The 57,471-nt window shown below is 72.2% G+C and carries 48 protein-coding genes and 1 other RNA gene (2 of these 49 cut by a window edge); 17 read left to right on the top strand and 32 right to left on the bottom strand.

The window, feature by feature from the left end:
- Positions 1 to 440 carry the 5' end (the start) of an acyl-CoA synthetase gene (locus HT134_RS13605; protein ID WP_175600706.1) on the bottom strand. The gene continues 1,114 nt to the left of window position 1, outside the view, so 440 of the gene's 1,554 nt are visible here — the first part of the coding sequence; the start codon lies at positions 438 to 440; its stop codon lies off the left edge, out of view.
- 227 nt (positions 441 to 667) lie between these two features.
- Between HT134_RS13605 and HT134_RS13600 the strand changes: the two genes are divergently transcribed.
- On the top strand, positions 668 to 1,477 hold the full coding sequence (locus HT134_RS13600; RefSeq protein WP_175600705.1) for a crotonase/enoyl-CoA hydratase family protein: 810 nt from the start codon (positions 668 to 670) through the stop codon (positions 1,475 to 1,477).
- A 47-nt stretch (positions 1,478 to 1,524) separates the two neighbouring features.
- Here HT134_RS13600 and HT134_RS13595 read toward each other — a convergent pair whose 3' ends face one another.
- Positions 1,525 to 2,631, bottom strand: coding sequence for an NAD(P)H-dependent flavin oxidoreductase (locus HT134_RS13595; protein WP_175600704.1), 1,107 nt, complete (start codon positions 2,629 to 2,631; stop codon positions 1,525 to 1,527).
- A 188-nt stretch (positions 2,632 to 2,819) separates the two neighbouring features.
- Positions 2,820 to 3,740, bottom strand: a complete 921-nt coding sequence (pgfA, locus tag HT134_RS13590) for a cell envelope lipid trafficking protein PgfA (RefSeq protein ID WP_175600703.1) — start codon at positions 3,738 to 3,740, stop codon at positions 2,820 to 2,822.
- A 157-nt stretch (positions 3,741 to 3,897) separates the two neighbouring features.
- On the opposite strand from pgfA, the gene HT134_RS13585 reads away from it, so the two are divergent.
- A complete protein-coding gene (locus HT134_RS13585; RefSeq protein WP_246364451.1) occupies positions 3,898 to 4,623 on the top strand; it encodes a class I SAM-dependent methyltransferase in 726 nt (241 codons plus the stop codon).
- Complete coding sequence (locus HT134_RS13580; RefSeq protein ID WP_175600701.1) at positions 4,620 to 5,981, top strand: acyltransferase family protein; 1,362 nt, start codon at positions 4,620 to 4,622, stop codon at positions 5,979 to 5,981. Before HT134_RS13585 ends, HT134_RS13580 begins: the two co-directional genes overlap by 4 nt.
- On the opposite strand, the gene HT134_RS13575 is transcribed toward HT134_RS13580, so the two are convergent.
- The 5 genes from HT134_RS13575 to HT134_RS13560 form a co-directional block, all read right to left on the bottom strand.
- Positions 5,902 to 10,065 carry an alpha-(1->3)-arabinofuranosyltransferase domain-containing protein gene (locus HT134_RS13575; protein WP_175600700.1) on the bottom strand — a complete coding sequence of 1,388 codons (4,164 nt, stop codon included), beginning with the start codon at positions 10,063 to 10,065 and terminating at the stop codon, positions 5,902 to 5,904. The genes HT134_RS13580 and HT134_RS13575 overlap by 80 nt on opposite strands.
- Positions 10,059 to 11,192 (bottom strand): glycosyltransferase family 4 protein, encoded by a 1,134-nt coding sequence (locus HT134_RS13570; RefSeq protein WP_175600699.1) that lies wholly within the window; start codon positions 11,190 to 11,192, stop codon positions 10,059 to 10,061. The genes HT134_RS13575 and HT134_RS13570 overlap by 7 nt, the downstream gene beginning before the upstream one ends.
- Entirely contained in the window at positions 11,189 to 11,992 is an 804-nt protein-coding gene (locus HT134_RS13565; protein WP_175600698.1) for a glycosyltransferase, read from the bottom strand. Before HT134_RS13565 ends, HT134_RS13570 begins: the two co-directional genes overlap by 4 nt.
- A gap of 11 nt (positions 11,993 to 12,003) precedes the next feature.
- Positions 12,004 to 12,138, bottom strand: a complete 135-nt coding sequence (locus tag HT134_RS46895) for a hypothetical protein (protein WP_268959883.1) — start codon at positions 12,136 to 12,138, stop codon at positions 12,004 to 12,006.
- Between the two features lie 115 nt (positions 12,139 to 12,253).
- Entirely contained in the window at positions 12,254 to 13,948 is a 1,695-nt protein-coding gene (locus HT134_RS13560; protein WP_175600697.1) for an MmpA family trehalose lipid delivery protein, read from the bottom strand.
- Positions 13,949 to 13,998: 50 nt separating this feature from the next.
- On the opposite strand from HT134_RS13560, the gene HT134_RS13555 reads away from it, so the two are divergent.
- Complete coding sequence (locus HT134_RS13555; RefSeq protein ID WP_175600696.1) at positions 13,999 to 16,047, top strand: hypothetical protein; 2,049 nt, start codon at positions 13,999 to 14,001, stop codon at positions 16,045 to 16,047.
- Between the two features lie 89 nt (positions 16,048 to 16,136).
- Here the strand turns inward: HT134_RS13555 and HT134_RS13550 are convergent, their stop codons facing one another.
- Both HT134_RS13550 and HT134_RS13545 read right to left on the bottom strand, forming a co-directional pair.
- The gene (locus HT134_RS13550) at positions 16,137 to 18,335 is read right to left on the bottom strand and encodes an acyl-CoA dehydrogenase family protein (RefSeq protein WP_175600695.1); all 2,199 of its coding nucleotides are present in this window, start codon (positions 18,333 to 18,335) and stop codon (positions 16,137 to 16,139) included.
- 166 nt (positions 18,336 to 18,501) lie between these two features.
- Complete coding sequence (locus tag HT134_RS13545; RefSeq protein WP_175600694.1) at positions 18,502 to 19,893, bottom strand: hypothetical protein; 1,392 nt, start codon at positions 19,891 to 19,893, stop codon at positions 18,502 to 18,504.
- A 184-nt stretch (positions 19,894 to 20,077) separates the two neighbouring features.
- Between HT134_RS13545 and HT134_RS13540 the strand changes: the two genes are divergently transcribed.
- Entirely contained in the window at positions 20,078 to 21,199 is a 1,122-nt protein-coding gene (locus tag HT134_RS13540; protein ID WP_246364383.1) for a S1C family serine protease, read from the top strand.
- Positions 21,200 to 21,340: 141 nt separating this feature from the next.
- Here the strand turns inward: HT134_RS13540 and HT134_RS13535 are convergent, their stop codons facing one another.
- The gene (locus HT134_RS13535; protein WP_175600693.1) at positions 21,341 to 21,916 is read right to left on the bottom strand and encodes an OmpA family protein; all 576 of its coding nucleotides are present in this window, start codon (positions 21,914 to 21,916) and stop codon (positions 21,341 to 21,343) included.
- Positions 21,900 to 22,478 carry a hypothetical protein gene (locus HT134_RS13530; protein WP_175600692.1) on the bottom strand — a complete coding sequence of 193 codons (579 nt, stop codon included), beginning with the start codon at positions 22,476 to 22,478 and terminating at the stop codon, positions 21,900 to 21,902. The genes HT134_RS13535 and HT134_RS13530 overlap by 17 nt, the downstream gene beginning before the upstream one ends.
- A 213-nt stretch (positions 22,479 to 22,691) precedes the next feature.
- Between HT134_RS13530 and HT134_RS13525 the strand changes: the two genes are divergently transcribed.
- On the top strand, positions 22,692 to 24,263 hold the full coding sequence (locus HT134_RS13525) for an alpha/beta hydrolase (RefSeq protein WP_175600691.1): 1,572 nt from the start codon (positions 22,692 to 22,694) through the stop codon (positions 24,261 to 24,263).
- 54 nt (positions 24,264 to 24,317) lie between these two features.
- Here the strand turns inward: HT134_RS13525 and HT134_RS13520 are convergent, their stop codons facing one another.
- Positions 24,318 to 26,369, bottom strand: a complete 2,052-nt coding sequence (locus HT134_RS13520) for an ATP-binding protein (RefSeq protein ID WP_175600690.1) — start codon at positions 26,367 to 26,369, stop codon at positions 24,318 to 24,320.
- A 192-nt stretch (positions 26,370 to 26,561) separates the two neighbouring features.
- Entirely contained in the window at positions 26,562 to 26,717 is a 156-nt protein-coding gene (locus tag HT134_RS13515) for a hypothetical protein (RefSeq protein ID WP_175587533.1), read from the bottom strand.
- Between the two features lie 214 nt (positions 26,718 to 26,931).
- Here HT134_RS13515 and HT134_RS13510 point away from each other — a divergent pair, with 214 nt between their 5' ends.
- A complete protein-coding gene (locus HT134_RS13510; RefSeq protein WP_175600689.1) occupies positions 26,932 to 27,780 on the top strand; it encodes an alpha/beta fold hydrolase in 849 nt (282 codons plus the stop codon).
- Here the strand turns inward: HT134_RS13510 and HT134_RS13505 are convergent, their stop codons facing one another.
- Positions 27,781 to 28,716: a serine hydrolase domain-containing protein gene (locus tag HT134_RS13505; RefSeq protein ID WP_175600688.1), complete on the bottom strand. Its 936-nt coding sequence runs from the start codon at positions 28,714 to 28,716 to the stop codon at positions 27,781 to 27,783.
- A 64-nt stretch (positions 28,717 to 28,780) separates the two neighbouring features.
- Between HT134_RS13505 and HT134_RS13500 the strand changes: the two genes are divergently transcribed.
- Positions 28,781 to 29,656, top strand: a complete 876-nt coding sequence (locus HT134_RS13500) for a GNAT family N-acetyltransferase (RefSeq protein WP_175600687.1) — start codon at positions 28,781 to 28,783, stop codon at positions 29,654 to 29,656.
- A 48-nt stretch (positions 29,657 to 29,704) separates the two neighbouring features.
- Here the strand turns inward: HT134_RS13500 and HT134_RS13495 are convergent, their stop codons facing one another.
- From HT134_RS13495 to HT134_RS13475, 5 genes are all read right to left on the bottom strand, one after another.
- Positions 29,705 to 30,685 (bottom strand): MBL fold metallo-hydrolase, encoded by a 981-nt coding sequence (locus HT134_RS13495; RefSeq protein WP_217707799.1) that lies wholly within the window; start codon positions 30,683 to 30,685, stop codon positions 29,705 to 29,707.
- The gene (locus tag HT134_RS13490; protein ID WP_175600686.1) at positions 30,682 to 31,098 is read right to left on the bottom strand and encodes an SRPBCC family protein; all 417 of its coding nucleotides are present in this window, start codon (positions 31,096 to 31,098) and stop codon (positions 30,682 to 30,684) included. The genes HT134_RS13495 and HT134_RS13490 overlap by 4 nt, the downstream gene beginning before the upstream one ends.
- Positions 31,095 to 32,342, bottom strand: coding sequence for a M24 family metallopeptidase (locus tag HT134_RS13485; protein ID WP_175600685.1), 1,248 nt, complete (start codon positions 32,340 to 32,342; stop codon positions 31,095 to 31,097). The genes HT134_RS13490 and HT134_RS13485 overlap by 4 nt, the downstream gene beginning before the upstream one ends.
- Before the next feature lie 68 nt (positions 32,343 to 32,410).
- Complete coding sequence (locus tag HT134_RS13480) at positions 32,411 to 35,107, bottom strand: ATP-binding protein (protein WP_175600684.1); 2,697 nt, start codon at positions 35,105 to 35,107, stop codon at positions 32,411 to 32,413.
- Between the two features lie 8 nt (positions 35,108 to 35,115).
- Positions 35,116 to 35,577 (bottom strand): SAM-dependent methyltransferase, encoded by a 462-nt coding sequence (locus HT134_RS13475; RefSeq protein ID WP_175600683.1) that lies wholly within the window; start codon positions 35,575 to 35,577, stop codon positions 35,116 to 35,118.
- A 126-nt stretch (positions 35,578 to 35,703) separates the two neighbouring features.
- Here HT134_RS13475 and HT134_RS13470 point away from each other — a divergent pair, with 126 nt between their 5' ends.
- From HT134_RS13470 to HT134_RS13460, 3 genes are all read left to right on the top strand, one after another.
- Positions 35,704 to 35,844 (top strand): hypothetical protein, encoded by a 141-nt coding sequence (locus HT134_RS13470; RefSeq protein ID WP_175600682.1) that lies wholly within the window; start codon positions 35,704 to 35,706, stop codon positions 35,842 to 35,844.
- 71 nt (positions 35,845 to 35,915) lie between these two features.
- Positions 35,916 to 37,340, top strand: coding sequence for a serine hydrolase domain-containing protein (locus HT134_RS13465; protein ID WP_175600681.1), 1,425 nt, complete (start codon positions 35,916 to 35,918; stop codon positions 37,338 to 37,340).
- Between the two features lie 32 nt (positions 37,341 to 37,372).
- A complete protein-coding gene (locus tag HT134_RS13460; RefSeq protein WP_175600680.1) occupies positions 37,373 to 38,098 on the top strand; it encodes a MerR family transcriptional regulator in 726 nt (241 codons plus the stop codon).
- A 120-nt stretch (positions 38,099 to 38,218) separates the two neighbouring features.
- On the opposite strand, the gene HT134_RS13455 is transcribed toward HT134_RS13460, so the two are convergent.
- Positions 38,219 to 38,800 carry a hypothetical protein gene (locus HT134_RS13455; RefSeq protein ID WP_175600679.1) on the bottom strand — a complete coding sequence of 194 codons (582 nt, stop codon included), beginning with the start codon at positions 38,798 to 38,800 and terminating at the stop codon, positions 38,219 to 38,221.
- Entirely contained in the window at positions 38,791 to 39,279 is a 489-nt protein-coding gene (locus HT134_RS13450) for a hypothetical protein (protein WP_175600678.1), read from the bottom strand. The genes HT134_RS13455 and HT134_RS13450 overlap by 10 nt, the downstream gene beginning before the upstream one ends.
- A 115-nt stretch (positions 39,280 to 39,394) precedes the next feature.
- Here HT134_RS13450 and HT134_RS13445 point away from each other — a divergent pair, with 115 nt between their 5' ends.
- The 3 genes from HT134_RS13445 (at position 39,395) to HT134_RS13435 (ending at position 42,324) form a co-directional block, all read left to right on the top strand.
- The gene (locus tag HT134_RS13445) at positions 39,395 to 40,741 is read left to right on the top strand and encodes a WD40 repeat domain-containing protein (RefSeq protein WP_175600677.1); all 1,347 of its coding nucleotides are present in this window, start codon (positions 39,395 to 39,397) and stop codon (positions 40,739 to 40,741) included.
- 176 nt (positions 40,742 to 40,917) lie between these two features.
- Positions 40,918 to 41,952 carry a phage exclusion protein Lit family protein gene (locus HT134_RS13440; RefSeq protein ID WP_175600676.1) on the top strand — a complete coding sequence of 345 codons (1,035 nt, stop codon included), beginning with the start codon at positions 40,918 to 40,920 and terminating at the stop codon, positions 41,950 to 41,952.
- Positions 41,953 to 42,324, top strand: coding sequence for a hypothetical protein (locus HT134_RS13435; protein ID WP_175600675.1), 372 nt, complete (start codon positions 41,953 to 41,955; stop codon positions 42,322 to 42,324).
- Positions 42,325 to 42,377: 53 nt separating this feature from the next.
- On the opposite strand, the gene HT134_RS13430 is transcribed toward HT134_RS13435, so the two are convergent.
- The 6 genes from HT134_RS13430 to ftsE all read right to left on the bottom strand — a co-directional run bounded on the left by HT134_RS13430 (position 42,378) and on the right by ftsE (position 48,359).
- Positions 42,378 to 43,355, bottom strand: coding sequence for a PLP-dependent cysteine synthase family protein (locus HT134_RS13430; RefSeq protein WP_175600674.1), 978 nt, complete (start codon positions 43,353 to 43,355; stop codon positions 42,378 to 42,380).
- 189 nt (positions 43,356 to 43,544) lie between these two features.
- Positions 43,545 to 43,928, bottom strand: a transfer-messenger RNA (tmRNA) gene (gene ssrA / locus HT134_RS13425).
- A 447-nt stretch (positions 43,929 to 44,375) separates the two neighbouring features.
- A complete protein-coding gene (locus tag HT134_RS13420) occupies positions 44,376 to 46,250 on the bottom strand; it encodes a penicillin-binding transpeptidase domain-containing protein (protein ID WP_175600673.1) in 1,875 nt (624 codons plus the stop codon).
- Complete coding sequence (gene smpB, locus HT134_RS13415; RefSeq protein ID WP_175600672.1) at positions 46,247 to 46,714, bottom strand: SsrA-binding protein SmpB; 468 nt, start codon at positions 46,712 to 46,714, stop codon at positions 46,247 to 46,249. Before smpB ends, HT134_RS13420 begins: the two co-directional genes overlap by 4 nt.
- Positions 46,715 to 46,737: 23 nt before the next feature.
- Positions 46,738 to 47,649 carry a permease-like cell division protein FtsX gene (ftsX, locus tag HT134_RS13410; protein WP_175600671.1) on the bottom strand — a complete coding sequence of 304 codons (912 nt, stop codon included), beginning with the start codon at positions 47,647 to 47,649 and terminating at the stop codon, positions 46,738 to 46,740.
- Positions 47,650 to 47,669: 20 nt separating this feature from the next.
- Positions 47,670 to 48,359 (bottom strand): cell division ATP-binding protein FtsE, encoded by a 690-nt coding sequence (gene ftsE / locus HT134_RS13405; protein ID WP_091079803.1) that lies wholly within the window; start codon positions 48,357 to 48,359, stop codon positions 47,670 to 47,672.
- Positions 48,360 to 48,561: 202 nt separating this feature from the next.
- On the opposite strand from ftsE, the gene HT134_RS13400 reads away from it, so the two are divergent.
- Positions 48,562 to 48,753, top strand: a complete 192-nt coding sequence (locus HT134_RS13400) for a hypothetical protein (protein WP_175587543.1) — start codon at positions 48,562 to 48,564, stop codon at positions 48,751 to 48,753.
- 33 nt (positions 48,754 to 48,786) lie between these two features.
- Here the strand turns inward: HT134_RS13400 and prfB are convergent, their stop codons facing one another.
- Positions 48,787 to 49,905 (bottom strand): peptide chain release factor 2, encoded by a 1,119-nt coding sequence (prfB, locus tag HT134_RS13395; RefSeq protein ID WP_175600670.1) that lies wholly within the window; start codon positions 49,903 to 49,905, stop codon positions 48,787 to 48,789.
- 47 nt (positions 49,906 to 49,952) lie between these two features.
- On the opposite strand from prfB, the gene HT134_RS13390 reads away from it, so the two are divergent.
- On the top strand, positions 49,953 to 50,996 hold the full coding sequence (locus tag HT134_RS13390) for a DUF8094 domain-containing protein (protein ID WP_175600669.1): 1,044 nt from the start codon (positions 49,953 to 49,955) through the stop codon (positions 50,994 to 50,996).
- Between the two features lie 142 nt (positions 50,997 to 51,138).
- Here HT134_RS13390 and HT134_RS13385 read toward each other — a convergent pair whose 3' ends face one another.
- The 3 genes from HT134_RS13385 to HT134_RS13375 form a co-directional block, all read right to left on the bottom strand.
- Positions 51,139 to 56,064: an NAD-glutamate dehydrogenase gene (locus tag HT134_RS13385; RefSeq protein WP_175600668.1), complete on the bottom strand. Its 4,926-nt coding sequence runs from the start codon at positions 56,062 to 56,064 to the stop codon at positions 51,139 to 51,141.
- Between the two features lie 458 nt (positions 56,065 to 56,522).
- Entirely contained in the window at positions 56,523 to 56,717 is a 195-nt protein-coding gene (locus HT134_RS13380; protein ID WP_175600667.1) for an anti-sigma factor family protein, read from the bottom strand.
- The gene (locus HT134_RS13375) at positions 56,717 to 57,271 is read right to left on the bottom strand and encodes a sigma-70 family RNA polymerase sigma factor (protein WP_217707797.1); all 555 of its coding nucleotides are present in this window, start codon (positions 57,269 to 57,271) and stop codon (positions 56,717 to 56,719) included. The genes HT134_RS13380 and HT134_RS13375 overlap by 1 nt, the downstream gene beginning before the upstream one ends.
- Positions 57,272 to 57,409: 138 nt before the next feature.
- Here HT134_RS13375 and HT134_RS13370 point away from each other — a divergent pair, with 138 nt between their 5' ends.
- Positions 57,410 to 57,471, top strand: partial view of a DUF4142 domain-containing protein gene (locus HT134_RS13370; protein ID WP_246364382.1) — the start only. Its footprint extends 553 nt past the window's final position; 62 of the gene's 615 nt are visible here — the first part of the coding sequence; its start codon is at positions 57,410 to 57,412; the stop codon falls past the right edge of the window.

Genomic DNA, 57,471 nt, shown 5'->3' with positions numbered 1-57,471 from the left:
GGCTGTCCGCCGGTCAGGTCGGTGAGCGGGCGGAAGCCGGGCAGGTCCGCGCCCTCGGGCAGGGCGAAGCGGCGCTCGGGGGCGATGGCCTCGGCCCCGCGGGTGCCCTCGGCGGCGTAGCGGGGGTGCACGAAGAACGCCTTGGCCTCGCTGTCGGAGACGATGTAGGCGATCTCGGGGCCGGTCAGGTGCCAGTTGACGGGCGTGTAGTACCACCCGGCCTGGAGGGCGGCCAGGTAGAGGACGAGCCCGTCGGCGCCGTTGGGCACCAGGCCGCAGATGCCGTCGCCCGTCCGCAGGCCGAGCTCGCGCAGGCCGTGGACGAGGCGGTTGGAGCGGGCGAGCAGGTCGCCGGCGCGGTGCTGTGTGCCGTCGGGGTCCACGGCGGCGATCCAGCCGGGATCCGCCTGCGCCAGCCTCCAGAATCCGAGCGTGCCCATGGGTACTCCTCGTCAGTGGTCGAGGCGCCGGGAGACCGGGGATCGCCACAGGACTCCGGCCTGCCAGGCGGAAACGAGAACTTGTTCTCGTTTGCTTGGGCAGCGTAACCCGGCCGCAGAGAGCAGAGCAAGCGCTTGATCGCACAAGGGCGGGACCTTTCGCGGGCCGCGCGCGGGGGTAGGATCACTGCCTACCAAGCGCTTGATACACGCATCCGGAGGCGTCCGTGGAGCTCCTTCCGATCAGCACCCCCCACTGCCGCGTCGAACGCGACGGCCACGTCGTGGTCGTCACCATGAACCGTCCCGAGGCCCGCAACGCCCTGTCCTCGGACATGCTGGTCGGCCTCGCGTCGGCCTGGGCGTACGTGTCGGAGGAGGCGGGGGTCCGCGTCGCGGTCCTGACCGGCGCCGAGGGCACGTTCTGCGCGGGCGCCGACCTGAAGGCGATGGGCACGCCGTCCACGGACCCGGACGTGCAGGCGCGGGCCGCGCGGATCCCGAACTTCCACTGGAAGGGGCTGCTGCGCGAGGACATGCCGGCCAAGCCGGTGGTGTGCGCCGTCGAGGGGTACGCGGTGGCCGGCGGCACCGAGCTGCTGGTGGGCACGGACCTGCGGATCGTCGCCGAGTCGGCGACGCTGGGGCTGTTCGAGGCCAAGCGGGCGCTGTTCCCCATGGGCGGCAGCGCCGTGCGGCTGCCGCGCCAGATCCCGTACTGCCACGCCATGGACCTCCTGCTCACGGGCCGGTCGATCACGGCGGCGGAGGCGCTGGCGATGGGGCTGGTCAACCGGGTGGTGCCGGACGGGCAGGCGCTCGCCACGGCGCTGGAGGTGGCGGCCGACATCGCCGCGTCGGGACCGCTGGCCGTCCAGGCCATCCTGCGCACGTACCGGGACACGCTCGGCATGCCGGAGGCCGAGGCGCTGAAGGTGTCGGACGACCTGGGCTGGCCGGTGATCGGCTCCGCCGACGCCCGCGAGGGCACCCGCGCCTTCAAGGAGAAGCGCCCGGCCCGCTACGAGGGCAGATGACCTCGGGCCCGGGCCCCGCCGCCACGAGGGGTCCGGGCCCACGCGGGTCAGTCGCCGGTGATGCGCTCCAGGCGCTCCAGGGCCTCGCTGTACTGCTCCATCAGCGAGTAGATGACGTCGCGGGTGGAGCGGACCTGGTTGGTGAGGCCGATGACCTGGCCCGCCGGGAAGGTCGCCAGCTCGGCGGCGCCCGAGCGGCCGATCCGGCGCAGGGCGTCCGACACCAGCATGAACTGCAGCGGCATCGGCAGCGTCCCCGGCGACTCCTGCGACTCCCAGGCGTCGGTCCACTCGTTCCTCAGCAGCCGGGCCGGCTTGCCCGTCCAGCTCCGCGAGCGGACCGTGTCGCGCGAGGTGGCCTCCAGGATGCGCCGCCTGGCCATCTCCGGCGTGTCGGCCTCCTCGACCGTCAGCCACAGCGAGCCCGTCCAGACGCCCTCGGCGCCCAGCGCCATGCCGGCGGCCATCTGGCGGCCGTCGCCGATGCCCCCGGCGGCCAGCACGGGCACGTCCACCGCGTCCACGACCTGCGGGATGAGCACCATGGTGGTGATCTCGCCCGTGTGGCCGCCGGCCTCGGTGCCCTGGGCGACGACCACGTCCACGCCGACCTCGACCTGCTTGCGCGCGTGGCGCGGGGTGGAGGCGAGCGCGGCCACCTTGACCCCGTGGGAGTGAGCCAGCTCGACGACGTCGGCGGGGGGCGGGCCGAGGGCGTTGGCGAGCAGCGCGATCGGGTGCCGCAGCGCGACCTCGACCTGCGGCCGGGCGGTGGCGTCGGTCCAGCCGAGCAGGACCTTGCCGGCCTCGGCGTCGGCCGACAGCGCCGGCACGCCGTGCGCGGCCAGCAGGTTCTCGACGAACGCGCGGTGCCCCTCGGGGATCATCGACTGGAGCCGCCCGACCAGCTCCTCCGCCGGGAAGTCCGCGCCCTCGTAGGAGGCCGGCATGACGACGTCCACCCCGTACGGCTTGCCGTCGACGTGGTCGTCGATCCACTTGAGCTCCATCTCGAGCTCTTCGGGGGTGAAGTAGAGGGCGCCGAGGACGCCCATCCCGCCGGCGCGGCTGACCGCGGCGACGACGTCCCGGCAATGGCTGAACGCGAAGATGGGCAGCTCGATTCCGAACATGTCCGTGACACGTGTCCGCATGGCCCGACAATACGACCGCATTACGGTCAACTGCAACGCGTTCTACTCTAGAACCTTTGGTCGGTACCGGCCAGTAACATCTAATCGGAACCCGTTCTAGTAACACGGCGTGACACGGGATGTCGTGGCACGGGAACGCGAAAGGCCCGCGCCATGGGCGCGGGCCTTTCCGGGGCGGGATCACCGGCTCAGGCGGACGCCTCCGGGGAGCGGCGGCCGAGCAGGATGCCGGCGCCCACCAGGGCGACGCCGACGATCAGCAGCACCAGCGGGACGATGTTCCGCAGCAGGTTGATCTTCGACTTGCCGTCCTCGGCCTGCGCGACCAGGTCGCTCACGGTGCGGTCGGTCATCTTGACGTCGGCGACGAAGGCGGGCGAGCGCTCGACGCCGTCCTGCGTCTTGAGCACCTCGTGGCGCTGCTGGTCCTGCCGGACCGGGCTGCCGGTGGTGGGCTCGATGTAGTACGTCACCTTGCCGTCGTACCAGCGGTCCACCTGCACCATCGCGGTGCCGGTCATGCCGAGCACGTTGGCCGGGGCGCTGCGGGTCTCGGTCTTGGTGGGCGGCACGGTCTGCTCGAAGACGTAGACGGGCAGGCCGTCGACGGTGTCCTCGCGGACGAACTGCGCGTCGAACGCCTTGCCGGCCGTGGAGTTGAAGACCCGGTAGGTCTTCTTCTCCGTGTCGAACGGGAACTTGTAGATCTGTCCTTCCAGCGTCACCGGGGTCTTGCTGATGTTGACGTCGCAGCAGTTCAGGCCGACGCCGGTGTACTTGTCGAAGGCGCTGCGCCGGTCGCTGATGACGATCTGCGGCCGGTGGTTGGTGACGTCGTTGACGATGGTGGCCTCGTCCCAGACGACCCGGCTGGAGTTGGCCTCCTTGACGTCGCCGCGCGTGGTGACGATGACGTCGAGGTCGGCGGTGAGCACCTTGAGGTCCTGGGTGGAGAAGTACTGGGCCCCCTTGGCCTCCAGCCGCGTGACCCCCCACTGGTCCGCCGGGGCGGAAATGATCTTCCCCGCGGCCCAGAACTTCAGGAGGGGCGCCAGGGCGATGAAGAAGGCACCGACCCCGATGAGGACGAGCGTGGAGATGCGACCCATCAAAGGCCTCCGCGATCCTAGAACCTGTTGTCGTCTTGCCGGAACATCCGGCATCAAAGTATGACAGTGAGTGACATGCGTCACTGGCCGGTACGGAGCCGCAATCAAATTGATAGAAACAGGTTCTATCGTGGTTCTCCCTATGAAAGCGGGAAATATGCCCATGCGCGCCGACTTGGCGCGGTCCATCCGGCTCTTCCGGGCGTTCCGCACCGAGCAGGCCGACCAGGAGGGCTACTACACGACGCTCGCGGCCGACACGGCCGGGCTCCTGCGCCGGTACGTGGACCTGCGCGACCGGCTCGTGCTCGACGTGGGCGGCGGCCCGGGGTTCTTCGCCTCGGAGTTCCGCGGTCACGGCGCCCGCTGCGTCTGCGTGGACGTGGACGCGGGCGAGCTGGCCGGCCAGGGCGCGCCGAGCGGCGGCGTGCTGGGCAGCGCGCTCGACCTGCCGCTGCGCGACTCGTCGGTGGACGTCTGCTTCTCCTCGAACGTGCTGGAGCACGTGCCGGAGCCGTGGCGGATGGCCTCGGAGATGGTCCGGGTGACCCGGCCCGGCGGCCTGGTCTTCCTCGCCTACACCAACTGGCTCTCCCCCTGGGGCGGTCATGAGACCTCGCCCTGGCACTACCTGGGCGGCCACCGGGCCGCCCAGAAATATCAGGAAAAGTACGGCAAGCCGCCCAAAAACCACTTTGGCCGGAGCCTCTACCCCGTCTCCGTCGCCCACGGCCTGCGCTGGGCGCGCGGGGACCGGCGGGTCGAGCTCGTCGACGCGTTCCCCCGCTACCTGCCCTGGTGGTACCGCCCGATGCTCAAGGTCCCGATCGTCAGGGAGTTCGCCACGTGGAATCTGGTCCTGGTCCTGAGAAAGCGCCCGTGACGACGGCATCCGCCCCGTCCTCGGAGAAAGCCCCGTCCCCCGGCAGAGTCCCGTCCCCCGAGAAAGCCGCCCCCGGCGAGGCCCCCAGTGGGATCCCCCGCGCCGAGGCCGGACCCGAGGCGCCCGCCTCTCCCGGGCCCGCCGAGCCCGCGGGGGAGGAAGGCGAGCCGCCCGGGCCGCCCGGCGAGCTGCGCGTGGCGCCGCTGGACGCGCCCGCCCGCCGCGACACCGCCCTCGACGGCATCCGCGCCCTGGCCGCCCTCGGCGTGTGGGTGCTGCACGTGGCCGGCAACACCGGCGTGATGTACCGCGACGGCATGTTCGCCTGGATGACGACCCGGCTGGGCATCGCGGTCCCGATCTTCTTCCTGCTGTCCGGGCTGCTGCTGTACCGCCCGTGGGCACGGGCCGTGCTGGAGGACACCCCCGCGCCCCGCGCCGGCGGCTACCTGTGGCGCCGCGTGCTGCGCGTCATGCCCGCGTACTGGGTGGTGACGACGCTCGCGCTGCTCGCGTGGAGCTCGCTGGACGCCGGCGGCTGGGCCAAGTGGCTGCTGCTGCTCCAGAACTACACCGAGCAGACCCGCGCCCCCGACGGCCTCTACCAGATGTGGACGATGCCGATCGAGATGGCCTTCTACCTGGTGCTGCCGGTGCTCGCCTGGCTGCTGCACCACTGGGCCAGGCGCGGCGACCGGCCGGTGCGGCTGCTCGGCGGCATCGCCGTGCTCCCGCTGGTCTCGGTCGCCAGCGCGGTCGCGGCGCACGTCTTCGACCAGCCGCAGCTCGCGCTCTGGCTGCCGCACCACCTCATCTACTTCGCCGCCGGCATGGCCATGGCCGTGCTGTCGGTGTGGATCAAGGAGAGCCGGGTCGTCGACGCGCTCGCGCCGCAGCTCCTCGTCCTCGCGCTGCTGCTGTACGTGGTGCTGAGCACCGAGGTGGCCGGCCCGCGCACGCTCGACCTGCCCAGCCTGTCGCAGTCGCTCTGGCGGATGCTGCTGGAGGCCACGGTGGCCGTGCTGGTCGTCGCGCCGTTCGCGCTGGCGGCCCGGCGCGACTCGCTGCGGCACCGCGTGCTCGGCAACCCGGTCACCGCGTACCTGGGCCGGATCTCCTACAGCTTCTTCCTCTGGCACGCGCCGGTGATCACCCTGTACTACAAGGTGACCGACAGCCGGCCGTTCAGCGGCGACTTCGTCAAGGTGGCGATCCTGACGTTCCTCGGCTCGCTCCTCGTGAGCGTGGCCAGCTACCACCTCATCGAGGAGCGGGCCCTCAAGCTGACCGGGCGCCGGTCAGCATCGGCTCCTCCGCCGGAAGCTCAGGCGCCGCGCCCGGCTGAGCCGGTTCGCTGACGAGCCGGCCGAACAGCACGCCCATGGCGGCGCAGGCGACGAGCTGCGGGACGTGGTCGGTGAGCACATCCACGTCCGCGCCGTAGTCGCGCAACGCCATGGCCGCGGCCAGCGACGCGGTCGCGAGACAGAACAGCAGCGCCGCGGCCCAGTGCGGGGCGAGCCACCGGGGCAGCGCCCGCCGGGCCGGGGCCCACAGGACCGCCACCACGGCGGCGAGCACCACGAGCATCCCGGCCCAGCCCGCCACCCAGGCGCCGAACGCCATGCCCGCGGCGATCGCGTACGGCATGCGCCAGCCCGAGAGCCGCGAGTGCCCGGCCGCTGCGGTCTCCAGCACGTGCTCGGGGCGCGGGCCGCGCATCACGAGGGCGAGCAGCGCGAGCACGGCGATGCCGCCCAGGCCGAGCGCGAGGGCCAGCCAGTACGGCCGGTCGGGCCCGTACTCCAGCCGGACGGTCCCCGAGGTGCCGGCGGGCAGCTCCCACGCCTGCTTCCAGCCGTCGACGCGGACCGGCCGCAGCGTCTGGCCGTCGAGGCTGGCCCGCCAGCCGGCGTTGTAGTTCTCGTTGACCACGAGGAAGGAGTCCTTGGGCGCCGTCACCCGGACCTCGCGCTCGGACTGCGTCCACGTGCCGGGGGCCGCGGCGCCCTCGACCTGGAGCGGCTGCTCGGGCAGCGCGCCGATCACCAGGCCGTCGACGGCGAACGGGTCCCAGCCGGCGGCCCGCACCCGGTTGTCGCCCGCCGACAGCGTCACCCTGCCGCAGCCGGTGAAGCGGACCGGCCGCTGTTCGAGCAGGTCGGCGTAGGTGCCGGTGACCCTCGTCTGGACGACCTTGCCGTTGAGCCGCAGCTCGGGTCCCTGGCCGCAGGGCAGCCGGAACGGGATGCCCGCGGGCCGGCTGGCCGGACTCACCCCGGGGATGATCAGCTCGGTCACCTGGAGGCGCCGCGACACGGGGAAGAAGCGCAGCTTGAGCTGCGAGGTGGTGATCGGCTTGAACCTGATGACGCCTCCGGCGTCCACGCGTCCGCTGCGCACCACGCTCCTGTCGCCGACGATGACCAGGTCGAGCGGCTGCTTGTCACCTCCCGGGCGGGCGACCTGGAGCCGGGAGATCGTCTTCTTGCCGTTCCAGCGCAGGGTGAGGGTGGGCTCGGCGTCGCTCGGCGACGGCACCCAGGTGGTCGCGGCGTCGGCGTCGAAGGCCGAGCGCGGCGCGACCACGGGGTCCTTGCTGACCTGCGAGGTGCCCTGGACGCGGGTGAGGTCGGCGCTGAGCCGGCTGTAGCGGTCGACGAGCCCGGGGTCGCGCAGGATCGCCGTGCCCTGGAGGGCGGCGGCGTGCCGGCGCTCGGCCGTGAAGGTGCGGTCGAACCCGGCGCCCTCCTCCCCCGGCCGGGCGAGCAGCGGGTTGCACACCCACCGGTCGCGGTTGCGCATGCACTGGGGGCGCGCGTCGAGGCCGCGGTCCATGACGTACGCGTCGCCGCTGCGGCCGGGCAGCCTGATCGTGCGGCCCGGCAGCACGCCGGGGATCGTCATCTCGGTGATGCCGACCCGCTGCACGAAGCTCCAGTCGCTGTTGTACGTGGCGAGGATCGTGATCCGCAGCCAGGTCGTCGCGCCGGGCGGCGCGTGCAGCGTCTGCGGCTCGTTGGTCTGCCGGACGTCCTGGACCAGCCGGCCGGCCTCGGTCTCCACGGCCACCCGCCTGATCGACTGGCCGAGCAGCACGTTGTTGGTGAAGGTGACCTTGAAGTCGGGGATCTCGCGGGGCTGGGGCAGGTCCACGCGCAGCCACTCGCCCTGGGGGCGGTGCCAGCCGCCGCTCTCCCAGCCGGTCTCGTAGTCGCCGTCCATGGCCGCCCACGGGCCGCGGCCGGGGGTGCTCAGGCCGGAGACGGCGTCGGCGTCGGCCACCGAGGAGGAGGCGGTGATGGCGGAGATGCCGTCGTACTCGGCGGTCGAGGTCTCCTCCAGCCAGCCCTTCTCCAGCAGGTCGAGCGCGCGCACGCCGGTGAAGTCGGCGCGCCGGTCGGCGGTCAGCGTGGGCGTCCAGTTGGTCCGGATCTCGCCGAACTGCCGCTCGCGCAGCCGCAGCGCGTCGCTGACGACGGTCGGCACCTCGTACGTGCTCGCGTCGTCGTTGACCAGCACCGGGCCGGTGCCGAGCAGCCCGAGGTCGCCCATCGTGAGCAGCGAGTCCGGGCCGCCGCGCACGCGCACCGCGTCGCCCGCGGCCTCCACGCCGACCAGGTCGGCGTTGCCCGCCACCTCGTACAGCTCCAGGGCGGGCGCCGGCCAGTCGACGGAGTCGACCGCGTCGTCGGTGAAGCCGTCGCCCACCTCGCCGCCGAACGAGCGGATCCGGCTGATGCCGGGCGACTCGCGCAGCGCCTCGTGGACGCGGGCGGGCCAGGCGCCCTGGAGGTTGGCGCGCATGAGGTCGTTGCGGACGAGCAGGTAGTGGACGCCGAGGCGGCGCAGCACCTCGGTGAGGCCCGCCGAGCCCTGGCCGGAGGTGAGGCGCTGGTCGACGGCGTCGAGCAGCCGGGTCAGGCCGACCGAGCCGGCGGCCGTGACCTGGCGGGCGGTCCAGCGGGCCGTGAACAGCGGCTGCATGGGGTCGTCCACCGGGCGGCCCCACAGGTACTCGCCGAACTTGGCGCCGGGCACGACCAGCACGCCGTCGTCGCCGGCGTTCTCGTTGACCCAGGCCGCGGCCTGCCGCCAGTAGAGCGGCACCTCCTTGAACGCGCCCGGCATGGCCAGGCCCTGGTTGAAGACGGGGAGCACGAGCCCGGCGAGGGCGGCCAGGGCGACCACCCGCACGGGCAGCCGGACGTTGGCCCGCAGGCGCGCGGCCAGCGGCAGTCCGGCGGTGGGCCGCGCGGCGCGGGCCCGCCGGTGGGTGACGGCGAGCAGGTGGGCCAGGCCGAACGCCATCGGCAGCCGCACCAGCGGGTCGAACTTGCGCAGGTTGCGCAGCGGCGCGAGCGGACCGTCGAGCAGCCAGCGCACCGGCTCGGCGACGATCGGCTCCAGCGCGCTCGTGTGCCCGGCGACCAGCGCGGTGACGCCCACGAGGAACAGCGTGATCACGAAGCCGCGGGCGGGCAGGTCGCGGCGCACCAGCCCGGCCAGGCCGAGCGCGGCCAGCACGCCGGTGACCACGACCATGGCCGCCGAGGTGGCGATGGCGTAGCCGGGCGGCTGCTGGTCCACCCCGTTGACGGTCAGGAAGCGCACCCAGTCGGAGGTGCCGCGCAGCACGTTCGTCAGCGACGTGACCGCCGTCGTCGTGGACGCGGTCTCGGTGTAGGGCAGGAACGAGAACGCGTACCGGCCGACGAGCAGCAGCGGCGCCCACCAGAAGAGCGTGGCCACCGTGACGGCGCCCGCCCACCAGCCGAGCAGCCGCCAGCGCGGCACCGGTCTCGGCCGGGTCAGGATGTAGACGACGGGGGCGACGAGCACGGCGAGCACGGCGACGGCGTTCACGCCGCCGCACAGCGCCACGGCCAGCGCCGAGCGGATCGCGCCGCGGGCCCGCTGCCCGGTCTCCGACGCGGTGAGCAGCGGGATGAGGATCCACGGCAGCATCGCGGCGGGCAGCCACTCGATCGAGATCTCGCCGAGGATGGACAGCGCGCGCGGGGCCAGCGCGTACGCCAGGGCGCCGGCGATCCGGGTGCCCGGCGTGCCGACGCCGAGCTGCCGGGTCAGCCGCTCCACGCCGAGGAAGGCCACGCTGAGCAGCAGCGTCAGCCAGAGCCGCTGGGTCACCCACGGCTCGACGCCGATCAGCTCGCCGAGCGCGAAGAAGGGGCCCATGGGGAACAGGTAGCCGGCGGCCTGGTTCTGGAGCTGGCCGAAGTGCTGGAGGTCCCACAGGTGGGCGGCGCGCTCCAGCCAGCCGAGCGGGTTGAGCGCCAGGTCGATCTTGGTGTCGCCGATGATGCTGCCGGGCCTCGTGGTGAACGACAGCACGGCGAAGCCGAGACAGCACAGCAGCAGCCACAGCCGGTGCCTGGTCTTGTCGGTCACCACTCCCGCCGGCTCGGAGGCGCCTACCACCGCTCCTCCCTCAGGGGCGCCGGGACGGCCCGCACGGGGGCCGGCGCGGGACGGCCGCGGATCAGCTCGGCCATGCGTTCCGCGCTGCTCTGCCACGAGAACCGGGCCGCCCACGACCGGCACCGGGCCGCGTACTCGTCGCCGCGGCCGCCGGCCAGCTCGTCGAGCGCGGCGGAGACGCCCTTGGCCAGGTCGGCGCCCTCGGGCAGCAGCCAGCCGGTCTCGCCGTGCCGTACGGCGTCGCGCAGCCCGTCCACGTCGAAGGCGACCGTCGGGACGCCGAGCGCGGCGGCCTCCAGCACGCACAGCCCCCAGCCCTCGCCCTGGGAGGCGTTGACCTGGAGCCAGGCGGAGGCGATGAGCCGTTCCTTGTCCGCTTCGGACAGGTATCCGTGCATGGTGACGCCCTCCGGCAGCCGGGCGCGCAGGCGCGCCTCCTCGGGGCCCCGGCCGACGATGTCCACGGTCAGGCCGGGCCAGCGCTCCCTCAGCTCGGACACGGCGTCGATGAGCAGGTCCACGCGCTTGTGCGCGACGAGCCGGCCGACGCAGACGAGCCGGGGGGCGGCGCTCTTGCGGATCCCGGCGGGCGCGCCGACGCTCACGCCGTTGGGGATGATGTGGATGGGTCCGGTCCAGCCGAGCCGCTGACGCATGGCGTCCACGGTGGACGGCGAGACGGCCACGCTCCGGTGCCGGCGGTAGGTCCAGCGGGAGACCGGCCCCTCCAGGAAGCGGCCGACCGCGGCGAGCCAGCGCGGCAGGTGGACGCCGAACTGCCGGTCGTGGACGTGGTGCACCACGCAGATCACGCCGGTGCGGCGGGGCAGCACCCACGGGGTGAAGAACGGGATGCCGTTCTGGCAGTCGAGCACCACGTCGAACCACGACCGGCGGGGCAGCAGCCAGGCCAGCACCCGGGCGTAGACGGAGAACGGCCCGCCCATGCGGGCCAGCCGTACCCCGTCGATCTCCTCGCGGGCGCGTTGCCCGGGAGCGCGCGCGGTCACGAAGTGAACGGTGTGGCCCGCCGCCGCGAGGCGGCGGGCCATCTCCCACGCGTAGGTCTCGGCGCCTCCGGCGGCCGGGTGCCACGGATCGCGCCAGTTGACGACGGCGATGTTCACGGATATCCGACGGGGTCGAGCGGCGGCTCCCAGGCGGGAGCGGCCGCCGCGCGCGGCTCCAGGCGCAGCGTCAGCCAGATCCGGCCGAGCTCCAGCACGATGCCGGCGCTGTGCCGGGCCGGTGAGAACCGCGAGCCGGGCATGTCGCGCCACTGCACGGGGATCTCCAGGATGGTCGCGCCCCGGTCGGCGCACCGGGCGAGCAGTTCGACGTCGAAGGCGAAGCCGGGCGTGCGCAGCCGCGCGGCGACGTCGCGGGCGAGCGCGCCGTCGAAGAACTTGAAGCCGCACTGGGTGTCGCTCACCCCGCGCACCAGCGCTCTGGCCAGGGCGCGGAAGCCGACGGCGCCCAGCTCGCGCACCCGGCTGTGCCGGTTCTCCACGTCGGAGAAGGCGTGGGCGCGGGAGCCGACGACCACCCGCTCACCGGAGAGCAGCAGGCCGAAGGCGACGTCGATGGCGCCCAGGTCGGTGGCCATGTCGGCGTCCAGGAACCCGACGAAGGGAGCACGGGTCTCCAGCAGGCCGGCGCGGACGGCGGCCCCCTTGCCGGGGGTCTCGCACCGGGTCAGCCGGACCGGGACCTTCCCCCGCGGCCAGGTCCTGACGATCTCGGCGGTGGAGTCCGTGCTGTTGTTGTCGACGACGATGACGGCGGTCGGGAACGGCATGCGGGCAAGCTTCGCGCACAGCTGCAGGAGCCCCCCGGGGAGTCGTCCTTCCTCGTTGTAGGCGGGAATGACGATCTCGAGCAGTGGTGGTCGGCTCGTCCTCTCGTCCCCTTGGCGGGAGGGCGGCATGGCGGTGGTGTCTACCGGTCGCCGTAGTTGTAGAGCGGCTGGTTCACGGGCGTCGCGGTGGCGCCGGTGAAGGAGACCGTCGTGACGGTCGCGACGAGGGCGGCCACGGCGATGCCGATGATCGCTGCTAAGAGGATCTTTATCACTGGGGGGTTCCTCCTGGGGCGCGGCACTTGCGGGGGACCGTCACCAACCTAGAACCAATTCTCGCTACTCGGAAGTAGCTAAACGAAATCTTAATAAAGCCGCTGATCAATGGACCTATTCGGACGAACCTTGAGCAATCGGCCCGCCGAAACGATACAGCCGCAGGTCAGGAGTGTCCACGAGCAGCCTCGCTCCCTGGAGCAGGCGGTCGAAGTCGCGGCGTTCGGCGGGGGTCCCCGCGTCCACGACGACGTACCGGAACCCTGCTGCCGCAAGGCTTGGAGCCGGCGCTTCTAGTACACGTTCTACCATTTGCGCCCGTTCGTCCTCGCTGGCGACCACCATGCCGCCGACCCGCACGGTGTCGTTGGCGACCACCTCCCGGCCCCCGCCGCCGAAGAAGCGCTGCGCCGGGTCCAGCACCGGGCGCCCGCCGTTCCAGGGGAAGCGCCGGTAGGACTCGAACGGCAGGACGAGCACGTCGCCCGGCTCCGGGTCGCGCCGGATCGTCTCGCGGGCGGCCGTCCAGCCCGCCGGGTACGCCACCGCCCGCAGCGCCCCCGCCCCGCCCCACGCCATCGTGGGCAGCACGGCCAGGGGCACCGCCACGAGCGCGGCGACCCACCGGCCGCCGCCCGCGACCCGCCGCCCGCCGTCCGGCGGCGACCGCCTGCTTCCCGCGAGCGAGCGGGACGCCGCGGCGGCGGCCAGTCCGAGACCGGTGGCCTCCAGCAGTGCGAGGGGCGCGACGAACTGCTGGGCGTCCCGGAACACCGCGAACCCGCCCCAGAGGTGGATCAGCCAGGTGAGCGCGGCCCGGCCCGGGGCGGTCACGCCCAGGCACGCCACCCCGAACCCGGCCACCGCCGCCACCACCAGCCCCCACCGCCAGGGCGCCGCCGAGTCCCGGGGCACGGCGCGGCCCCGCCGGGAGAAGCCGGCGAAGGCCGCGAAGCCCGCGATCCCGGCCAGGGCCAGCAGCAGCCGGGCCGTCGCGCCGACCGGCGTGCCGTACCCGGCCGGCACCGCGTACGCGTTCCAGATCCCGCCCAGCGACAGCAGGGCCCCCACCGCGCCGAACGGCCCGTCCGCCCGCGCCGCGAACGCCTCCACCCCGACCCCGTCGCCCGTCAGCGCGGCGGGCCGCAGCAGCGCCGGCACCAGCCACGGCAGGCTGAACGCCCCGAGCACCACGGCCACCGCGACGACCCGCCGCACCCTCGGCCGCCGGGCCGGCGCGCCGGGAAGGCCCGGCACCGCCACGGGGAGGGCCGTCAGCGCCGCCACGGGGAGGGCCGTCAGCGCCGTGACCGTCATGGCCGCGAACCCGCCCACCGCCGCGGGCAGCGCCGCCACCGCGAACCGTCGCGCCCGCACGGCCGGGGACGACGCCGCGGCCACCGCCCACGGCAACCCCGCGTACCCCAGCAGCAGCGCCCACTGCCCCATCAGCAGCCGCTCGGCCACGTACGGGTTCCACACGTAGAACGCCCCGGCCACGAGCCCCGGCCCGAGCCCGCCGGACGGCACCAGCCGCGCCGCCCCCGAGCAGCCGAGCACGAAGACCAGCAGCAGGATCGCCTTCTGCACCAGCTCGCCGGGCAGCACGGCCGACAGCGCCGTGACCACCGCGTCGCTCGGCACCACCCGCGGCGCGCCGCCCGCCAGCCCGAACGTGAAGCGCGAGAACCCCGGGTCCGGCACGAAGACCATGTCCTGCGCCAGCACGAACCCCCACCCCAGAGCGGGCCCGAGCGCGAGGCAGCCCAGCACGAGCCCGAGCAGGGCGGCGGCCGGAGTGCGGGACATCCCGCTATGACATCACAACCACACAACGGGCATTCCACCTCAATCCCCGCGTGGATACGCTTCGCAGCGGGGAGCCGGGGGGACCGCTCCAGCGGGAGGACGGGGTGACGAGCGAGGAGGCGGCCGCGGCCCGCCCGAGGCAGGACGACGAGCCGGCGGCGGCCCGGCCGCGGCGGGACGAGGAGCCGGCGGCGGCCCGGCCGCGGCGGGACGAGGAGCCGGCGGCGGCCCGGCCGCGGCGGGACGAGGAGCCGGCGGCCCGCCCGCGGCAGCACGGCGACATCGTGCTGGCCGCGGCCATCGCCATGATCGCCGTCCAGCTCGTCTGGCGGTTCGACTTCATCCGCCGCACGTACTTCCGCCAGGACGACTTCACCTTCATCGCCCGCGGCCTGGAGCACGGCCTGACCTGGGACTACCTCATGCGGGTGGACTACGGGCACCTGATGCCGGGGCCGTTCGCGATCCACTGGGCGATGGGACGGATCGGCGTCTACAACGACGTGCTGGCCCATCTCGTCACGCTCGGCCTGCTCGCCGCCGCCGCGTTCGCGCTGCTGAGGCTGCTGCGGCTGCTGTTCGGCACGCGGCCGGCGATCCTCGTGCCGCTCGGGTTCTACCTGCTGACGCCGCTGCTGGTCTCGTCGCTGTCGTGGTGGGCGGTGGTGATCGAGACGCTGCCGTTCCAGATCGCGCTGGCCATGGCGCTGGGCTCGCAGGTCCACCACGCCCGCACCGGGCGCTTCCGGCACGCGCTGGCCGTGGCCGCCTGGGCGGTGTTCGCCATGGTGTTCTTCGTCAAGGCGCCGTTCATCCTCGTGCTGGCGTTCGTGCTGGCCGTCGGCTGGTTCCCCGGGGCGCGCCGCCGCGCCGGCGCCTGGCTGCTCCACGTCATCGTCGTCGCGGGCTACGCGGTGGTGTTCTTCCGGCAGCTCTTCACGTCCGTGCAGCTCACCGACGACACGCTGCGACCGGCTTTCCCCGACCCGGGCGTGGCCGCGAGCTTCGCCTGGAAGCTGCTGTCGGCCGCGCTGGTGCCGGGAGCGCTCGGCGGGCCGTGGCAGTGGTACCCGATCAGCGAGGACTACGCCATCGCCGCCGCACCGCCCGCGCTCGCCTGGGCCGCCCTGGGCGTCGCGGTCCTCGCGGTGGGCGTGTCGCTGTGGTACCGCAGGCGGGCCTGGCTGGCCTGGCTGACGCTGCTCGGCTACTTCGTGCTGGCCGACGTGGTGCCCGTCATGATCGGGCGCATCGTGCAGCTCGGCCCCGACCTCGGCGGGCAGGAGCTGCGGTACGTGTCCTCGACCGCGATGCTGCTCGCGATCGTGATCGGCCTCGCGTACATCCCGGTGGCCGGGGAGCGGGACCCCTGGCGGCGCCCGGCCCCCGGGCCGCGCCGGCTGCCGTGGACGCGCGCCGCGCTGCGGTACGCGTGGGTGCCGGTGGCCGCCGCGTTCACCGCCGGCTCGGTCTGGACGGCCGTCGCGTACACGCGGATGCCGCTCGGCGAGCACGTGAAGAGCTACGTCGCGACGGGCCGCGCCGCGCTCGCCCGCGCCCCGATCAACGCGGTCATCCTGGACGCGCACGTACCGGCGAGGGTCGTGCTGCCGCTGTTCTTCCGCGACTACGCGCTGGTCTCGCGGGTGCTCGGCCCCGTCGCGCCCAACCCGGTGACCTGGACGCGGCGGCTCACCGGCCCCGTGGCCAACCCGCTGGCCTTCGACGACGCCGGCCGCCTGCGCCCGGTGGACGTCCAGGGCATGACGATCCCCCAGCGCGGCGGCTGCACGCCGGTCTCCTCCCGGGAGCGGCGCTTCCGGCTGCCCGCGGCCGTGCCGGACGGCGAGTGGACCGTGCAGGTCGGCTACCTCAACCCCACGCCGTCCACGATCGCGGTGCGGCTCGGGGGCGCGGTGACGACGGTGGCGGCGGGCAAGGACTTCGGCTGGACGTTCGCCACGGTCAAGGGCGGGGGCGCCGACGTGGCCATCCGGACGACCGACGGCCGTACGGTGTGCGTGGGCGAGATCAGGCTCGGCGTGCCGCGCCCGGCGGCCAACGGCACCCCGACCCCGCTCCAGCCGGTCAGCCCCTGAGCCTCCCGGCCTCCCCGCGCACCCCGTGAGTCCCCCGTAGGGGGCCGGTCGATCGGTGGCCGGCCCCCACCTCTACGCGGCCCCCGCGGTCAGCGGCCGGGCTCCGGGTCCCGGGGCAGGCCGAGCATGCGCTCGCCGATGATGTTGAGCTGGACCTCCGTCGTCCCGCCGTAGATGGTCATGGCGCGCGTGGCGAGCACGGCGCGGTTCCAGTAGCCGGCGTCGCCGAGCGACATGTCGGCCGCCACCACCGCCGCCTGGCCGAGCAGCGAGACCGCGGTCTCCGACACGTGCTGGGCGTGCGCGGTGGACAGCAGCTTGCGCACCGACGCGTCGGCGCCCGGCTCGGAGCCGGCGAGCTGCTTGAGCGTCACCCGCAGCGACAGCGCGTTGATCGAGTGGCCCTCGCAGATCACCTCGGCGACCTGGTGCGCCTCGACCGGGGTGAGCTCCCGCCCGAGCCGACCGGCCAGCCCCAGCAGGTCGGGCACCGACGCGCCGGTGCCGCCGGAGCCGGAGGACAGCGAGACGCGCTCGTTGGACAGCGTGTTGCGGGCCACCCGCCAGCCGTCGCCCACCGCGCCGACCACCAGGTCGTCGGGCACGAAGACGTCGTCGAGGAACACCTCGTTGAACAGGTTCTCGCCGGTCATCTCGGTCAGCGGCCGGACCGTCACGCCGGGCGCCTTCATGTCCACGAGGAAGTACGTGATGCCCTCGTGCTTGGACCCGGCCGAGGAGTTGCGGGCGACGCAGATGCCCCACTCGGCGACGTGGGCGACGGAGGTCCAGATCTTCTGGCCGTTGAGCCGCCAGCCGCCCTCGACCCGCTCCGCCTTCATCTGCAGCGAGGCCAGGTCGGAGCCCGCGCCCGGCTCGGAGAAGAGCTGGCACCAGATCAGCTCGCCGCTGAGCGTCTTGGGCAGGAAGCGCTCCTGCTGCTCCTGGGTGCCGTACGAGACGATCGACGGCACCACCCACGCACCGATGATCATGGCGGGGAGGCGCACCTTGGCGGCCTTGAGCTCCTGCGCGATCAGCACCTGCTCCAGGGGCGAGGCCGCGCGGCCCCACGGCTTGGGCAGGTGCGGCATGACGAAGCCGCGCGCGGCCAGCGCCCGCTTCTGCTCCACGCCCTCCAGCGCCTTGATCTCGGCGATCTCGGCGCGGATGGACTCGCGCAGCTCCTCGGCGCCCTCCGGCAGGTCGATCTCCATCTCCCGGGACACGCCGCGCAGCGCCAGGTCGGTGACCGTGGCGGCCCAGCCGGCCGACGGGCCGAGGAGCGCGCGCAGCGTCAGCGCGCGCCGGTAGTAGAGGTGGGCGTCGTGCTCGAAGGTGTAGCCGATGCCGCCGAACGTCTGGATCGCGTCCTGGGCGCACCGCACGGCCGCGTCGGGCGCCATCACCCCGGCGATCGCGGCGGCGTACTCCAGCTCGGCGCCCTCGGCGCGGGTGGCGTCCCAGACGGTCGCGCGGGCCTGCTCCAGCGCCACCAGCATCCGCGACAGCTTGTGCTTGATGCCCTGGAACTGGCCGATCGGGCGGCCGAACTGGACGCGTACCTTGGCGTAGTCGGAGGCGGCGCGCACGCACCACGCGGCCAGGCCGGCGGCCTCGGCGCCGAGCAGCACGGCGGCCAGGTTGCGCACGTCGAGGCCCTCGACGCCCTCCAGCACCCGCCCGGCGGGCACGGTCACGTCCGCCAGCTCCACCTTCGCCGACGACCGGGTGAGGTCCAGGGACTTCAGCGGGGTGACGGCCGCGGCGGCGGCGTCGAGCGCGATCCACACCTCGCCGCCGGCGGCGGACACGGGCAGCACCAGCACGTCCGCGGACGCCCCGCCCAGCACCGGCTCGACGGAGCCCGAGACCACCAGCGACCCGTCATCGGCGAGCGTCCCCGTCAGGCCGCCCGCGGTCGCGAACGCCGTGCCGGTCAGCGCCACGGCGCCCGTGAGCGTGCCGTCGGCGAGACCCTGGAGCAGGTCATGGCGCTTGGAGGCGTGCACCACCGCGCTCGCGAGCACGGTCGGCACGTACGGGCCGGGCACCAGCCGCTCGGCCAGCGCCTCGACGGCCACCGCGGCCTCCAGCAGCCCGTAGCCGGAGCCGCCGGCCTCCTCGGGCAGGTGCAGCCCCAGCAGTCCCTGCTCGGCGAGTCCCGACCAGAACGAGGGCCGCTCGTCCGTCGGGGTCCGTGGCAGCTCGGCGGGGATGTTCCGCTCGGCCCAGCCGCTCACCGACTCGCGGAGCGCCTCGTGCTCCTCGTTCAACCCGATCGCCATAGCTCATCCTCCAGCCGCGGTCCCGGTCATGCCAGAACCATATTCTAGAGGATGCTTCTGGGATAAAGGGAAGACGTGCGCCGGGCGACGGCTGCCGGCACGAGACGCCGCGCACGGTCCCGGGCGCCGGCGTCGCCGCGCTCCGGCAGGGCGAGGACCTCGCCCGCTAGGCGGGAGTGACGCGGTCGGCCAGGGTGTTCAGGTCACGCCAGCGGGACCTGCCGCTCTCCGGGATCGAGGCGAACAGCATCGCGGGTTTGGCCCGCCCCGCGTTCACGACGGACACGAGGCCCTGGGCCACCCGCCGCCCGCCGTCCGTCCGGTAGGCGACCTCGAAGGAGAGCGTCCAGCCCTTGCCGAGGGCGGCGCGCTCGGAGCCCGTCCAGGTCAGGGTGGCGCCGGGCGGGTACTGGGCGCCGAGCGCCCACTTCGCGGCGCGCGCGGCCAGCTTGCGGTAGTCCGCCTCCTTCGCGGGCGGGGTCGCGGGCGCCGCGCCCGGCAGCGGCGCCGAGCCGATCAGCGCGACCGGGACGCCCGGCGCGGCCGCCTTGCCGGCGCGCTGCGCCACCGTGAACGGCGCGACCGTGGCCGTCTTCCACGGCGCGCCGAGGCGCGGGTAGGACAGGCCCGCCTGCTGGTCGTCCACCAGGCCGATCACGACCGAGGCCGTGCCGGGCAGCACGGCGTACTCCTTCGTGGCCGGCACGGACGGCAGCTCCACCGTGGCGGGCGACGGCGCCGCCGAGGCGGTGGCCGACCGGACGGCGGCCGTCGGCTCCGCGGCGGCGGGCGGAGGCGGGATCGAGCCGCCCTGCGGCTGCTGGTTCTTGGGCACGTCGCCGGAGAAGAGGGTGAAGATGAGGAGCACGGCCGCCACGGTGGCGATGATCGCGCCGAGGAGGTAGACGACCCGGATGGGGATGTCACCGATGCGGCTGAACAGGCCGGACTTGGGCGGGGCCGGAGGAAGGGCCGGCGGCAGCGGGTACTGCTGCGAGGGCCCCGGTCCGGAACCCACCCGGGTCGCCGCGCCCATCCACGTGCCGCCCGCCGGGGAGCCGTACGCCGGACCGCCCTGAGGGCCCGAGCGCGGCTGCGCACCGTACGAGGAACCGGCCTGGGGGCCGGAGCGCGGCTGCGCACCGTAGGGCGAGGCGCCCTGGGGGCCGGAGCGCGGCTGCGTCCCGTACGGCGCGGCAGGCTGCGGCCCGGACTGGGCCTGAGCCCCGTGCGGAGAGGCGCCCTGGGGGCCGGAGCGCGGCTGCGTCCCGTACGGCGCGGCACCCTGGGGCCCCGAACGGGGCTGCGCGCCGTACGACGGACCGGCGGGCTGAGGGCCGGAGGGCGGGCTCTGGCGGGGGCCGGACCGCGGCGCCGGGCCCTGCTGCTGCGGCCGTGACGGCGGCTCCGCGGGGCCGGACGGGCGGGGCACGGGCGGCCGGGAGATCCGGACCGTCTCGTCCGCGGGACCGGCCGTCTCGTCCGCGGGCACGACGATCTTCCGGAAGGGGGTCGTGGGAGCATCTTGGGAGGGCTGCTGGTCACCGACGTCCGCCATGACCTTGAGGTTACGTCACTTCACGCCGGGATATTTCCGCCATGTCCCGGCCAGAATTTTATTCTGTAACCGACAGTCCCCGCCACCACACCCCAACGCAGGGACCAAATCCCCACGACCCCCGCTAACAGGTCAAACGTCGCAATGGCGTATCTTTCTCCGCCCACCGGGCAGGTATCACCGCATGAGGAAGATCGTCGCAGGATTCGCCATGACCATCCTGCTGACCGGCTGCTCGGCGCTGCAGTCCGCCACCAGCGCCGGTCCCACGACGCCCTCCGGAGGCGCCACCGCCACCGCACCGTCCACCGCCCCGTCCGCCGCCACGGACACCGCGACCAGCCCGCCGGCCGGCGCGGGCGCACCGCCGTCGCCCCAGGCGCTGGAATCCGCGTACGAGCAGGTCATCAAGGAGGTCCTGCCGTCCATCGTGCAGATCACCACCAAGGTGGGCCTCGGCTCCGGGATCGTGTACGACACGGCGGGCCACATCGTCACCAACGCGCACGTGGTCGGCGAGGCCACCCAGATGCAGGTGACGCTGGCCACCGGCGGGGCCGGCCGCAGCGCCCGGCTGGTCAGGTCCTTCCCGGCCGGCGACCTCGCGGTGATCAAGGTGGACGACCCGAAGGGGCTGAAGCCCGCCCGGTTCGGCGACTCCGCCAAGCTGCGCGTCGGCCAGCTCGTGCTGGCCATGGGCAACCCGCTCGGCCTGTCGGGCAGCGTGACGGACGGCATCGTCTCCGCCCTCGGCCGCACGGTCAGCGAGCCCCAGGACCCGGAGTCCCCCGGCGCGACGATCGCCAACGCGATCCAGACCTCGGCCGCCATCAACCCCGGCAACAGCGGCGGCGCCCTCGTCGACCTGTCCGGCCAGGTCATCGGCATCCCGACGCTGGCCGCCACGGACCCGAACCTGGGCGGCGGGGCGGCGCCCGGCATCGGCTTCGCCATCCCCAGCAACACCGCCACGGACATCGCCGGCCAGATCATCCGCCAGGGCAAGGTCACCAACACGCACCGCGCCGCCCTCGGCATCCGGGGCAGCACGGTCGTCGGCCAGGACGGGCAGCCCGCGGGGGTCGGGGTGGTCAGCGTCGAGCCCGGCAGCGGCGCGCAGAAGGCGGGCATCCAGCCGGGCGACGTGATCGTCTCGATCAACGGCACCGAGACGCCGACCATGGCGGCCCTGTCCGAGACGCTGACCACGCTCAAGCCCGGCGACCAGGTCAAGGTCGGCCTCGTCCGCCCGGACGGCGGCCAGGCCACGGTCACGGCAACCCTGGGCGAGCTGCCCGGCGACTGACAGCGCCTGAGCGCCACTCACCGGCCGTCGACGGAGACCGAGCACGGCCCACTACCGGCCGACGGAGACCGAGCACGGCTCACTACCGGCCGACGGAGACCGAGCACGGCTCACCGGCGGCCGGCGGCGCCTGAACGCGGCTCACTGGCGTGCGTCGAAGACGATCTCCACGCGCCGGTTGCGGGCCCGGTTGCCCTCCACGGGCTTGCCCTCGACGATGTTCGGCAGCTTGGGCCGGCTCTCGCCGTACCCCTGCGCCTGGAGCGTGACGTCGGCGCCCGCGAGCAGCCCGCGCAGCGCCTGCTCCACCGCCTGGGCGCGGCGCTGGGACAGCCGCAGGTTGTACGCGTCGGAGCCCTGGTCGTCCGTGTGCCCCTGCACCTTGACGACACCGCCCGCGCCCTCGGCCTTGACCTGCTCGGCGACGCCCTGGAGCCGCTTGCGGGCGGCGCCGGTCAGCGTCCACCTGTCCAGCGCGAACAGCACGTCGCTGGTGAGCGCGACCGTGACCTGGGTGCCCTGCTTGGTCTCGCTCTGGGCGCCGTCGAGCGACTCGACCTCGCCGATCACGTCCTCGACGGGCAGCACGAGGTCCTCCACGGGCGCGTACGCGTCCGAGGGGACGGGCGGGACGGTGGGGCTGCTGAACAGCGGGGTCGCCGGCAGCAGCAGCCCGGCGGCGACGCCGAGCGAGGCGACGCTAAGAAATCGGGACATCGGTGAGCACGCCGATCATCGGCATCTCCACGTTGATCTTCGTGACGTCGGCGGGCGGGGCCGCGAAGACGGCGTAGAGCGAGCTGGTGGCGCCGTTCTCCAGGAACTGCCCCTGGGTCTTGGAGCAGACGCACTCGCTGTCGGCGCTCGTGCCGTTGCGGGCCACGCGGTAGCGCTTGGCGTTGACCGGGTCGATGAGCGAGACGCCGGACACCGTCATGTCGAGGGCGGCGGTGCCCATGCCGTTGTGCAGGTTGACCTTGCCGTCGAGGGCGGTGACGGTCCAGGTGAGGGTGGCGGTCCTGCCCTGGCGCTTGAGGCCGGTGATGTCCACCCTTGCCTTGCCGCTCTGGCCGCCGGAGGTCGTGCTCGCCTCACGGCTGGCGATCACCTCGGTCTGCTGGGGCGCGGCGGGGGCGGTGGTGGCGGTGGTGGTCTCGGTCCGCGCCGTGGTCTGCTGCGCCTGCCCGCTCTCGCCGCCGCCGCTCCGCTGACTGCCGGGGATCACCCCGCAGCCGGTCAGCGCCACGGCCGTGACGGCCAGCGCGATCGTCTTCCGCATGATCGTGGATCACCTTTCGGGGGGAACGCCTCCGGCGCCGGGAGCCCGGCTCGCCGCAGGGGTACGACTCTCCCACAAGCGCCGCAAATGCCTCAACTTTCACTGTTGTCACTGGTCAGCGGCCGTCAAGGCCCTCGCAACCGGCCCGTCCCCATAATCAGGGGCCAACCAGGCGAAAATCCCCAGACGCGGCCGCCAGACGAGGACACTGCCATGCGACGCCTACCGAGGGTGATCACACCCGCACTCGCCGGCCTGCTCATCGCGGGCCTGGCCGCCACCGCGACACCCGCCCAGGCCGCCGAGCTGTCCCCGACCGCCCGGGTCTCCCCGACCGTCCCGGTCGCGCGGAAGGCTCCGGCCGTCCAGGCGGCGCCGGGCGTCCAGGCGGCTCCGGCCGTCCAGGCGGCTCCGGGCGCTCCCGCCGCGCTCGCCGCGTACTACGGCCAGCGGCCGCCCTGGAAGGCGTGCGGCGGCGCCTACCAGTGCGCCAAGCTCAAGGTGCCGCTCGACTACGCCGACCCGGCCGGCGACCGGATCGACATCGCCCTGATCCGCCTGCCCGCCACCGGCAGACGGCTCGGCTCGGTCGTCATCAACCCCGGCGGCCCCGGCGGGTCCGGCATCGAGGCGGCCAGGAACGCCGACGCCTTCCTGTCCCCCGCCGTCCGCGCCCGGTTCGACCTGGTCGGCTTCGATCCGCGTGGCGTCGGCGCCTCCACCCCCGTGCGCTGCTTCACCGACGGCCAGCTCGACTCCTACTACGCCATCGACCGGACTCCCGACACCGCCTTCGAGGTCAAGAACCTGGACCTGGCGCAGAAGCAGTTCGCCCAGGCGTGCAAGGCCCGTTCCGGCAGGCTGCTGCCCCACCTCGGCACCCCGGACGCGGCCCGCGACATGGACGTGCTGCGCGCCGCCCTCGGCGAGTCGCGCCTGACGTACGTGGGCTTCTCGTACGGCACCTTCCTCGGCGCCACGTACGCCGACCTGTTCCCCGGCAAGGTGCGCGCCCTGGTGCTCGACGGCGCCATGGACCCCACCCGGACCGGCGACGAGGTCGGCACCGGCCAGTCCGGCGGCTTCGGCGTGGCCTTCGACTCGTTCCTGCGCGACTGCTTCAAGCGCGCGGACTGCCCGTTCCGCGCGCACAGGCTGAGCGCGGCCAACGCGAAGCTGGAGGCGCTGCTCAAGCGGGTGGACAGGGCGCCGCTGCGCAACCAGTACGACGGCAGGCAGGCCAGCGAGTCGATCGCGATCACCGGGATCATGTCGGCCCTCTACAGCGAGTCGGCCTGGCCCGTGCTGCGCCAGGCGCTGGCCGACGCCTTCCAGGGCGACGGGACCAGGCTGCTGCTGCTCGCGGACCTGTACAACGAGCGCCGGGCCGACGGGACGTACGCCAACAGCTTCGCCGCGCAGGAGGCCGTCGACTGCCTCGACCACCCGGCCACCCACAAGCCCGACCCCAGGAACGGGACCTCGCCGTGCGACTACTGGCCGGTCAGGCGGAAGACCTCGGTCCGGCCGCTGCGGGCCGACGGCGCGCCGACCATCCTGGTGATCGGCACCCTGCGCGACCCGGCCACGCCGTACAAGTGGGCGCAGGCGCTGGCCTCGCAGCTCTCCTCTGGCGTGCTGCTCACCTTCGACGGCGACGGCCACACCGCGTACCGCAAGGGCTCGGCGTGCGTGGACCGCTACGTGGACCGGTACCTGCTCACCCGGACCGCCCCCGCGAACGGCGCGAACTGCCCGAAGATCAAGCCCGCGACGTCCAGGTGACGCCGCCCGCCCCGGCGCCCGACCGCGGCGCCGGGGCACGCGCGTGCCGCCCGCTCACTCCTCGATCACGTACGGCAGGGCCCGGTCGAGCCCCAGCCGCTCCCCGCTGTGGAAGGCCGCCGCGTACACCCGGGGCCCCAGCGCCTCGCGGGTGCGCGCCACGCAGCTCTCGTGGTCGCGCATGTGCGGTCGCAACGTGGTCGGCGAGGTGCCCATCGCCTGCCAGAGCGCGTTGGCCACCCCCAGCATGCGGGCGGCGCGCTCGTGGCGGCCGTACGCCCCGGCGATCCAGGCCAGGACCTCGACGCACTCCGCGAGCCCCCACCGGTCGTTGATGGTCCGCCTGATCGCCATGGCCTCCTTCAGCATGGCCTCCGCCCGTTCCGGATGGCCCTGGTGCCAGGTGGTGACGCCGACGGCGAACAGGGCGTACCCGCGCGAGGGCTCGGCGCGCCGCTTCTCGCACAGCGTCAGGAACTCCTGGGCCAGCTCACCGGCGCGCTCGGGGTCCTCCTCCGCGCTGTACGCGGCGTCGTAGTACAGGTTGATGCCGAGGGCGCTGAGGTCGCCCCGGTCCACGTGGGCGGCCCGCGCCTTCTCCATGAGCGCCATCCCGTTGCGGGCGTCGCCGGCCGTGAAGGCCACCATGGCCGAGACCTGCGTCGCGAACGCCCGCGTCTCGTCGTCGCCGCTCTCGCGCGCCAGCCGCTGGGCCTCCTCCAGCATGGTCTCCGCCGGGGCGCGGTCGCCCTGGAGCAGGGCGAGCATCGCGGACGTCCACAGCCCCGCCCGGCGGGCCCGCGCGTCCCGGGGCACGAGGGCGAGCCCCCGGTCCATCCAGTGGCGGCCCTCCGAGACGGAGCCCGCGAGGATCCAGTAACCCCACATCGCGGACGCCGTGTCGAGCGCGTCGGCCGCGTCCTGCGGGCGGGCGTACGACAGGTCGAGCGCGACGCGGATGTTGGGCAGCTCCGCCGCCAGCACGCGGTAGCGGGCGAGCTGCTCGGGCACCAGCCGGTCCACCCGCCGCTCGGCGACCAGCCGCCGGTAGTGGTCGCAGAAGCGCCGCCGCAGCGCCTCCTCCTCGCCGCAGGCCACCAGCTTCTCCCGGCCGTACGAGCGGATGCTCTCCAGCATGTGGTAGCGGACGCCGGCCTCGTGCGACTCGGCGACCAGGATGGACTTGTCCACCAGCCCGGCCAGCAGCTCGAACACGTCCTCCGGCTCGATGCCGTCGCCCGCGCAGACCTCCTCGGCCGTCTCCACCTCGACCCCGCCCGCGAACATCGACAGCCGGCACCACAGCCGCTGCTCGGCCCGCGTGCACAGGTCGAAGCTCCAGTCCACGGCCGCGCGCATCGTCTGGTGGCGCGGCGGCCCGTCGCCGCCCGCGCCGGTGTCGAGGATCTCGAACCGCTCGTCGAGCCGGCGTTCCAGCTCCTCCGCCGGCGTGGAGGCGAGCCGTCCGGCCGCCAGCTCGATGGCGAGGGGGATGCCGTCGAGGCGGCGGCAGAGCCGGGCGAACACCCGGACGTCCGCGCGCTCCAGGGTGAAGCCGGGACGCACCCGCGCCACCCGGTCGGCCAGCATGCGGACCGACTCGCTGCGCGCGATGTCACGGGGCGAGGCGGCGGGGTCCGGCACGGACAGCGAGGGCACCACCAGCACCTGCTCCCCGGCCACGCCGAGGGTCTGCCTGCTGGTGGCCAGGACGCGCAGCCGGCCGGCTCCGCGCAGCAGGCCGTCGACCAGCCTCGCGCACGCGTCCAGCAGGTGCTCGCAGTTGTCGAGGACGAGCAGCACGTGCCGTTCGGCCAGGTAGTCGACCAGCACGCTCATGGGGGACGGTCCCGCGTCGCGCACGCCGAGCGCCGTCGCGACCGTCGGCACCAGCAGGTCCGGGTCCTCCAGGGAGGCCAGCTCGACGATCTCCACCCCGTCGTCGTACGCCGGCCGCAGCGCCTCGGCCACCCGCACCGCCAGCCGGGTCTTGCCGACCCCGCCGGCCCCGGTCAGCGTCAGCAGCCGTCCCCGCGCCAGCAACCGGCGGGCCGCGGACACCTCGCCCCGGCGCCCGATGAAGGTGGACGTCTCAGCGGACGTCACCCCTGGATGTACCACGGCCTGTACACGCTCTCGCCGCCCCCTGCCGGCTCCCCCGCCGGTGACGCGGTCAGCCGATGACCGGCACCGTTCCTCCAGGTTAAGCGCAGAGTGCGAGGAACGCACCAGCGCGTCCCCGCCGGCGGCTCGGTCGCCGGCGCGGCGCACACGCGTCCACCGCGCCGGCGACCGTCCTCACCACCAGTACCGCCGCCCGCCCACGGGCCGCCCGACCGAGCCGAGAACCAGGAAGACGACGCCGATGAGCAGGAGAATGCCACCGATCGTGTAAAGGATCGAGATGCCGAGCAGCCATCCCAGCACCACGAGTATCAGACCGAGAATGATCACATTGCCCTCCATGGACAACCGGGACTGCCCCGGACTCGCTCCTCCACTTCCCCACCATCGGCCTCTAATCGCGCCGGGCTCACATGAGCCTCTGACCTGCGCCTTCGCGGCCGATCTCGGAAGAGCGCCGCGCACGCCCGGCGCACGCCGCGAGAAGATATGCCGAGAACGAAACCTCGTGAGTCATAAGTCCGCTCTCGGATAGATTGCCGGGATGCGTGAAGTGATCACCCCGGACGGCCGCACCCTCGCCGTCGAGGAATGGGGCGTGCCCGACGGCACCCCGCTGTTCTACCTGCACGGCAGCCCCATGGGCCGGCTGGCCCGCCATCCCGACGACTCCCTGTTCACGGGCCTCGGCATCCGGTTGATCACCTTCGACCGTCCCGGGTTCGGCGGCTCCACGGCCCGGCCGGGGCGGCGTGTCGTGGACGGCGCCGACGACGTGGCCGCCGTCGCGGACGCCCTCGGGCTCGGCCGGTTCGCCGTCTACGGGGTCTCCGGCGGCGGCCCGCACGCGCTGGCCTTCGCCGCTCGCCACCCGGACCGCGCCCTGCGGGTCGCCTCACTGGCCGCGCTCGCGCCGCGCGACGCCGACGGGCTCGACTGGACGGCCGGGATGATGGACGGCAACGTCCGCAGCGCCGAGGTCGCCCTGCTGGACCGGGACGCCATGACGGCCCACCTGGGCGCGGACTCCTCCGCGCCGCCCCGGCTCCCGGACACCGAGGCCGCCGTCCTCAGCCGTCCGGAGATCAGCGCCATGCTCGGCGCCGCGTACGCGGAGGCGGTGCGCCCCGGCCTCGGCGGCTGGGCGGACGACGTGATCGCGCTGTTCGGCAGCCCGTGGGGCTTCGACCCGGGCTCCATCACCGTGCCGGTGCGGCTCTGGCACGGCGAGCTGGACCCGGTCGTGCCGGTCGCCCACGCGCGCTGGCTCGCCTCCCGCATCCCCACCGCCACGCTCACGGTCCAGCCGGACGCGGGGCACGCCGGCCACTTCGACGCCACCCCGGCCACGCTCGCCTGGCTCCTGGAGACGCCCGCCCGACCGGGAGCGTGATCAGCGGGTGGGAGCGCACAGGGCGGCGTCGAAGGCGGCGAAGAGGTGGCCGACGTCCTTCGGGGTGCCCGTCACGTACACGGTCGCGGCCCGGCCGGCGCGGTCGCGCCCGCTGAGCACCCGCACGCCCGGCAGGCCGCCGTCGTGCATCCACACGGGGCCGCAGCTCAGCGGGTAGGTGTAGACGCCCAGGCCGTAACGGCTGCCCTCGGGGTCGTCGCCCGGGACGGCGCGGGCGGTCATGGTGCGCAGCGTCGCCTCGGGAACGGGCTGCCAGAAGCGGTTCAGGTCCTCGGGGGTGGAGACCAGGCCGCCGCCCGCCCCGAACGCGTGACCGGGCAGCCGGGTCTGGTCCACCTCGCCCGCGGCCGGGGCGGCGGGGTTGACGCCGTAGGTGTGGGCGTGCCGGCCCCGGATGCCCAGCTCGCCGCTCCTGGGCCAGTACGTGCCGGGCAGGCCCTTCAGCACGCCCTCCTCGGTGACCCGGCGGAAGTCCTCGCCGGTGACCTTCTCGATGAGCATGCCGGCCACGAGGTAGTTCGTGTTGGAGTAGAACCACCGCTCGCCGGGCTTGGCGACGGGCTCGCGGGTCAGGGCCAGCTCGAGGTGCTCGGCCGGGATCGCCGGCTTGGTCCAGTCGACCAGGTCGAAGTACTCGGGCAGGCCGCTGGTGTGCTGGAGGAGCTGGCGGACCGTGATCCGCGCGCCGCGCAGCGAGCCGGGCAGGTACCGCTCGACCTCGGCGTCCAGGTCCACCTCTCCCGCCTCGACCAGGCGCATGACCTCGGCCGCGACGACGGATTTGGTGACGCTGGCCGCGCGGAACCGGCCGTCGCCGCCGACCATCGGCGCGCCCGTGCCGCGCCGCGCGGTCCCCGACGTCCAGGTGGTGCTCCGGCCGTCGCGCTCGCGTACGGACAGGACCGCTCCGGCCATGCCGTCCCGGGTGGTCAGCCAAAACCGATCGCCGTCGCCTCACCACGCCGACGACAATGGCGCGATGCTGAGCAAGCGCCCCTACGCCGACGCCGACCTGCCCCTGCTCCAGGCGGTCATGGCCGGCTGGATCGCCCGCGCCGGCCGCTGCGGCTACGACCACGTCGGCGAGCTGCCCCACCGCGTCTACGAGAACCTGCGCGGGCGCCGTCCCGTCGGCGAGGTCGTCCACGTCTGGGAGCACGGCGGCGCGACGGCCGGGCTCACCGTCAACACCCGCTTCGGCAACGCCTTCGACGTCTTCACCGCCCCTGAACTGCGCGGCACCGAAGCGGAGACCGCCATGATCGAGGACGCCGCCGCGACCACCGGCCAGGGCGCCGACGAGGTCCTCACCGACGTCTGGGACTGCGACCACGTCCGCATCGAGCTGCTGGAACGCCTCGGCTTCACCCGCTTCCGCGTCTGGGACGACGTCCAGGAGATGGCGCTGGCCGACACCCCGCCGCAACCCGAGCCCCCCGCGGGCTTCACCGTCCGTCACGCCCGCCTGTCCGACGCCGCCCACCTGGCCGAGGCCCGCAACGGCGCCTTCCAGGCGGGCTGGACCGCCGCCGAGTACCGCGACGAGGTGATGCGCAAGCCCGGCTACGACCCCGCCCGCGAGATCGTCGCCGAGGCCCCGGACGGCCGCGTCGCCGCCTTCGCCGTCTACTGGACCGACGAGCGCAACGGCCTGGGCCACTTCGAACCCGTCGGCACCCACCCCGGCTTCCGGCGCCGGGGCCTGGCCCGCGCGGTGATGCTGCACGCCATGCACCGCATGAGGCCGCTGACCACCGTCACGGTCAACCACAACGCCGAGAACCTCGCCGCCCGCAGGCTCTACGAGAGCCTCGGCTTCACCCCGCGCCACCGGACCTACGGCTACCGCCGCTGACCGCGGATGCGGCGCCCCGCGGGCGGGGCGCCGCATCGACCCGCCGGGCTACGGGTGCCGGGTGTAGAGGCGGTAGGTGGCCAGGACGTTGAGCCGGTGCAGGTTACGGCACAGGTCGAGCATGGCGTGCTGGGCCGCGGGCGGGCCGAGGGCGGCGGCGAGCGCCGGGTCGAGCCGTTCCGCCCACGGATCCGTGCAGGCCCCCATCGTCTCCTCCAGGGTACGGCCCTGCCGTACCGCGGAGTCGACCTCCTCGTGGAGGCGCTCCAGGTAGGAGATCAGGGTGTCGACGGCCGCGTGGCCGTCGCCGGCCGGACCGTGCCCGGGGATGATGGTCTCCAGGTCGGGAAGCGCCTCCTTCATGGCCCGCATGGTGGCGATGTACGGTTCGGGGCCGCCCTGCAGCAGCATGTGCGCGATGCCGGCATGGCACAGCAGGTTGCCCGTCCAGGCGACGCGCGTGTCGGGGACGTAGACGACGGTGTCGCCGGGGCCGTTGCCGGGCCCGAAGTGCCACAGCTGCACGGTCCGGCCGCCCAGGTCGATCTCGGCGAAGGAGTCGAAGACCACGTCGGGGAGGCGCCAGGTCGTGACGGCGTCGAACAGGGCCTCGTCGCCGTACATGTTGCCCGATCTGACCCGCTTCTCGTAGCCGAGGTCGGTCATGTTCGCCCGGTTGGCGCGGGAGGAGACGATGACGGTCTCGGCGGGGAAGGCCAGGTTCCCGAAGGTGTGGTCGCCGTGGTAGGTGGTGTTGATCAGGTAGCGCAGTGGCCGGTCGGTCAGCTCGGCGGCCATCTCCTGGATCGTCCGCGAGACGTCGGGGGTGATGCCGGCGTCGACGATCAGGGCGGCGTCCGCGCCGGCGATGAGCCCGTTGTTGTCCTTCGGCGCCGGGACGGCCATCAGCGCGTGGACGCCGTCGGCGAGCCGCCGCGGCATGAGCTCCATCCCGACCGGTGACAGGTTGGGCCCGTTGTACGCGGTGGGCCGCTCGGCGATCTCGCGCTCGGGGATGTGGGTGCTCACAGCAGCCCCCCGAGCCGGTCGAAGAGCTGCGGCACCTGCTTGCCGAGCTGGGCGCGCACCAGGTGCTCGGCCATCTTCGGCACCCCTCGCAGCTCCAGGTGGAACTCGACGCGGCAGCCTCCGTCGATCTCGTGCAGCCGGTAGCTCTGGCTCACCCCAGGCTTGGCCTCCGGCGGGGTGCTGAGCGTGAACGACGCGCCGGGCACGTAGCCGGACACCGTCAGGCCGATCTCGGTGCGGCGGCCCATCACCTTGCGCACCTGGTCCACGCGGACCCCCTCGCCCAGCGGGCCGGAGGCGTGCGACTCCAGGACGTCCGTCTGCCACTCGGGGAAGCGCGCGGGGTCGGCGATGACGGCGAAGACCGCGGCGGGCGGACGCGGGTAGTCGGCGACGTGGTCGACGGTGATCATGACTGGCTCCTCAGCAGCTGAGCGGTGAAGGGGTTGAGCTCGATCGGCTCGTCCTCGCCGATGACGACGGTGCCGCCCAGGTTGGCCAGACGGTCGCCGATGACGGCGTTGGGTTCGAAGGCGAAGGTCATGCCGGGTGCCAGGGGCAGCTCGCCGCCCATGGTGGGCACCTCGAACAGCCGCCCGTAACGGGCGGAATCCGGCAGGCGGCGCAACCCGGCGCCGAACCCGCAGACCGGGCCCATGGGGTTGAGCGTGTGCACCAGCGGGTGCACGTTCCAGGCGCCGGCCTCCTCCAGCGGCGCCCGCATCGCCTCCACCAGGTCACCGAAGGTGTTGCCCGGCCTGGCGGCGGCCAGCCCCGCCTCGTAGGAGGCGCGGGCGACCTTGGCGCCGATCTCGATGTCGGGGTGGACCCGGCCGACGGCGATGGCCACCTGGTGCTGGGTCTCCTTCATGCCGAAGCGGCAGAACACCTCGGCCATGATCACGTCGCCGTCCTCGATGACGCGGGGCGCCTGCGGCCGGTAGGACCAGGCCGGAGGCCCCCACGAGACGAACCCGGGACCGGAGGAGAGCAGCATGTCGGGAGCCGCCAGCCCGCGCCGGAAGGCGGCCGCCATGCCCGCCGCGTACACCTCGGCCTCGCTGACGCCCGGACGGGCCGCCTCCAGCATCGCCTCGGCCATGGCGTCACCGGTGGCGGCCGAGTGGCGGACGACCGCCAACTCCTCCTCCGACTGGCAGATGGTGGCGAACAGGTAGCTGAGCCCGACCGGCTTGAACTCCACCTCCGGCAGCTCGGCGAGCACCTGGCTCCACAGCCCGTGCGGCATGATCGGGTTGATGTGGAAGGGCGGGTAGGGGTCCAGGCCCAGCACGCCGACCGCGCCGCTCTCCAGGCGGTGCTCGCGCAGGACCTCCACCACCCCGGCCGCGTGCTTGGCGACGCGGATGCGCTCGGGCGGGATCCAGAGCTCCTCGCCGCGCCGCGCGGCCTGGATGTGGTCGGCGACCGGCAGGGTGGACCACGTCAGCTCGATCGGGTCGGCGTCACGGCAGAAGATGACGATCGCGCCGGGCCGGTCGTTGGTGAAGTACACGTCCGGCGCGAACGGGGCCAGGTCGGCGCACTCGTGCTCGCCGTAGGCGACGAGGGCCTGCACGCCCTCGGCCTCCATGATCTCCCGGGCCAGCGCCCAGCGGCGGTCGCGCTCGGCCAGGGAATAGGTGGGAACGTTCATGCGGGTGACGCTACGAACGGACGGCCCGCCGCCGCTTCCGTCATCCTGCCGGACCCGGCCGGCCTCGCTTAGGTCGGCGGGACCAGCCTGGCCAGCTCTCCGCGGGAGGTGATGCCCAGCTTGGGGAAGGCCTTGTACAGGTGGTAGGCGACCGTGCGCGGGCTCAGGAACAGTTGCGCGCCGATCTCGCGGTTGGAGGCTCCCGTGACGGCCAGCTGGACCACCTGGAGCTCCTGAGGGGTCAGGACCGCCAGCGGATCACCGGCCCGCGGGTTCCGGGCGGGGGTGGCTCCCGCGGCGCGCAGCTCGGCGGCCGCCCGGGCGGACCACGGGGCCGCGTCGAGCCGGTCGAAGGCGTCCATCGCGGCCTGGAGCTGGACGCGGGCCTCGGCACGCCGCTGGTGGCGGCGCAGCCACTCGCCGAACACCAGGCGGGTGCGCGCCTGTTGGAAGGGCTGACCGGACAGGGCCAGCGCGCGCTCGTAGAGGGGCTCGGCCCGCTCGTCCGGCGCCAGCAGGGCGCGTGCCCGGTGCAGCACGGCGAGCGGCCCGGCCTGCCCGGTGCCCTCGGCCCAGTCCGCGTAGCGGCGCAGCATCCCGTCCGCTCGCCGCGGTGTGCCCACTCTGACGGCGGCCTCGACGTAGTCCGGCCACGCGTAGCGCCAGACGAACGCGTGGTGCGCGCCGCCCTCCGTCACCCGGTCGAGCCGGTCGAGCACCGCCTCGTAGCGGCCGAGCCCGAGATCGAGCATCGTCCGCCCGTAGGCGACCCAGGTGCCCGGGGGCAGCCAGGACCGGTCGTCGGCGTACCTGACGGCCTGGGCGGCGGCCTCGTGGTGCTCCTCCTCGGCGCCGGCGACCCCGCACAGCCACGCCTGGACGCCCGCCAGGTAGCCGCTCCAGAACGGCTGGCCGACGTCGGTCGACAGCGCCTGCCCCTCGGCCACCGTCGCCCGCGCCGCCCGGTGCCGGCCGTCGAGCAGCTGTGCGATGGCGAGGACCGTCATGGCCTGGGGCAGTCGTCCCAGGCGGCCCTCCGCCCGGCAGTCCCGGACCAGGGTGACGGCGCTCTCCAGCATCCCCTCACGCTCGGCGCGCACCATGGCGTGATAGGTGATGATCATGCGGAGCTCGAACGGCACCGACCCCAGGTCGTCGCGGAACGTCGGCGCTGTTCCGGTGGAGCCCTCCAGGACCATGCTGAAGCCTCTGCTGATCGCGCGCACCGCCGCCGCGAGGCCCTCGCCGTCCGGGCAGAGTTCCTCGGCACGGCGGGCCAGCTCGATCTGGTCGGGGTGGGCCGCGCTGGTCCAGGTGTAGAAGCCCGCAATGCCGAGCAGGGGCAGCCTCGTCGCGTGGTCGGCCGCCTCGGCGCTCTCCAGCAGCAACCGGCTGGCCTCCAGTGGCCGGCCGGCCTCGAACGCCAGCCGGGCCCGCACCCGGGCCAGCTCGGCCGGCACCGCCCCGTCCCGCGTCACCGGGCCCGCGTGCCGCAGTGCCGTGCCGACCAGCTCGCCGGCGCGACGGTTCAGGCCCGCCTCGATGGCGGCTCCCGCGGCGGCCGTCCACCGGCGTACGGCGTCGGCCGGGTCGGCGGACAGTTCGGCGGCGCGCGCGTAGGCCGCCGACACCGTCGCCTGCCCCCCGCGCCGGCGGGCGCGCAGCCCCAGACTCTCCAGCTCCGCGGCCACGGCCTCGTGCGGCTCCAGGGTCACGGCGGCCAGGTGCCAGGCGCGCCGGTCCTCGTCGACCGCCTGCGCCAGCGCGCGGTGCGCGGCCATCCGCGCGGCGATGTCGCAGGCCAGCAGCACCGCCGTACGCACCAGCGGATGCCGGAAGGCGACACCGGTCGCGCACACCCGGACCAGGCCAGCCCGCTCCGCCTCCGCGAAGTCGGCCAGCGAGGCGCCGAGGGCGCGGATCGCGCCGGCCAGCACCTTCAGCTCGCCTCGATCGTCCAGCGCCGCGACGAGCAGGCAGGACCGGGTGGCGGCCGGGAGCGTGGCGACCCGGTCGCGAAAGCCCGCGAGCACCCGGTCCGTCACCGGCTCGGCCGAGCCGAAGGAGAAGGCCAGCGGGGTGAAGGCGCCCGCCCGCTCCTCGGCGCCGAGCATGCGGGGCAGTTCGAGCAGGGCGAGCGGGTTGCCCCGGGCCTCGGCCAGCAGCTGATCGCGTACGGCGAGCGGCAGTCCGGCCGCCTGCTCGGCGAGCAGGCGGCCGGCCGCCTCGGGATCCAGCTTGTCGAGCCGGACTTCCGGCAGGCCCCTGGCGGGGAACACCCCGCCGCCCTCCCGCGCGGCGAACAGGACGGCGACGGGCTCGGCGTAGAGGCGGCGCGCGGCGAACACCAGCGCGTCGGCCGACTCGCTGTCCAGCCACTGCGCGTCGTCGACGAGGCACAGCAGGGGCTCGTCGGCCGAGAGCTCCACCAGGAGGCTGAGCGTCGCCAGCCCGACGAGGAAGCGGTCTCCCCGGGTCGCCGCGCCGAGGCCGAGCGCGCCGAGCAGCGCCTCGGCCTGCTGCGGCGGCAGTGCCGCGACCCGGTCGAGGACCGGGCGCAGCAGCAGGTGCAGGGCGGCGAAGGGCAGCTCGGCCTCCGACTCGACACCCGTGACCCGCAGGACGTGCCCGGGTGCCCGCCCTTCGGCGTACTCCAGCAGCGCGGACTTGCCTATGCCGGCCTCGCCGCGCACCACCAGGGCGCCGGCCGGGCCGCCGAGCAACGCGTCGATCCGGGCCTGCTCCGCCTGACGCCCGTACAACATGGCACTCCTCAGTAATAGGCGCGCATCAACGCGGTCGCCCAGGCCGGCTGCACGACCTCGCCTCGTGGACCGAATTCGACCATGTACGGCTTGATGTCGAGAACGGGGGTGCCGTCGACGGCGTCGAGGCCGCGTACGCGCACGTCGAGGCCGTCCACCCCGAGCAGGCGGCAGCGGGAGACGCCGAGCCGGTTGGGGCGGTTCTTGCCCCGCTGGGCGAAGATGCCCACCAGCGGCCAGTCCGGATTGCCCCGGGGCCGGCGCGCGGCCGTCTGCACCTCGTCCGGATCCACCAGGTGGAACTGGAAGATCACTTCCAGGTGCGAGAACGTCTCCAGGCCGGCCAGGGACTCCGGCCCGAAGCGTTCGCCGTCCAGGCGGATCACCGCCTCCTCGGCGTTCCAGTCGTCGTCGTACGGCTCGGCGCGTCCGCCGACCACGGTCCCCAGCGGGTGCAGGTCAATCGTCATGGCCGTGACTGTACGGCGCCGTCCCCGCGCGCGAATCCGTCATGATGCTGGTCTGTCGGCGGAGGCGTCAGGGGAGGCGGCTCGCTCCTGGTGTCGTTCCGTTCTCCGTGCGGAGATATTGCACGCATGCGACGCGAGGCGCAGCGCCGCCGCACCCGCAGAGCGATCGCCCTTCGCGACGTCCGCGGCCTCGACCCGCAGGCCGAGCAGGAGGTCATCACCTGGGCCGCACGCGCCCTGACGGAGGCGGCGACCAAGGAGGAGTGACCGACGCCACTCACCGAAGTCCCTGTCACGGGCTTGACCTTGCCCCTAGGTCAAGGTTCGACGATCTCCGCATGGACAACACCGCACTGCACACCGTCGAAGCCCAGATCCGCGACCAGGCCGCCGCCTACTGCGAGTCCGGCAAGGTCCCCGGGTACGTCGCCGGCGTCCACCACGCCGGACAGCAGACCGTCGTCGCCCACGGCGTCGCGAACGCCGCCACCGGCGCACCGATGCTCGACGACACCGGTTTCCTGTTCGGCTCCGTCACCAAGGTCCTGACGACCACGCTGGTCCTGCGGCAGGTCGACCGCGGACTGCTGGACCTCGACACGCCGGTGGTGACGTACCTTCCCGGCTTCGCGCTGGACTCGCCGGGCGCCGCGGACAAGATCCTGGTCCGGCACCTGATCTCCCACACCAACGGCATCGACGCGGACCTGTACTTCCCCGACGCCAAGGGCCGCGACGCCCTGAAGACCTACGTCGACGGCCTCGCGAGCGGCTGCGGCACCCTGTTCGAGCCCGGCGAGCAGCTCAGCTACTCCAACGGCGGCATGATCGTCGCGGGCCGGCTGCTGGAAGTGGTGACCGGCCTGCCCTTCCCCGACCTGCTCGCCCGCGAGATCTACGCCTCGGTCGGCATGACCCACTCCAGCACCTCCGCCGAGCAGGCCATCCTGCGCAGCACGGCGGTCGGCCACTTCCTGGACCCCGAGACCATGTCGGCCAGGCCCACGAACATGTTCACCCTGCCCGACACCTGGGGACCGGCCGGCGGCACGCCGATCGGCACCGTCGCCGATCTGCTCGCCTTCGGACGCACCCACCTCGCGGGCGGCGTCTCCCCTTCCGGCACGCGCGTCCTGTCGGCCGAGTCGACCGCCCTGATGCGGCAGGTCTCCTACGACATGGGGACCCCGAACACCCCGCCGCTCGGCCTGGGCTGGGTGCTCTACCCGTTCGGCGACACGACCGTCCTGGCCATGTCGGGCGCTTCGCCCGGCGGCGTGTCCATCCTGTGCGTCGTGCCCGAGCACGACCTGGTCTTCGCCGCCTACGGCAACCAGCCGGGGGCGATCATGCTGCACGACCAGCTCCTGCGGTGGCTGCTGAGCGAGCACCTCGGTGTGCCGATCCCCAGGCTGGTCACCGAACCGGAGCGGGATGTCGACCTGACTCCCTACGTGGGCACCTACCGCTCCAACCAGCTCCGCGTCGACGTCAGCGTCGTCGACGGCCAGTTGGAGGAGCGCACGACCTACGAACCGGCGGACGGGTCGCAGGAGCGGATCTTCACCGAGTTCGCCGGCGGCATGACCTCCGGCCCGCCGCAGCGCTACGTGCCGATCCGGCCGGGCCTGTTCGCGCCCGCCGGGTACCCGCTGGAGACGTTCGACGGGTACCTGCGGCTGCTGCTCGTCTCCTACCACGACATCCGCGACGGCCAGGCGCGCTTCCGCAACGCCGGCGGCCGCCTGACCCGCCGGGCCTGACCGCCGCCCCCAGGGGTGGAAGGATGTCCGGCATGCTCACGATCGGCCAGCTCGCGGACTACGCCCGAGTGACCATCAAAGCTGTCCGCCACTATCACCTTCGCGGTCTGCTCCCCGAGCCGGACCGCGACTCGTCCGGCTACCGGCGCTACACCGCCGAGCACGCCGTCAAGATCGTCAAGATCAGGACCCTGGCGCAGGCGGGCGTGCCTCTGGCCCGGGTCAAGGACCTCCTCGATGCCGACCCGGACACGCTCGCCGCGGCCATCACCGAGATCGATCACGACATCGAGGAGCGCATCGCGCAGCTGCGGCGAACCCGTGACCAACTCGCCCAGCTGCGCGGCGGCGACCGGCTCTTCGTCTCCCCGGAAGTCGCCGACCATCTCGACGAGCTGCGCGAACTCGGCGTCAGCGAGCGCCAGCTGCACCTCGAACGCGACGGCTGGATCCTCATGCAGACCGCCTCACCCGAGGACGCCTCCCTGTGGATCGCCGAGAAGCGCGAGCTCATGACCGATCCCGAGTTCCGCGCCCTCTACCTCGACCACGACGCCGCCTACGACTGGTCGCCGGACGATCCCCGCCTCCCCGCCCTCGCCGACCGCACCCGGAACTGGTTCGCCCGGAGCCCCGGCCGGTCCGAGACCGGCCCGGTCCACAACCCGGCCATCGCGCGACTGGCCGCGCAATCCCAGCCGGGAGCCTCATCCCCGGCTTGGGACCGCCTCGCCCGGCTCATGACCGACCGGTCTTGATCGTGGGGCCGCCCGACCAGGAGCGTCCGGCCTCCGGTTGCCCCTGATCCCGGCCTGACGGACGCGAACCCGCGCCCCGACCATCGGCAGCAACGGCTCGATCCGCGCTCTTCCCCTCGGCTACGGGACTCGCGACCATCTCGGGGAGAGACACGGCAGCCCCGCCGAGGCGAAGAGAACGACGATCAAGGTCACCACGGCCGCGAACCAGGCCACCATGACGACCGGGCCGAGGGCGGCGTAGCCGTACCCGGCCAGCACACCAGGCCCTCCCAGCGCGACCACGGCCCAGCGCGAGACGTCGAGGAGCGCGGCCCTGGAGACGTCGCCGCCGCAACGGACCCGCCGGACGACAGGGTCGACCACCAGCCAGACGGCGATCAGGGCACCGGCGGCGACGACGGTGCCCATCGCTCGCCCGACCGGCGAGTCACTCGATTCGGCGAAGGACAGCAGGAAGACGGCGATCTCCGCCCAGACCATGGCGACGGCCATGGCGTGGGCCCGGTCGAAGCCGTCGTCGCCGGATCGCCGCAACTGCGACAGCCCGGACGCGCACAGCCCCCATCCCACGGGGTCGAGCAGCAGGTCGAAACCGTTGACGCGAAGAGCGCCGAAGGCGAAGGCCAACCCTATGGCGATCTTCGTGACCGGCAGCAAGCCCGCCTGGGCGGACTCGGGTGCGGGGCCTTTCAGGACCATTCCGGGTCCACTGCCTCGTTGCAGACCTTGCCGGCGAGCCCGCGTTGCCAGGCGACCGGCAGGCTCGTCGAGGGTCCGTCCAACCGCCCCGAGTCCAGGACGACCTCCGCGGATCCCGTGTCCAGCCAGGTCCGGTAGGTGAAGCGGATCGGCCGAGGCTGGTGCGGCACCGCGGCGCAGTCGGTGATGACGATGCGTCTCCTGAGGACCCCGATGTCACCGAGCTGCACGGTGACGTCGGGCTGTTCCTCGCGCCCCTTGTCAGGCGGCAGAAACCGCAGGCCGGGAATGTCCGCCGAGATCCCCGTGAGCGTGAAGGGCACCGACCCTTCATTCTCGACCTCGAAATAGACGTCGCTGTAGAGGACACCCTTCGGGTCCACATCGGCGTGCGCGAAAGACGCGTCGACACTCCACCGGATATGCGGAATTATCGCCCCTGTCCACCACAGACCCTCGGCCATGAGGAGCAACGCCACGCAACCGTAGGACACCACGAGTAATCGCCGGCGGTAGGCACGCCACGAGACGATACCTAATCGCTGCCATATATCGTCCGAAGTCACGATATCGAACCATATATGGTGGCACCTCGTGACGATACTCTCCTGGGCTGCCGGCATGATCACGGTGCTCGTGGCGGCCATGCCGGTGACCCGGGAGCGGCTCAACCGCTTCGCCGCGCTGGCGGGTCTGTCCGTCACGCCGGACAACGCCCGCCAGATCATCGACCACTTCGCCGGCCTGCGGCGGCAGCGCCTGATCTCCGTCGCACTCGCCGCTCTCGTGACCGGCCTCACCCATGACCCCTTTTATCTGGTCGTGGGCTGGTCCGCCATTCCTGTCCTTCACGCGATACGGCTGCCGCCCACGGAAGGCGAGAGAATCTATCGGACGGCGTGGCTACTGGGTTCCGGCGGCGCCGTGGTGGCGTCCGGATTTCTGCTGTTGAATCAGGGCCCCACTCCGGCGCGTCTCGCGCACGCCGCCATCGTGGTCATCGTGGCGGCGGCCGTACTGCTCGCCACCGCCCGGAAAAGCGAAAGGCCCGATGAAATGGGACGATGGTCGGCCCGAAGCCTTTATCTTTCCGGGACCGCCATCGCGTTATCCGGCGCGCTGCTCACACCTGGGCAACCGATACAGCGGGATCCACCCGAGTATGCGATGCCCGCACAGGTCTCCCACTCAGCCGCCTCTTTCACGACGGTGGACAGCGTCAAAGGGCCAGAATGCCCGTGGTTCGACGAGACGGACGCCCCGTGCCGGTGGTGGCTGGTGAACGGCAACCCGTTCCCGCAGGCCGCGCCGTACACGATCCGCACGGGCGGAGCCCCGCAGCGAGCCCCGCTCGTCCGCAGCCCCGACCACAAGGCGCTCGTCTACCTGGACAGGCACGACCGTCGCATGATCTATCAGGACGCCGACGGCATCCGCCCGCTCACCGGGGTCCTCGCCGACGCCGCGGTCCCCACCGTCACATTCGCCGGCCAGAGCCGGTATGTCGCCCTCGCCAAGGACAACGCACAGATCACCGACACCCGGACAGGGTCCACGATCACCATCCTCGGCGCCCACCAGGTTCACGACGTCAACCAGAACGGAATCGTGGCGACGACCGCGTCGCACGTCCTGGTAGTCGACCATCAGGGGAGAACCCGCCTGACCTTGCCTCGGAAAGATCCCGGGGACACCTACTACCTCCACCCTGACGGAACCCGGCTCGCGGCCGTCCGAGACGCCGAAGACCGTGTGGACGCCTACGCGGTCAGGACAGGCAAGCACCTGTCCAGCGTCGCCCTGACGTTCCCCGGCGACGAGTCTCTGGGCACCGGTCTCGGCTGGTCGAAGGAGGGCCCCTTCCTCGTCCGCGGGTACCTGTACGACCGCGTCTACCACCTGGACCTGACAACAGGAAAACTCTGGCGCCGCAAGCGCTGACACGCGAACACGGCACCAGGTCGCGCATCGCGCAACCTGCCGGACCTCGACGTCGCTGACGCCGGCAGAGCGGTTCGGCGTGGCGAGTGGTGAGCGCTTGACAGCGTGACCGCCCGACTCGCCGTGACTTGGGGCATAGTGAAGGCCAGGGGCGTCTCCGGTAGGAGCGAGGTCTCTTGGACGAACACGAATATGCCGCTCTCCTCAGAAAGCTCTACGGCTCGCCTGAAGCCGCTGAGCACCACAATTCCCCCGAGGACCAGCAATGGCGGCGCCTGCGCGCGCTTCAGCTGGGGGTCGAGTACGAGGACTTCGATCACGGGCAGGCGCTCGAGCTGCAGCGGTCGCTGATCCTGGAGCCACTCCTGGACGCCATGAACGACGACGCTCGCGAGCTGATCACGAAAACGCCCATTGCCTGGATCAGCAGCCGGACGCTGAACGCGCATGCCATGGTCGCGCCGAACGGCCGCCCGGTCATCGTCATGAACCAGGGCATCAGATCGTTGTTCAGCTTCTGGATCGAGGCGCTGAACTCCTCTGAACTCATCCGCAAGGACAAGGGGAACCAGGCCGCCGACCGGTTCCTGGGCGAGGCGTACTGCTTCATCATGAACTACACGTCGAACAACGGCATGGAGACCTACCCCAAACTCTTCCTGGCTCTCGATCCCCGGGAACTCGCCGTGGGGGTCGTGCTCACGCACCAGGTCGAGATGTTCATCATGGCGCACGAGATGGCCCACGTCCTTCTCGGACACGTCGTGGACACGCCCACCCACGTGGCGTCACTGGGCGACGACCCGAGGGCGGAAGACGCCGCCTACCTGGAATTGAGCAGGGAGCAAGAACTGGCGGCCGACGAATTGGCCTACGCGCTGTATCTGCGTGCCTGGCCGATCAGCGCACGGGTCATGGGGCGTAGGAAGCTCACGACCGGCGACACGCTCGGCCCGCTGAACTATTTCCTGCTGCTCGCGGTGATCGAGAAGAACATCGAGAACTTCAAGCCCACCACCCATCCGCCCGCGACCGAGCGGCTGCTGGTCCTGCTGGGTCGCTTCTCCCCGCTCAAAGGCTCCTGGAGACGCGGCCTCCGGAGAACGTACAACTCCGCGATGCGGCTGGGCGTGATCGCATTGGCCTCGCCGGACCTGAGAGCCGAGGGTCTGGAGTTCACAGAGAACCGCTGGTACGTCAAAGGAGAGTAGATGACGGTCGCTTTCAGCCTCGCGGTGGCTCCGGAAGTCGAAGAAGAAGACGTGGCCGACCTGATGCACGAACTCTCCGGCCACCTCACGTTCACGCGGGCGAGCCGTGCGCTCAGCGTCGACTGGCTCATGGTGATCGCCATCGCCAAGGACGTCGCGCCGATCCTGGGCGCGGCGAGCGCGGCGGTGAACATCTCCGAGAAGATCATCGCGTGGCGCCGGAAACGGGGGGAGGCGGGCCGGATCCACCTGCAGAACGGTTCCGACGTCATCGATCTGTCGAGCTGTTCCGACGAGGAGATCGAGGCCTGGTTCGACAGGCTCTCGAAGGAGCGCGACACGAGGCGCTCCGACGACGATCAGGAGCCCTGAGCCACGCAGAGGCTCAGGGGGGCCAGAGCATGCGCGCCGCACGCCGGCACAGGCTACAGGCTGGTGCGCTGCCTCAGAGTGCCCGTGTACTGTCCGGCGTCCAGCCCTTTCCGGGCGGCCCACCCGTCGTCGTGACAGGTCGCCAGATGCCGATCGGCCGCGTCGCCGATCAGCGACACCACTGTGCCGGTCTCGCTCCTGGCCCGCATGCGCTCGACCAGTTCCAGCGCCGCCCACAACGCGGTGCCCGACGAGGCGCCGACCGGCAGCCCGGTGACCTCGCGGATGTACCGGGCCGCCGCCACACTGGCCGCGTCGGGTACGGGCACGACCAGGTCCACGAGGTCGGGCCGGAAGCCGGGCTCGACGCGCGGCCGTCCGATGCCCTCGACGCGCGAGGGCATCCCGGTGCCGTAGTCGGGCGCGTCGAGGGTCCATCCCGGGAAATAGGCCGAGTTCTCGGGATCCGCCACCGCGACCCGGCAGTCCTCACCGTGGGATCGGATCCACCGGCCGAGGGTGGCCGAGGTCGCTCCGGTGCCCGCGCCCGTCACCACCCAGTCCGGCCGTACCTGCCCGAACAGCTCCTCCGCCAGGTCGTGCGGCGTGGCCCGCCCGAACTGGTCCAGGAAGTGCCCGTCGATCTCCCGTGCGGCGTCGTAGATCGCCAGCGGCGGCGTCACGAACCGGCACTCCCCGCCCAGTTCCTCGACCGGCCGCGCCCGAGCCTGGCTGCGCTCGCCCGGCATGACCACGATGTACGGCAGCCCGAGCCGCCGCGCGAACCACGCCTGCGCCACGGCTGCGTTGCCGCCGGTCGCCTCCACCACGGTCACCCCCTCGGTGACCGACCCGTCGAGCACGGCTCGGCGGAACAGTGCCCTGGCATGCCGGTGCCGCAGGCTGCCCGTCGGTTGGGCCGACTCGTCCTTCAGCAGCAGCCTGATCCCGGGCGCCGATACCGGCAAGTCGATCAGAGGCGTGGGCTCACCCGCCGCCAGCACCTCGAGCGCTCGCGTGCTCCAATTCACCGCCCCACCATGTCAGGAGCGGCCCGAGAGATCACGCCCGTTCGCCACGAGCGAGCCGGGCAGGGAGTCTGCGCGCCCCCCGCAATGACCGTCGCTGTTGCCCGATCAGCCCACGCGCGGACAAGCGCCCGGGAACACGAAAACCGCCCCTTACCTGCGATGCCTACGCAGATAAGAGGCGGTTTCATCTTGTGGAGGTGGCGGGAATCGAACCCGCGTCCTTCAACCCCAAGACAGGGCTTCTCCGGGCGCAGCCTGCTGTGCTTTTCTCAGCCCCGGCGATCACGCAGGCGAGTCGCCGACGGGCTCAGCCACTGTTTGGTTTCCCGATCATCCCCGTGGCCGGGTCGATCGGTTGAGCCTTCTAGCGATGCCAGACACCGGGCCGAAGGCGCTCCCGGGCTGACAGTGGTTTCGCTACTTAGGCAGCGAGGCCCAGGGAGTCCTGGGCTACCACAGTGCGCTTGGAATTGGCACTTGTTGTTTGCGGTCACAGGATTAACGAGGTTATGTCCGCAGTCCTCGGCCCGCTTCACCTGACTTGCAAGGTCAAAGTCGAAGCCAGTCACCCCCTGTGCAGTTGTCAACACGGTCTCCGCGCTTCCACGCGATGGCCGAGCAACACGACGATACAACCGACAACGCCTGCGATGCCAACTTGATTCCCGGCGTTCCCCCCGCGTTCGCCCGCCGCCGGTGGGCAGGGTACGGCGAAACCCCCGGGAACGCGGCTCGAAGCGCACGCTCCCGGGGGCCGACCGGCAGGGTCGAGCCGGTCCGACGGCAGGACTTCCCCCGAGATGAAGTCCTGGTCTCATCGCGACGACTGGAACCGCAACCCCCCGAGCGGCCCAGTCATTCTGTAAGACGCCACCGGAGGCCCGGCGGGTTGCTCCCCAGTGTCAGCGTTGCGTCAGGGCCTCGCCACGGAACGGCATGGCCGCCCGCGCCCCGCCTCCAGCGCCCGCGCGGACCGGCCGGCTCCCGTCGAGGGTCGAACGTCGAACGTCGAGCCGGACCTCAGCCCTGGTCGCGCAGCGCGCCGAAGAAGTCGCCCGCGATGGCCGCCGGGTTGTAGTTCTTGGCCAGGACGGCGACCGCCACGTCGCCCTGCCAGCCCACGAACCAGCGCTGCCGGCTGCCCTCGTCGCCCGCCGCCGCGGACACCCCGTACACCTGCCCCTTGCCCGCCTGCGCGGGGGAGCCCTTGGCGCCCGCCTGCATCATCGCGGTCAGGGCCGAACGGACCTTGGGGTCGAGCGGCACCGGCTGCGGCGCCGGCGCGGGGGCGATCTCCCCCGTCGGGTCGGGCGACTTGGGGTCGGTCACCAGCACGGGCGGCCGCCACGTGCCGGAACCGACGGCCGCCGCCACCAGCGCCATCGACAGCGGGCTCACCTGGACGTTCTGGCCCGCGATGGCCCTGGCCTTGTCCGCGTCGCTGCCGAGCTCGCCGACCGAGCCGCTGAACGACTTGAGCGGGAGCTGCCACTGCTGCCCGATGCCGAACGCCTTGGCGCTCTGCGCGAGCGCCCCCGCGTCCACCAGGCGGGCGAGCGAGGCGAGCGCGGTGACGCAGCCCTTGGCGAAGTTCTCGGTGAGCGTCGGCGCGGGCTGGCTCACGCCGGCCGCCTGCTCCGTCTCGACGAACCGGGCGCCACCGACCGTGCGCTCAGCCGGGCACGCCAGCCGCAGCTTCGGGCTCACGTTGCCCTTGACCAGGGCGTCGGTGGCGATGATGGAGAACGTGGTGCCCGCCGGGAACTTGCCGGCCAGGGCGTCCTTCTCCTGGTTCATCCCCTCCGTCGCGACCGCGCGGATCTCGCCCGTGGCCTTGTCGACCGCGACGAGGGCGCTGGTCTGGCTCTGCTTGACCGCCTGGTCGGCAGCCTGCTGGACGGCGCTGTCGATGGTGGTCTTGACCGACTGGTTCGCGCGGCCGGGCCACTCCTTGAGCACCGCGACGTCCTTGCCGGTCTTGGCGTCGAGGATGACCACCTTGGTCTGCGTGGAACCGGTGAGGTAGTCCTGGTACGCCTTCTGCAGGCCGCTCTGCCCGATCGAGTCGCCCGCGCGCTGCGGGCCGCCGAGCTTCTGCTCGTCCTCGGGGGTGATCGCGCTGACCTTGCCGATCAGATCCTTGGGCTCCTTGGGGGCGAGCGGCTGCGGCTGCTCCTGCACCGTGAGCTGCTTGATCTTGTCGAGCTGGTTCTTCAGCGCCAGGTAACGGAAGCGACCGAAGTGGGCGAGCGGCACGAACTGGTTCGGCGGGGACGACCGGATGCGATTGAGCAGCCGGTCGTGGGGGAACCCGGTGTACTTGGCGAGCTGCTGCACGACCTCCTCGGCCTGCGCGCCGAGCTGCGAGGGCACCACGCCGGCCACGAACAGCACCTGCGGGCTCTGCAGCGACTCGCCGTTGCGGTCGTTGATCGGCTGGCGCGGGATCGCCTCGGGGTCCACGGCGAACCGCTGCCCCTCCTTGAGCTGCGGGTGGATGACCGAGGGCGACCAGCGCACCTTCCACAAGCCGTCGACCAGGTGCAGGGGCAGCACGCCGTCGTAGACCCAGAGCGGGCTGTTCTCGCCCAGGTCCACCTCGGCCCGGAACTCGGCCCGCGACTCGTCGCCGTTCAGGCTCACGTTCTTGATCTTGAAGCGGAAAGAGGCGGCGTCCAGCTGCAGCTTCACGTCGGACAGCGTCTTGCGGACCGCCGCCTCGTCGCCGTCGGTACGGCGGGCCGCGAGCTCGTAGTCACCCGTCTGCCAGCCCACGAGGAAGTCGCGCAGCGCGTCGTGCGGCGACGACTCCTCGAAGCAGCCGGTCAGAGTCGTGGCCGCGAGCGCGGCGGTGGCGAGCGCGGACAGCGTACGGCGAAGGCGGGGACGGCTCATCGGTTGCGGTGGCGCAGTGCCCTGGCCATCTCCCGCTTTGCCTGCTGCTCGGCCAGCGTCTGCCGCTTGTCCCAGTCCTTCTTGCCGCGCGCCACGCCGATCTCGACCTTGGCCCGGCCGTCCTTGAAGTACAGGGAGAGCGGCACGATCGTCAGACCGCCCTCCTTCACCTTGGCGGCCAGCTTGGCGATCTCCTTGCGGTGCAGCAGCAGCTTGCGCTTGCGGCGGGCGGCGTGGTTGGTCCACGTGCCCTGGCTGTACTCGGGGATGTGGACGTTGAGCAGCCACGCTTCGCCGTCGTCGATGGTGGCGTATCCGTCGATCAGCGAGGCGCGGCCTTCGCGCAGCGACTTGACCTCGGTGCCCTGCAGCACGAGGCCGGCCTCGTAGGTGTCCTCGACGTGGTAGTCGTGCCGAGCACGCTTGTTCTGGGCGATGACCTTCCGCCCCGTCTCACGTGGCATGCCTCGACCTTACCGGCGTTCCTCTAGACCCTGAGATAGCGGCGGAGCGTCACGAACGACGCCAGGACACAGATCACCACGCCGAACACCATGGTGAGGGTGATGGCCTGCGCCACCTCGTCCCAGCCCAGCGCCGCCCCGATGGCGATGAACTTGGTGAGCTCCTCGAACATGAAGACCTTGGCCACGATGAGCAGGACCGCGGCGAGCACGCCGCCGATCAGGCCGGCGATCATGCCTTCCATCACGAACGGGAGCTGGATGTAGAGGTTCGAGGCGCCGACCAGGCGCATGATGCCGGTCTCCCGGCGGCGGTTGAAGGCCGACAGCCGGACGGTGTTGCCGATCAGCAGGGCGGCGGCGAGCACCAGGATGACGGCGACGATGATGGCGGCCCATCTCAGGGTGCTCAGCATGTCGAAGAACCGGCCGATCAGCTCTCTCTGGTTGACCACCTGGGAGACGCCGGGCATGGCCTCCGCGGCCTGCACGACCGGCTGGTAGTTCTCCGGGTCGCTGAGCTTGACCCGGAACGAGGTCGGCATGTCCTTGACCGTGGTGGCCGTGAGCAGGGCCTTGTTGGTGGCGTAGGCCTCCTTGAAGTTCTTGTAGGCCTCCTCCTGGTTCTCGTAGATGACCCCGCCCGGCGCCACGCCAGGGGTCTTCTCGAGCTGCGCCTTGACCGCCGCGGTCTGCTCGTCGGTGATCGCCTTGCCGCCGCACTTCTCCGACGCGGAGATCTTGTCGCAGAGGAAGACCGAGATCTCGACCTTGTCGTACCAGTAGGTCTGCATCATGGAGACCTGGGCGTTGATCATCAGGCCGACGCCCAGCATCGCCATGCCGACCGCCACAGTGATCACCACCGCGATCGTCATGGTCAGGTTGCGACGGAGGCCGATCCAGACCTCGGAGAAGATGAAATTCGCCCGCATGGTTTGCCTGCTGCTCCCTGTCAGTACGCCTGGCCGTAGACGCCACGCGACTGGTCGCGGACGATCTTGCCGTCCTCCAGCTCCACGACACGCTTGCGCATGGAGTCGACGATGGCCGCATCGTGCGTGGCCATGACGACAGTAGTGCCGGTTCGGTTGATGCGGTCCAGCACCTTCATGATGCCGATGCTCGTCGCCGGGTCGATGTTGCCCGTCGGCTCGTCGGCCAGCAGGATCATCGGCCGGTTGACGAACGCGCGCGCCATCGCGACGCGCTGCTGCTCGCCGCCGGACAGCTCGTCGGGCATGCGGTGCGCCTTGCCCTCCAGGCCGACCAGCTCGATGACCTCGGGCACCACCTTGCGGATGAACCGCCGCGGCTTTCCGATGACCTCCAGGGCGAACGCCACGTTCTCGTAGACGTTCTTGTTCGGCAGCAGCCGGAAGTCCTGGAAGACGCAGCCGATGCGGCGGCGCAGGTGCGGCACCTTGAAGTTGGAGAGGCGGGCGAGGTCCTTGCCGGCGACGTGGATGGCGCCGGAGTTGGGCCGCTCCTCCTTGAGGATCAGTCGCAGGAACGTGGACTTGCCTGATCCCGAGGGACCGACGAGGAACACGAACTCGCCCTTGTCCACGTCCACCGAGACGTGATCGAGCGCGGGCCGGTTCTGGTTCGCGTAGACCTTGGTGACATTATCGAAATGGATCACGAGAGCATCACGGCATGCCAGTCTAGGGGTCAGGACGGAAGCGAGGGTGGCACATGCCCACTTCCCGCCGCTCGGCCGTCGGGGACGTCTTCTTTACCGATGATCGACGTTCCGATTGGCCAGGGGACAGTCTAGGGGGAAGACTGGCATGGAACGTCCATAACGGAAACAAAACGATTGTGCGGCTACACTTGGGGCTGACATGAGTTGCCAACACCTCGTCTGCGCGCAGTGCGCCCATCCCGTCATCGAGGGTCGCTGCGCGGTCTGCCGCGCCAACCGCGAGCGGATGCACAACCACGGCTTCGCCGGGCTGTCACCCGCTCTCATCGCCGGGCTGCTGCTCGCGCTGCTGTTCCTGACCCTCGTGCTCAAGCACCTGAGCGGCTTGTAGGAGCCGCCGGACGCCCGGGTGCCCGGGACGGCTCTAGAGGGCCGCCTCGGACTCCTGCCGGCGCATCCAGCGGATCTCCGACTCGATGAACCCGTCGAGGTCGCCGTCGAGCACGGCCGACGGGTTGCCCGCCTCCGTGCCCGTGCGCAGGTCCTTCACGATCTGGTACGGGTGCAGCACGTAGTTGCGGATCTGCGTGCCCCAGGACGTCGTCGTGGCGCCGCGCAGCTCCGACATCTTCTCCGCCTCCTCCTGGCGCTTGCGCTCCAGCAGCTTGGCCTGGAGCACGGCCATGGCGGTCGCGCGGTTCTGGAGCTGGGAGCGCTCGTTCTGGCAGGAGACCACGATGCCGGACGGCAGGTGCGTGATGCGGACGGCCGAGTCGGTCGTGTTGACGCCCTGGCCGCCGGGGCCGGAGGAGCGGTAGACGTCGACGCGGATCTCGTCCTCGTTGATGTCGATGTGGTCGGTCTGCTCGACCACCGGCACGATGTCCACGCCGGCGAAAGACGTCTGGCGGCGGCCCTGGTTGTCGAAGGGGCTGATGCGCACCAGGCGGTGGGTGCCGTGCTCGCCGCGCAGCGTGCCGTACGCGTAGGGGGCCTTGACCGTGAACGTGGCCGACTTGATGCCGGCCTCCTCGGCGTAGGAGGTCTCGTAGACCTCGGTCGGGTAGCCCTTGCGCTCGGCCCAGCGGAGGTACATGCGCAGCAGCATCTCGGCCCAGTCGGCGGCGTCGACGCCACCGGCCTGCGAGTTGATCGTCACCAGCGCCTCGCGGGCGTCGTACTCGCCCGACAGCAGGGTGCGGACCTCCAGCGCGCCGATGTCGGAGCGCAGCGCGGTGAGCTCCTTGTCGGCCTCGGCCCGCGTGTCGTCGTCGCCCTCCTCGGCGGCCAGCTCGTACAGCACGCCGAGGTCGTCGAGCCGGCGCGCCAGCCCGTCGACCCGGTTGAGCTCGCCCTGCAGGTGGGACAGCTTGCTCGTGACCTTCTGCGCCTGGTCGGGGTCGTCCCACAGGTCGGGGGCGGCCACCTGCTGCTCCAGCTCCTCGATCTGCTTGCGCATCGCGTCGAGGTCGAGCACGTCCTGGATGCTCCGGAGCGTGCCCGCGAGCTCGTTGATCTCTTCTGCCGGATCGATGACTGCCACGTCTCCCAAGGGTACGCGACCCTCACGCGCACGAATAACATGGCGACGTGCGTGCATCCGGTCGGCTCAGGACGCTGGCGCTCGCCGCCGGGCTGCTGGCCGGCGCGAGCGCCTGTTCAGGCGGCTCCGCCGCGCCTCCGTCGGCGGCGGTGACGCGCGCCGCCGTCACCTCGTCGGCGACCGCCACGCCGGCGCCGCCGCCCCCCGAGGTCACCCGCGCCGAGGCGGGCGAGGTGTTCTCCACGCTGACGGCCACCGACGACGTGCTGCGGGCCGCCGCGCCCAAGCTGCGCGACGGCACGCTGCGCGACGCGCTCGACCTGACCCGCGACGCCGAGGCCCAGCTCACCACGGCCGCCTACCAGTCCACGGGCTACCATCCCCCTCGCTACGAGTGGGGCTCGCCCGTCCTGTACGTGCCCCGCTTCCCGGCCGGCTGGGAGTCGCCGTGGTTCACCGCCCTGGCGGCCCGTGACGGCCATCCGACGCTGCTGACCTTCGCCAAGGTCAACAAGAACGCCGAGTGGCAGATCAGCGCGGTGACCCGGCTGCTGGACGGGCAGGACCCGCCGCCGGTCCAGCTCGACGCCGAGGGCTACGCGACGGCTCTCGACCCGGGCGACAAGAGCGTGACCATCAGCCCGCAGTACATGGGGCCGCTGCACGCGACGGTGGCCGAGGCGGGCGCCACCGGCGTGGCGGCCGGCCTGATCGCGCCCGGCCCCTACACCACCGACCTCGCCCAGGAGATCAGCGACGAGCGCAAGGCGGCCAAGGACGCCGGGCTCAGCTACGACTCGATCTTCAGCGGCAACGACTACCCGGTCTACGCGCTGCGCACCCGCGACGGCGGCGCGCTGATCCAGTACTCCCTGTCGCGCAACACGACCACGACGGCGGCGACCAACGTCAAGGACTTCATCCCGGTGCCCGACGACGCCCTGTGGGCGATCGACGAGCCGAAGGTCCGGCGCACGCTCAAGCTGACCGAGACGCACCAGTACGCCACGGCCGTGCCGCCGGCGTCGGCCCCGGCGGCGGCCCGGGTCATCGCCCACGAGGGCGGGCTCACCCGGGCCTCCGGCGAGTGACCACCGGCACGTGACCGCGGCGCCGCACGGCGCCTCGGTCCGGCACGTGACAGCGCCGCGCGGCGGCCCTCCGGCACGTGACAGCGCCGCGCGGCGCCGCGGGCGGGTGGTCCCCGCCCGCCGCGCCCCTACGGCGGTGGCCTCACTCCTCCCCGTGCGGCAGGTTGCTGGTCGCGACGAGCGTGCGGACGGCCCGCAGCGCGACCGACAGCGTGGCCAGGTCGAAGTTGTCGCTCTCCCAGATCTCCGACAGCGTCTGCCGGGCCCGGGCCACGGCGGCCGAGTTGGCGTCCGTCCACAGGGCCAGCCGCTCCTCCGGCGACAGGCCCGGCGTGCTGCGCGTCAGGACGTCGCGGGTGAGCGAGGCGTGCGCGGCGTAGAGGTCGTCGCGCAGCGCCGAGCGGGCCATCGAGTTCCACCGGTTGTCGCGCGGCAGCGAGATGACGCGCTCCCTGAGCCGGGCGAGCTGGAGCCGGTCGGCCAGGTCGAAGTACACCTCGGCCACCTCGTTGACCGGCCGTCCCGTGAGCGAGGAGATCTCCACCAGGTCGAACGTCGAGTAGGCGGGCACCATCGCCGCCACCCGCTCGGCCAGGTCCACGGGCACGCCCCGGGCCACGAAGGAGTCGCGGCGATCCTCGAAGGCGGCCAGGTCCGGGCCGGTGAGGAGCTTGGGGATGTGCGCGAGCAGGCCGTTGACGCCCTTGACGAAGAACCCGGCCGCGGCGGCGAGGTCGAGCGGCGGGCGGCGGTTGGTGAGCAGCCAGCGGGTGCCCCGCTCGGCCAGCTTGCGCGCCTCCAGCAGCATGGCGATCTGGGTGCTCGTGTCCACGACGTTGTCCAGCGCCTCCACCTGGCGGTAGAAGCTGGGCAGGTCGAAGACCTCGCGGGCGACGAGGTAGGCGCGCACGATGTCGGGCGTCGAGGCGCCGGTCTCCTCCGCGAAGCGGAACATGAACGTGGTGCCCATGGAGTTGACCAGCTCGTTCACCACGCAGGTGGTGATGATCTCGCGGCGCAGCGGGTGGGCGTCCATGTACTCGCGGAAGCGCTCGCGCAGCGCCGACGGGAAGTACGACACCAGCCACGAGGCGAGGTACGGGTCGTCGGGCAGGTCGGAGGCGAGCAGCTCGGCGTCCACCACCAGCTTGGTGTAGGCGAGCAGCACCGAGAACTCCGGCGCGGTGAGCCCGAGCCGCGCCTGGCGCCGCTCGGCCAGCGTCTTGTCCGACGGCAGGAACTCCAGCTCGCGGTTGACCAGCCCGTCGCGTTCCAGCCGGCGCAGGTAGCGGGCGTGGATGTGGAGCATCTCCACGGCCTGCGAGCGGGCGGCGGCGAGCACCACGTTCTGCGCGTAGTTGTCGCGCAGGACCAGGTCGGCGACCTCGTCGGTCATCGAGGTGAAGACCTCGTTGCGCTGGATGTCGGTGAGCCGGCCGTCGCGGACCACCTGGTCGAGCAGGATCTTGATGTTCACCTCGTGGTCGGAGGTGTCGACGCCCGCGGAGTTGTCGATGAAGTCGGTGTTGACCAGGCCGCCGTTGAGCGCGAACTCGATGCGGGCGAGCTGGCTGAAGCCGAGGTTGCCGCCCTCGCCGATGACCTTGCAGCGCAGGTCGGCGGCGTCGACGCGCAGCGGGTCGTTGGCCTTGTCGCCGACGTCGGCGTGGGACTCGACGCTCGCCTTGACGTATGTGCCGATGCCGCCGTTCCACAGCAGGTCGACGGGGGCCTTGAGGATGGCGCTGATCAGGTCGTTGGGCGCCATGGACGTGACGCCGGCCGGCAGGTCGAGCGCGTCCCGCATCTGCGGGGTGATCGCGACGGACTTGGCGGTGCGCGGGAAGACGCCGCCGCCCGCCGAGATCAGCTCGGCCGAGTAGTCGGCCCACGAGCTGCGGGGCAGCTCGAACAGGCGCTGCCGCTCGGCGAACGAGGTGGCCGCGTCCGGGTCGGGGTCGATGAAGATGTGCCGGTGGTCGAAGGCGGCGACCAGGCGGATGTGCCGCGACAGCAGCATGCCGTTGCCGAACACGTCGCCGGACATGTCTCCGATGCCGGCCACCGTGAAGTCGGTGGTCTGGACGTCGACGCCGGTGGTGCGGAAGTGGTACTTCACCGACTCCCAGGCGCCGCGGGCGGTGATGCCCATGGCCTTGTGGTCGTAGCCGATGGAGCCGCCGGAGGCGAAGGCGTCGCCGAGCCAGAAGCCGTAGTCCTTGGCCACGCCGTTGGCGATGTCGGAGAACGTCGCGGTGCCCTTGTCGGCGGCCACGACGAGGTAGGGGTCGTCGCCGTCGTGCCGGACGACGTCGGCCGGCGGCACGACTTTGCCGTCGACGAGGTTGTCGGTGACGTCGAGCAGGCCCGAGATGAACGTCCGGTAGCAGGCCACGCCCTCGGCCAGCACCTCCTCGCGGGAGCCGGACGCCGGGGGCCGCTTGACGACGAACCCGCCCTTGGACCCGGTCGGCACGATGACGGTGTTCTTCACCATCTGCGCCTTGACCAGGCCGAGGATCTCGGTGCGGAAGTCCTCCATGCGGTCGGACCAGCGCAGGCCGCCTCGGGCCACCTTGCCGAAGCGCAGGTGGACGCCCTCGACCCGGGGCGAGTAGACGAAGATCTCGTACTTGGGCCGCGGCAGCGGCAGCACGCTGATCGCCTGCGAGTCGAACTTGAGGGAGATGTAGTCCTTGCGGACGCCGTCGACGCTCTGGAAGTAGTTGGTGCGCAGCGTCGCCTCGATCATCTCCAGGTACGCCCGCAGGATCCGGTCCTCGTCGAGCGAGGCGACCTCGTCGAGCGCGCCCAGGACCTCCTCCCGCAGGGCGTCGGCCAGGTCGTCGCGCGTGTCCTGCGGGCGCCGCGGGTCGAGCCGGGCCTCGAACAGCCTGACCAGCAGCCGCGACAGCCGGACGTTGCCGAGCAGCACCCGTTCCATGTAGCGCTCGGAGAAGGCGCTGCCGGCCTGGCGCAGGTACTTGGCGTAGACCCGCAGGATCTCGACCTGCTCCCAGGTCAGCCCGGCGCGCAGGATCAGCGCGTTGAAGTTGTCGGCCTGGACGCGGCCGCGCCACAGCGCGAGCAGGCCGGCCTCGAACAGCCGCTTGACGTCGTCGCCCGTGGCCGCCTCGGAGGCGGTGAAGCGCAGGCCGAAGTCGTAGATCCAGCAGGTGCGCGTGTCGTCGCCCGCCGCGGCGGCCGGGGCGGCGGAGCCGGGGGCGGTCCTGCGGTAGGTGTCGATCTCGTACGGGCGTTCGTCCACGACCTCGACGCCGAGCCGCTGGATGAGCGGCAGCGCCTTGGACAGCGAGATGGGCTCGCCGACCTTGTAGATCTTCAGCCGGCGCTCGCCCTCCTCGGCGTCGTCCGGCACGTACAGGTCGATGTCGACGGCGTCGCCGTCGCCGTCGACCAGCCGCTCCAGCCGCAGCACGTCGGCGACGGCCGTCTCGGGCGTGAAGTCGGCCTTGTAGCCCTCGGGGAACGCCTGCTGGTAGCGCCGGACCAGCCGGGGCGCCTGGTCGTCGGAGACGGTGTCGGTGAGCGCCACCGCCAGGTCGTCGGCCCAGGAACGGGTGATCGCGGCCAGCCGCGCCTCCAGCTCCTCGACGTCCACCTCCGGCTGCGGGAGCTGCTTGCCCCGCTCGCCGCGGATGACCACGTGCAGGCGGGCCAGCGCCGACTCGCCGATCATCGCGCTGTAGTCGAGCGACCTGCCGCCGAGCGCCTTCAGCAGCACCTCCTGCATCTTCAGCCGCACCTGGGTGGTGTAGCGGTCGCGGGGCAGGTAGATGAGGCAGGAGATGGAGCGGCCGTAGTCGTCGGGGCGCAGGAACAGCTTGACCTGCTTGCGCTCGCGCAGCCGCAGCACGCCGAGGGCGATCGGCAGGAGCTGCTCGACCGAGGTCTGGAACAGCTCGTCGCGGGGGAAGGTCTCCAGGATCTCGATGAGGTCCTTGCCGTCGTGGCTGTCGGCGGCGAGCCCGGCCAGCTCCAGCACCGCCGCCAGCTTGCGGCGCAGCACGGGGATGCGGGAGATCGACTCGTTGTAGGCCACGTGGGTGAACAGGCCGAGGAAGCGGCGCTCGCCGATGACCTCGCCCTCGGGGGAGAACAGCTTCACCCCGATGTAGTCGAGGTAGGCGGCCCGGTGGACGGTGGCCCGGGAGTTGGCCTTGGTGATGATGAGCTGCCGCTTCTCGCGCGCCTTGGCGCGCACCTCGGGCGGCAGCACGGAGAAGCTCGTCGAGCCGATCTTGTCGTCGCGCAGGATGCCGAACGCGGTGCCGGGCAGCGCGCGCAGCGCGTCGCCCTCGTCGGTGCTCTCCAGGCGGTACTCGCGGTAGCCGAGGAAGGTGAAGTGCCCGTCGGCGAGCCAGCGCAGCAGGTCGATGCTGTCCTCGACCTCGGCCGGCTCCAGCGGCGGCGGGTTCATCGACAGGTCCTCGGCGGTCTGCTCGGCCAGCGCCCGCATCTTGGGGAAGTCCTCGACCGCGTGCCGGACGTCGGTCAGCACCCGCTGGAGGTCGTCCTCCAGCCGCTTGAGGGCCTCCGGGTCGGACTGCCGGTCGATCTCGATGTGGATCCAGGACTCGACCAGGAGCTGGCCGGTGACGTCCTCCTGGCCGCGGCCGAGCATGCGGCCCGTCATGTCGCGGCGCACCCGCATCTGGGGGTGGACGAGCAGGCGGATGCCGACGTCGTGCCGGTCGAGCTCCATCGTGACCGAGTCGACCAGGAACGGCATGTCGTCGGTGACGACCTCCACGACCGAGGCGCCGGGGTCCCAGCCGTGCTCGGCCACCGTGGGGGTGTAGGCCCGGACCGCCGCGCGGCCCTGCGGGCGCACCGCGGCCAGCCGTCGCTGGGACATCGCGGGCCCGTAGACCTCGACGGGGCCGCGGTCGAGCAGGTCCTCCGGCGCCACGTGCCGGTAGTAGACCCGCAGCAGGCCCAGCGCCTCGTCGGGACTCGTGTCGTCGCTCACGGCCGCGTATCTCTGCGCGGCTCGCTGAAGCAACTCGTCCTTGGCCTCGTCGAGCTTGGCCTCGTCGAGCGGCATGTCGCTCTCACTCCTTTGTGAGGGTTTGCCATAGATGTTCATAGCCAGGCCTCTGGTTCCCCGAAAGGCGGGAAATAGTGCGCGCGCGTCATCGCCCGCGCACGGGAGGGGCCCGCCGGTCCGTCCGTGCCCGGCGCGGCGCCGGTCGGACGCCTGGCCGCGCCTCGTGGGCGCGCGGGCACGCCGGACGAATCCGGCGCCACCGGCATGCCGGGACCGCCGCTGTGGAGCGGCAGGCCACGCTGGGGGAAGGCGGTGATACCAGCATCCCACACCTGGGGCGCGCCCGCCGTACGACGCGGACGCCCGAGTGGGCCGCCGTCGTCGCCGGCCCACCTGTACGGGAGGATGGGCGCAGCCGTGTCGGGCCCCACCGAACACCTCCCCCAGATCGCCCGGCCATGGGCAGCCGGACGCATGCCTTGCCGTACCGATATCACCCGAAAAGGGCGAAGACGTCAACGTGACATCGACATGGGGGGATCGTCCTCGGAGGCGGAGGGGTGCTTGAGCTCGTCGAGCTGACCGGGAAGCGCGGCCAGTTCCTTCAGCTCCTCCTGGCATGACGGGCACGTGTCGAGGTGGCGCTCGAACGCCTCCAGGTCCTCTTCGTCCAGGACACCGAGGACGTAGGCGACCACCTCTTCGTGCATCAGCCGGCTACCCCCTTGTCCCGCAGCTGCTCCCGCAGAGCCCGGATCCCGTAATAGAGCCTGGACTTAACCGTACCCGGCGGGATCCCCAGGATCTCCGCCGCCTCATTAATCGTACGGTCCCTGAGATAGGTCTGCTCAATGACTTCGCGGTGCTCTTCCGACAGGCTCCGCAGCGCCTCGGCGACGACTATCGCCGACAACGCCCGCTCGGATCCGTCGGGGACCGCCAACATGTCGACTTCGGGCGGCTCGACCTCATGGGGCCGGACGCTCTTGCGCCGGCGACCGTCGATCACGATGCGGCGGGCCACGGTCAGCAGCCACGCCCAGATGAGGCTCGGTTCCCATTGCAGTCTTGCCGAGTTACGCCAGGCCCGGACGATCGTCTCCTGCACGACGTCCTCGGCCCATTGCAGATCGTTGCCGGTCGACTTGCGTATGTGGCGCAGCAGAGGGCCGCCGAACTCCTGGTAGAGGACCGCTATGCGGTGCTCCGCCTCGGCATCCGCACTCTCGAACCTGCCGTCGAGGTGACTTAGCACGGGGCACATCTTTACACCTTCGTTATGAGTCCGGTAGCCACTCCGATAACTCCAGTCATTTCTGACTATTCGCCGATAGGAGTGAACCGGTCCCGAAGGTTCCGCGTACCTCCGATCATGCACAGGCTTCTACGCGGTGAGGTCCTCATGTTCGGCGGCTTCGCCGTGGCCGCGGTGGCGACGATTTTCCTGGTCATGCCATCGTCGGC

This window comes from Nonomuraea rhodomycinica, assembly GCF_013363995.1.
Lineage (GTDB): Bacteria > Actinomycetota > Actinomycetes > Streptosporangiales > Streptosporangiaceae > Nonomuraea > Nonomuraea rhodomycinica.
This window is presented reverse-complemented; position numbering and strand designations above follow the sequence as displayed.

Bases quoted from the DNA above. Each gene is read 5' to 3' on its own strand.
- HT134_RS13595 (WP_175600704.1), bottom strand. From the start codon at position 2,631: ATGCGGACACGTGTCACGGACATGTTCGGAATCGAGCTGCCCATCTTC.
- pgfA (WP_175600703.1), bottom strand. From the start codon at position 3,740: ATGGGTCGCATCTCCACGCTCGTCCTCATCGGGGTCGGTGCCTTCTTC.
- HT134_RS13585 (WP_246364451.1), top strand. From the start codon at position 3,898: ATGCCCATGCGCGCCGACTTGGCGCGGTCCATCCGGCTCTTCCGGGCG.
- HT134_RS13565 (WP_175600698.1), bottom strand. From the start codon at position 11,992: ATGCCGCCCTCCCGCCAAGGGGACGAGAGGACGAGCCGACCACCACTG.
- HT134_RS13560 (WP_175600697.1), bottom strand. From the start codon at position 13,948: ATGTCCCGCACTCCGGCCGCCGCCCTGCTCGGGCTCGTGCTGGGCTGC.
- HT134_RS13550 (WP_175600695.1), bottom strand. From the start codon at position 18,335: ATGGCGATCGGGTTGAACGAGGAGCACGAGGCGCTCCGCGAGTCGGTG.
- HT134_RS13545 (WP_175600694.1), bottom strand. From the start codon at position 19,893: ATGGCGGACGTCGGTGACCAGCAGCCCTCCCAAGATGCTCCCACGACC.
- HT134_RS13540 (WP_246364383.1), top strand. From the start codon at position 20,078: ATGAGGAAGATCGTCGCAGGATTCGCCATGACCATCCTGCTGACCGGC.
- HT134_RS13535 (WP_175600693.1), bottom strand. From the start codon at position 21,916: ATGTCCCGATTTCTTAGCGTCGCCTCGCTCGGCGTCGCCGCCGGGCTG.
- HT134_RS13530 (WP_175600692.1), bottom strand. From the start codon at position 22,478: ATGCGGAAGACGATCGCGCTGGCCGTCACGGCCGTGGCGCTGACCGGC.
- HT134_RS13525 (WP_175600691.1), top strand. From the start codon at position 22,692: ATGCGACGCCTACCGAGGGTGATCACACCCGCACTCGCCGGCCTGCTC.
- HT134_RS13510 (WP_175600689.1), top strand. From the start codon at position 26,932: ATGCGTGAAGTGATCACCCCGGACGGCCGCACCCTCGCCGTCGAGGAA.
- HT134_RS13505 (WP_175600688.1), bottom strand. From the start codon at position 28,716: ATGGCCGGAGCGGTCCTGTCCGTACGCGAGCGCGACGGCCGGAGCACC.
- HT134_RS13500 (WP_175600687.1), top strand. From the start codon at position 28,781: ATGCTGAGCAAGCGCCCCTACGCCGACGCCGACCTGCCCCTGCTCCAG.
- HT134_RS13490 (WP_175600686.1), bottom strand. From the start codon at position 31,098: ATGATCACCGTCGACCACGTCGCCGACTACCCGCGTCCGCCCGCCGCG.
- HT134_RS13485 (WP_175600685.1), bottom strand. From the start codon at position 32,342: ATGAACGTTCCCACCTATTCCCTGGCCGAGCGCGACCGCCGCTGGGCG.
- HT134_RS13480 (WP_175600684.1), bottom strand. From the start codon at position 35,107: ATGTTGTACGGGCGTCAGGCGGAGCAGGCCCGGATCGACGCGTTGCTC.
- HT134_RS13475 (WP_175600683.1), bottom strand. From the start codon at position 35,577: ATGACGATTGACCTGCACCCGCTGGGGACCGTGGTCGGCGGACGCGCC.
- HT134_RS13470 (WP_175600682.1), top strand. From the start codon at position 35,704: ATGCGACGCGAGGCGCAGCGCCGCCGCACCCGCAGAGCGATCGCCCTT.
- HT134_RS13465 (WP_175600681.1), top strand. From the start codon at position 35,916: ATGGACAACACCGCACTGCACACCGTCGAAGCCCAGATCCGCGACCAG.
- HT134_RS13460 (WP_175600680.1), top strand. From the start codon at position 37,373: ATGCTCACGATCGGCCAGCTCGCGGACTACGCCCGAGTGACCATCAAA.
- HT134_RS13455 (WP_175600679.1), bottom strand. From the start codon at position 38,800: ATGGTCCTGAAAGGCCCCGCACCCGAGTCCGCCCAGGCGGGCTTGCTG.
- HT134_RS13435 (WP_175600675.1), top strand. From the start codon at position 41,953: ATGACGGTCGCTTTCAGCCTCGCGGTGGCTCCGGAAGTCGAAGAAGAA.
- HT134_RS13420 (WP_175600673.1), bottom strand. From the start codon at position 46,250: ATGAGCCGTCCCCGCCTTCGCCGTACGCTGTCCGCGCTCGCCACCGCC.
- smpB (WP_175600672.1), bottom strand. From the start codon at position 46,714: ATGCCACGTGAGACGGGGCGGAAGGTCATCGCCCAGAACAAGCGTGCT.
- ftsX (WP_175600671.1), bottom strand. From the start codon at position 47,649: ATGCGGGCGAATTTCATCTTCTCCGAGGTCTGGATCGGCCTCCGTCGC.
- HT134_RS13400 (WP_175587543.1), top strand. From the start codon at position 48,562: ATGAGTTGCCAACACCTCGTCTGCGCGCAGTGCGCCCATCCCGTCATC.
- HT134_RS13385 (WP_175600668.1), bottom strand. From the start codon at position 56,064: ATGCCGCTCGACGAGGCCAAGCTCGACGAGGCCAAGGACGAGTTGCTT.
- HT134_RS13380 (WP_175600667.1), bottom strand. From the start codon at position 56,717: ATGCACGAAGAGGTGGTCGCCTACGTCCTCGGTGTCCTGGACGAAGAG.
- HT134_RS13375 (WP_217707797.1), bottom strand. From the start codon at position 57,271: ATGTGCCCCGTGCTAAGTCACCTCGACGGCAGGTTCGAGAGTGCGGAT.